38 protein-coding genes are annotated in these 42270 nt (G+C 63.2%); 24 read left to right on the top strand and 14 right to left on the bottom strand.

Annotated elements, in window-relative coordinates; translation table 11 throughout:
- Window positions 1-66 precede the first annotated feature (66 nt).
- Entirely contained in the window at window positions 67-951 is an 885-nt protein-coding gene (locus VGL01_RS07120) for a hypothetical protein (protein WP_331568156.1), read from the top strand.
- A gap of 12 nt (window positions 952-963) precedes the next feature.
- Here VGL01_RS07120 and VGL01_RS07115 read toward each other — a convergent pair whose 3' ends face one another.
- Entirely contained in the window at window positions 964-2064 is a 1101-nt protein-coding gene (locus VGL01_RS07115) for a LacI family DNA-binding transcriptional regulator (protein WP_331568155.1), read from the bottom strand.
- A gap of 287 nt (window positions 2065-2351) precedes the next feature.
- Between VGL01_RS07115 and VGL01_RS07110 the strand changes: the two genes are divergently transcribed.
- On the top strand, window positions 2352-3671 hold the full coding sequence (locus tag VGL01_RS07110; RefSeq protein ID WP_331568154.1) for an MFS transporter: 1320 nt from the start codon (window positions 2352-2354) through the stop codon (window positions 3669-3671).
- Window positions 3672-3710: 39 nt separating this feature from the next.
- Entirely contained in the window at window positions 3711-4661 is a 951-nt protein-coding gene (locus tag VGL01_RS07105; protein ID WP_331568153.1) for a dihydrodipicolinate synthase family protein, read from the top strand.
- 119 nt (window positions 4662-4780) lie between these two features.
- On the opposite strand, the gene VGL01_RS07100 is transcribed toward VGL01_RS07105, so the two are convergent.
- The 3 genes from VGL01_RS07100 to VGL01_RS07090 all read right to left on the bottom strand — a co-directional run bounded on the left by VGL01_RS07100 (window position 4781) and on the right by VGL01_RS07090 (window position 6854).
- Window positions 4781-5107 (bottom strand): hypothetical protein, encoded by a 327-nt coding sequence (locus VGL01_RS07100; RefSeq protein ID WP_331568152.1) that lies wholly within the window; start codon window positions 5105-5107, stop codon window positions 4781-4783.
- Between the two features lie 89 nt (window positions 5108-5196).
- The gene (locus tag VGL01_RS07095) at window positions 5197-5835 is read right to left on the bottom strand and encodes a hypothetical protein (protein WP_331568151.1); all 639 of its coding nucleotides are present in this window, start codon (window positions 5833-5835) and stop codon (window positions 5197-5199) included.
- A 299-nt stretch (window positions 5836-6134) separates the two neighbouring features.
- Window positions 6135-6854, bottom strand: a complete 720-nt coding sequence (locus tag VGL01_RS07090) for an N-acetylmuramoyl-L-alanine amidase (protein WP_331568150.1) — start codon at window positions 6852-6854, stop codon at window positions 6135-6137.
- Window positions 6855-7207: 353 nt separating this feature from the next.
- Between VGL01_RS07090 and VGL01_RS07085 the strand changes: the two genes are divergently transcribed.
- A complete protein-coding gene (locus VGL01_RS07085) occupies window positions 7208-11926 on the top strand; it encodes a hypothetical protein (protein ID WP_331568149.1) in 4719 nt (1572 codons plus the stop codon).
- On the opposite strand, the gene VGL01_RS07080 is transcribed toward VGL01_RS07085, so the two are convergent.
- Window positions 11869-12840: a LysR family transcriptional regulator gene (locus VGL01_RS07080; protein WP_331568148.1), complete on the bottom strand. Its 972-nt coding sequence runs from the start codon at window positions 12838-12840 to the stop codon at window positions 11869-11871. The genes VGL01_RS07085 and VGL01_RS07080 overlap by 58 nt on opposite strands.
- Before the next feature lie 100 nt (window positions 12841-12940).
- Here VGL01_RS07080 and VGL01_RS07075 point away from each other — a divergent pair, with 100 nt between their 5' ends.
- The 6 genes from VGL01_RS07075 (at window position 12941) to VGL01_RS07050 (ending at window position 19337) form a co-directional block, all read left to right on the top strand.
- Entirely contained in the window at window positions 12941-14017 is a 1077-nt protein-coding gene (locus tag VGL01_RS07075; RefSeq protein WP_331568147.1) for an ABC transporter ATP-binding protein, read from the top strand.
- 82 nt (window positions 14018-14099) lie between these two features.
- Window positions 14100-14810, top strand: coding sequence for an HAD-IA family hydrolase (locus VGL01_RS07070; RefSeq protein WP_331568146.1), 711 nt, complete (start codon window positions 14100-14102; stop codon window positions 14808-14810).
- 2 nt (window positions 14811-14812) lie between these two features.
- Window positions 14813-16147: an FAD-dependent oxidoreductase gene (locus VGL01_RS07065; RefSeq protein WP_331568145.1), complete on the top strand. Its 1335-nt coding sequence runs from the start codon at window positions 14813-14815 to the stop codon at window positions 16145-16147.
- Entirely contained in the window at window positions 16144-17055 is a 912-nt protein-coding gene (locus VGL01_RS07060; protein ID WP_331568144.1) for an ABC transporter permease, read from the top strand. Before VGL01_RS07065 ends, VGL01_RS07060 begins: the two co-directional genes overlap by 4 nt.
- Entirely contained in the window at window positions 17052-17855 is an 804-nt protein-coding gene (locus tag VGL01_RS07055) for an ABC transporter permease (RefSeq protein WP_331568143.1), read from the top strand. Before VGL01_RS07060 ends, VGL01_RS07055 begins: the two co-directional genes overlap by 4 nt.
- 36 nt (window positions 17856-17891) lie before the next feature.
- Complete coding sequence (locus tag VGL01_RS07050; protein ID WP_331568142.1) at window positions 17892-19337, top strand: aldehyde dehydrogenase family protein; 1446 nt, start codon at window positions 17892-17894, stop codon at window positions 19335-19337.
- Here VGL01_RS07050 and VGL01_RS07045 read toward each other — a convergent pair.
- From VGL01_RS07045 to VGL01_RS07035, 3 genes are all read right to left on the bottom strand, one after another.
- A complete protein-coding gene (locus tag VGL01_RS07045) occupies window positions 19334-21013 on the bottom strand; it encodes a GMC family oxidoreductase (protein ID WP_331568141.1) in 1680 nt (559 codons plus the stop codon). The two genes, VGL01_RS07050 and VGL01_RS07045, sit on opposite strands and share 4 nt — an antisense overlap.
- 100 nt (window positions 21014-21113) lie before the next feature.
- Window positions 21114-22160: an ABC transporter substrate-binding protein gene (locus VGL01_RS07040; RefSeq protein ID WP_331568140.1), complete on the bottom strand. Its 1047-nt coding sequence runs from the start codon at window positions 22158-22160 to the stop codon at window positions 21114-21116.
- A gap of 236 nt (window positions 22161-22396) precedes the next feature.
- A complete protein-coding gene (locus tag VGL01_RS07035; protein ID WP_331568139.1) occupies window positions 22397-23440 on the bottom strand; it encodes a LacI family DNA-binding transcriptional regulator in 1044 nt (347 codons plus the stop codon).
- Between the two features lie 218 nt (window positions 23441-23658).
- On the opposite strand from VGL01_RS07035, the gene VGL01_RS07030 reads away from it, so the two are divergent.
- The 6 genes from VGL01_RS07030 to VGL01_RS07005 all read left to right on the top strand — a co-directional run bounded on the left by VGL01_RS07030 (window position 23659) and on the right by VGL01_RS07005 (window position 30368).
- Window positions 23659-24816 (top strand): ABC transporter ATP-binding protein, encoded by a 1158-nt coding sequence (locus VGL01_RS07030; protein WP_331568138.1) that lies wholly within the window; start codon window positions 23659-23661, stop codon window positions 24814-24816.
- A 20-nt stretch (window positions 24817-24836) separates the two neighbouring features.
- Window positions 24837-26072: an ABC transporter substrate-binding protein gene (locus VGL01_RS07025; RefSeq protein ID WP_331568137.1), complete on the top strand. Its 1236-nt coding sequence runs from the start codon at window positions 24837-24839 to the stop codon at window positions 26070-26072.
- 16 nt (window positions 26073-26088) lie between these two features.
- Window positions 26089-27036, top strand: coding sequence for a sugar ABC transporter permease (locus tag VGL01_RS07020; protein ID WP_331568136.1), 948 nt, complete (start codon window positions 26089-26091; stop codon window positions 27034-27036).
- Between the two features lie 14 nt (window positions 27037-27050).
- Entirely contained in the window at window positions 27051-27902 is an 852-nt protein-coding gene (locus VGL01_RS07015) for a carbohydrate ABC transporter permease (protein WP_331568135.1), read from the top strand.
- Window positions 27903-27989: 87 nt separating this feature from the next.
- A complete protein-coding gene (locus VGL01_RS07010) occupies window positions 27990-29984 on the top strand; it encodes a beta-galactosidase (RefSeq protein ID WP_331568134.1) in 1995 nt (664 codons plus the stop codon).
- Window positions 29985-30104: 120 nt separating this feature from the next.
- Entirely contained in the window at window positions 30105-30368 is a 264-nt protein-coding gene (locus VGL01_RS07005) for a DUF2249 domain-containing protein (RefSeq protein WP_331568133.1), read from the top strand.
- A gap of 82 nt (window positions 30369-30450) precedes the next feature.
- Here the strand turns inward: VGL01_RS07005 and VGL01_RS07000 are convergent, their stop codons facing one another.
- The 6 genes from VGL01_RS07000 to phnF all read right to left on the bottom strand — a co-directional run bounded on the left by VGL01_RS07000 (window position 30451) and on the right by phnF (window position 35380).
- On the bottom strand, window positions 30451-31107 hold the full coding sequence (locus VGL01_RS07000; RefSeq protein WP_331568132.1) for a DapH/DapD/GlmU-related protein: 657 nt from the start codon (window positions 31105-31107) through the stop codon (window positions 30451-30453).
- 35 nt (window positions 31108-31142) lie between these two features.
- Window positions 31143-31946: a phosphonate ABC transporter, permease protein PhnE gene (phnE, locus tag VGL01_RS06995; RefSeq protein WP_331568131.1), complete on the bottom strand. Its 804-nt coding sequence runs from the start codon at window positions 31944-31946 to the stop codon at window positions 31143-31145.
- Window positions 31943-32785, bottom strand: coding sequence for a phosphonate ABC transporter ATP-binding protein (phnC, locus tag VGL01_RS06990; RefSeq protein WP_331568130.1), 843 nt, complete (start codon window positions 32783-32785; stop codon window positions 31943-31945). The genes phnE and phnC overlap by 4 nt, the downstream gene beginning before the upstream one ends.
- Window positions 32782-33681, bottom strand: a complete 900-nt coding sequence (locus VGL01_RS06985) for a phosphate/phosphite/phosphonate ABC transporter substrate-binding protein (protein WP_331568129.1) — start codon at window positions 33679-33681, stop codon at window positions 32782-32784. Before VGL01_RS06985 ends, phnC begins: the two co-directional genes overlap by 4 nt.
- Window positions 33682-33899: 218 nt before the next feature.
- Entirely contained in the window at window positions 33900-34637 is a 738-nt protein-coding gene (locus VGL01_RS06980; RefSeq protein ID WP_331568128.1) for a DUF1045 domain-containing protein, read from the bottom strand.
- Window positions 34634-35380 (bottom strand): phosphonate metabolism transcriptional regulator PhnF, encoded by a 747-nt coding sequence (gene phnF / locus VGL01_RS06975; RefSeq protein WP_331568158.1) that lies wholly within the window; start codon window positions 35378-35380, stop codon window positions 34634-34636. Before phnF ends, VGL01_RS06980 begins: the two co-directional genes overlap by 4 nt.
- A gap of 154 nt (window positions 35381-35534) precedes the next feature.
- Here phnF and phnG point away from each other — a divergent pair, with 154 nt between their 5' ends.
- The 8 genes from phnG to VGL01_RS06935 all read left to right on the top strand — a co-directional run.
- Window positions 35535-36008, top strand: coding sequence for a phosphonate C-P lyase system protein PhnG (phnG, locus tag VGL01_RS06970; RefSeq protein ID WP_331568127.1), 474 nt, complete (start codon window positions 35535-35537; stop codon window positions 36006-36008).
- Complete coding sequence (phnH, locus tag VGL01_RS06965) at window positions 36005-36619, top strand: phosphonate C-P lyase system protein PhnH (protein ID WP_414720189.1); 615 nt, start codon at window positions 36005-36007, stop codon at window positions 36617-36619. Before phnG ends, phnH begins: the two co-directional genes overlap by 4 nt.
- Window positions 36619-37785, top strand: a complete 1167-nt coding sequence (locus tag VGL01_RS06960; RefSeq protein WP_331568126.1) for a carbon-phosphorus lyase complex subunit PhnI — start codon at window positions 36619-36621, stop codon at window positions 37783-37785. Before phnH ends, VGL01_RS06960 begins: the two co-directional genes overlap by 1 nt.
- Complete coding sequence (locus VGL01_RS06955) at window positions 37782-38714, top strand: alpha-D-ribose 1-methylphosphonate 5-phosphate C-P-lyase PhnJ (RefSeq protein ID WP_331568125.1); 933 nt, start codon at window positions 37782-37784, stop codon at window positions 38712-38714. Before VGL01_RS06960 ends, VGL01_RS06955 begins: the two co-directional genes overlap by 4 nt.
- Window positions 38711-39481 carry a phosphonate C-P lyase system protein PhnK gene (phnK, locus tag VGL01_RS06950; RefSeq protein ID WP_331568124.1) on the top strand — a complete coding sequence of 257 codons (771 nt, stop codon included), beginning with the start codon at window positions 38711-38713 and terminating at the stop codon, window positions 39479-39481. The genes VGL01_RS06955 and phnK overlap by 4 nt, the downstream gene beginning before the upstream one ends.
- 63 nt (window positions 39482-39544) lie before the next feature.
- Window positions 39545-40297 carry a phosphonate C-P lyase system protein PhnL gene (phnL, locus tag VGL01_RS06945; RefSeq protein WP_331568123.1) on the top strand — a complete coding sequence of 251 codons (753 nt, stop codon included), beginning with the start codon at window positions 39545-39547 and terminating at the stop codon, window positions 40295-40297.
- A 74-nt stretch (window positions 40298-40371) separates the two neighbouring features.
- A complete protein-coding gene (locus VGL01_RS06940) occupies window positions 40372-41505 on the top strand; it encodes an alpha-D-ribose 1-methylphosphonate 5-triphosphate diphosphatase (protein WP_331568122.1) in 1134 nt (377 codons plus the stop codon).
- 67 nt (window positions 41506-41572) lie between these two features.
- The coding region (locus tag VGL01_RS06935; protein WP_331568121.1) for a CorA family divalent cation transporter at window positions 41573-42270 on the top strand (698 nt) is incomplete at its 3' end.

The following is a 42270-nucleotide window of genomic DNA, read 5'->3' as shown; positions in this document are numbered from 1 at the left end:
CAACGCTGCGCAGCATCGCCGCCGCTACATTGCGAGGAGGTATTGGAACGTCTTAGGGAGAGTCGAATGCAGATTCGTCGCGGTAATGCAGCAACGGACGCGGGGCGGGCCGAGACGCAGGAGCGCCGCGCGGCTGGCACATCCGGACCTACGGCGATGCCGACCCGCTCGGCCAGGCTCTCGATATTTCCGACTTCGCGCGGCGACGCTGGCTCGCGGGACTCCGAAGCGTCGTCGGCCGGGCGCCCTCGAATCCGAACATTGGCCAAGCTCGGGCTCGTCGCCGCCGGCGCGGGCGTCGGCGTCGCCATGATGGCAGGCTGCAGCAGCAGCGGCGTAGCCGGACAGCCGACGGGTGCGTCCTCGCCGCCCGCAGCGCCGTCCTCGTCGGGGCAATCGACCGACCCGACGCCGACCGATTCGCCTACGGTGTCGAGCACCGTGCAGGATCCGAGCACGAGCGCCGCATCGCCCACGAGCGTGCCGTCACTGCCTCAACCCTCGACCTTGAGCGTTCCCGCAGCACAATTCGCGCTGGATCAGGCTTGTGAGAAAGAGGCATTGCTCGTTGCGGCTCAGGTGCCACCCTCGAACCCTGATCTAGCCCGAGCCCAGCAGACCTTCGTGCAAAAGTACGAGACTCTGATTGGCCAAGGGCGCGCGCTGAAGCCGGCCTTGGACGCATACATGATAGAGGAGGAGAGCGCCACAGGACCGGATGGCAAGGTGGTGCCCGAGCCGCCCGAAATTCGCTCGGCGCGCGATGCGCAAATGAACGCGGACATCGAGTTACTTCGCGCTGAAGTCCAGCAGGACCCAACTAATGGCGAGTTGCAAGACGAGCTGAAGCAAGAACAACTCTCGCTCCAGAGGGCAGACTCGACGATCCCGGCCGCGTCCCCCGATCAATCGGGCAGCGTCCAACTTCCTTCGTGGCTTTCCCCCGGTTGAGCAGCGCGTGAGTCAAACCGTTCGAGGGGACTGAAAAGGCCCCGTGGAACCACGGATCTCGAGTTTGGCCGCGATCTCGGTGCCGGGCCCCGGAGCGCAGCCCTTGAGCATATCGAGCAACGATTGCGCTGCTGCGCGCCCGATCTCGTTCGTGTCGACCCACATCGTCGTCAACGCGGGATCGAGTTCGCGGGCAAGCGCGATATCGTCGAAACCCGTGATCGACAATTGACCAGGCACGGCAATCCCCAGCGCTTGCGCTTCCAGCAACGCACCGATGGCCAGGTTGTCGTTACCGCATAAGATCGCACTGGGGCGCACATCCGGCGTAGTCCATATCTTGCGCAAGCTCGCGCGGCCGAATGCAATCGTCGAGGGCCCTTCGCAAAAATGCACCGGCCGCACCGCAAGCCCATGCGCCGCCAGCGTTTCATGCACACCACGCAGGCGCGCTTGAACGCGGTCATTATCGACTGACGGTTGCATGATGACGGCGATATCCCGATGTCCGAGTTCGAGCAAATGCGCGGTCAGCCTCGCGAAGGCTGCGCGATTGTCGAAGCCGACGCAGCAATGCGGACTTCCCTCGCGATAAGCGTAGGTGACGACATACGGCACACGGCGATCGATGAGGAGTTCGAACAATTCGGCAGGATAGGATTCGCCCACCACCGAAACCGCTTCGACGCCCCGTGCCAGCATCGCGCGCACTTGCGTGAGCGCCTGCGCCGGATCGTAATTCGAGCATCCGAGAAAGAGCGTGATGCCCTGCTCAGCCATCACGGACTGCATCCCGGAAACTTGCGACGCGAAAACGTGATTGTCGAGTGTCGGGATGATTGCGCCGGCGATATGCGAACGTGTCGAGGCAAGGGCGCGTCCGGCGGCGTTCGGAATCCAGTTCAAAGCCCGCGCGGCATCATGCACGCGCTGCTGCACTTCGGCTGATACCTTACCGGGCTCGTTATAGACGCGCGACACCGTTGCCGTCGATACGCCGGCGAGCTTCGCAACGTCACCCAGCACGGAGCGTCCCGTACCGCGCCGCGCGCGCGGGGCAGGGGATGCCGCGGCGGCGGGCACTGCGCGCGAGCGCGAAGGCGTTGTGCTCATGCGCGGTTCACCAAAAAGGCCGGCGTGCGGCAACACTGAAACGAGCCACGTGAGCCGCGAATCGATTCATCGATCATCGTCGTTTACCCTCGAATTGCCAGGATGGGGTTGCATCTCATAGGTCGTCCATGCGAATGTAAGCGCTGACAGCCTATCTGTCCATCGATTATGCCAGCTGCCACGCCTGCCTAGCGCAATTTGTTCCATTCGTTTGCCGGCCAGCGGGTATAAATCGGATGAAAGTGTAAGCGGTTACACGACACCGAAAAGACATGGAGACATCCGCAATGAGCGAAACCTCGGCAGTCCCCGTCGCTCCGCCGCGCATCAAGCGTGCGCAGCAGATCGCACTCACGCTTCTGATGATCAGCGGCGTCGTCAATTATCTCGATCGCGGCACGCTCGCCGTAGCCAACGCCTCGATCCGGGCGGACCTCGGGTTGTCGCTGAGCCAGATGGGCGTGCTTCTTTCGGCGTTTTCGTGGAGTTACGCGCTGTGTCAGTTGCCGATCGGCGCGTTGGCCGACAGAATCGGACCGAGGCGGCTGCTCGGCCTGGGACTCATCGTCTGGTCGCTCGCCCAGGCGGCGGGGGGGCTCGTATCGACGTTCGGCTGGTTCATCCTCGCCCGCATCGCACTGGGCATCGGGGAAGCGCCCCAATTTCCCTCGGCGGCCAGAGTCGTCGGCAACTGGTTCCCGCTGCGAGCACGCGGCACGCCCACCGGAATCTTCAACTCCGCATCGCCGCTGGGCACGGCACTGGCACCGCTCCTGCTGTCGATTCTCGTCGTCTCCTTTCACTGGCGCTGGGCATTCATCGCGACCGGCGCGGTTGGACTCGCTGTCGCCGTGGTCTGGTTCATCCTCTATCGCGACCCGGTGCGTGCGCAACTTTCGGCCGACGAATGCCGCTACCTCGATGCCGACGCTCAGGAAGTCGTCACGCAATCGAACGTGACGTTTGCCGACTGGCGCAGCCTGTTCCAGCATGGCACGACCTGGGGCATGTTGATCGGCTTCTTCGGTTCCGTTTATCTGAACTGGGTCTACCTGACCTGGCTGCCCGGTTATCTGACGGCCGAGCGACACATGACTCTCATGCGTACGGGCGTTGCCGCGTCCGTTCCGTTCTTTTGCGGCTTCCTGGGCGCATTGTCGGCCGGTTGGCTCTCCGATCTCGTCGCGCGCAAAAGCCGCTCGACCGTGATCGCACGCCGCAATGCGGTCGTCATCTGTATGCTCGGCATGGTGGTGTTCACGATTCCGGGTGCGCTCGCACAAAGCAATATCGTCGCGCTCGCCTGCATTTCGGTCGTGATTTTTCTGGCCAACGCCGCCTCGGCCTGTTCCTGGGCGCTCGCCACGGCGGCGGCGCCGCAAAGCCGCATTGCCTCGCTCGGCGCGATCCAGAACTTCGGCGGCTTCATTGGCGGCGCGCTGGCGCCGGTCCTCACGGGCGTCATCGCACAGAAGTGGTCGTTCGTTCCGGCGCTGCTGACCGCCGCGGTCATCGCCTTCGTCGGCGCGATGGCGTACCTGCTGCTCGTCAATAAGCCGATCCCCGAACACGAGCCCGGCGCCGCCAATGTGCCGCTGCCGGCCTGATCGGGCGACAAGCCCGCACTCAACCTCAAGGAGAATCACATGCAGAACGCTCGACGCGCCGACACGACCATAGAAGGGATCGTGCCGGTCATGTTGACTCCGTTCGACGAGTCCGGCGAAATCGACTACGGCGGACTCGAGCGGCTCATCGAGTGGTATTTGCAACATGGCGCCGATGCTTTTTTCGCGGTGGCGCAATCGAGCGAGATGCAGTTTCTGAGCCTCGCCGAGCGCGCGGAGCTGGCGCGCTTCGTGGTCGATCGCGTTGCGGGGCGCGTGCCCGTCGCCGTTTCGGGACACATCAGCCATGCACCGCAGGCGCAGTACGAAGAATTGAAGGCGGCAGCCGAATCGGGCGCGGACGCAGTGGTGCTCGTCACCAACCGGCTCGATCCCCATCGCCACGGCACACAGGCTTTCCGGGAGAACCTCGAGCGGCTACTGTCGCGTCTGCCGTCCGATTTGCCACTGGGGCTTTACGAATGCCCGGCGCCGTACCGCCGGCTACTGACCGACGAGGAACTGTCCGTTTGCATCGATTCGGGGCGGTTCGTGATGTTGAAGGATGTCAGTTGCGATCTGGACGTCTTGAAGCGGCGCATTGCGCTGGCGAGCGGCTCGCCGCTCAAAATATTGAACGCCAATGCGGCCATTGCATGGGACGCAATGAAAGCCGGATCGGCCGGTTTTAACGGCGTTTTTACGAACTTTCATCCGGATCTTTACCGGTGGCTCAGAATGTCGGCGCACACGGCGCCCGAGCTGGCGCAGGAGTTGTCCACGTTCCTCGTCGTCTCCGCCGTATCGGAATCGCTCGGCTATCCTGCGCTCGCGAAGATTTATCACCAGCGCATCGGCACGTTCGCCTCGATTCGCTGCCGCGCGATCGACTACGACGTCCGCGAACGCTTCTGGGCGCTCGATGCCGTGCTCGACAGTATCGTTTCGGGCACGGAGCAGTTTCGAGCGCGCATCGCTGCTCTGAAATAAGCAGCGAGGCCTGCACGCGCAGCGTTCAACGGCTGGGCGTAGCGCTCATACGCTGCGATAGGGCGACAAAAAGCCGGACTGAAGAGTCCGGCTTTTTGCTGTTCCCCCGCAACCGGTGGTCAGCCGGCCTCCGCCATGCACTTTTTGACCGACGACGTCTTGGCGGCGCCATGCAGCGGTTTGCCGTCCTTTCCGACCGCCTTGCTTTCACACTGGGCGCTCATGGACTTCTTGGCATCGCGCTCGCATTTCTTCATGAACGAGGCTTTGGCAGCGCCGCTGAGGGGCTTGCCGTCCTTGCTCACTGCCTTCGACTCGCAATCTCCGCCTTTCATCGTACTTGCGGCGGCAGCAGGGGCGGCCGGCGCCGAAGCAGCGGTTTGAGCCAGTGCGACACCCGTGGCGAACATGCTGACGATAGCTGCCGCGACAAACTTTTTGAACATGACCGTCTCCTCATCGAATAGCGCGAAGCCGATTGCTTCAATCCGTAAACGGCGCCGAAGCCAACCGGTTGACCGGCAAGCGCGACAAGTTAGCGTGGTGGAGTGGCGTCGCCCGCTTTCCTGCGCATCTCGTCGAGCATCTGGTCGGTGACCTCCTCGTCGAGGCCCAATGCGTCCACAGCAAGATAGAAGTCGAAGGGAGAGACGAGCCCGGAATCCTTGGCCAATGAAAATATTGCCAAATCCAGTTTCTCCGCGCGGCCAGGTCCCGGGAAAAGCGTGCATGCGCCCTTCCACAGCAGCGTGCGCCCCATCGGATCGTGATCGTAGGCGACCTCCGCGAGCGGGACTAGAGCACTGTTGAAATAGCGCGAATCCGGCACGGTCTGTCCGGTTGAGTCCAGCTCCAGCTCCGGCAATTGCATGCGTTCGAACGTGATGTCGGCCATCACCTGAGGCAGCGGGCGTGCATCGGCTCGTTGGGTCAACGCCGAAACGACTTGACGCAGGAGATCCGCGTCCTCGCGCGAATGGGCAGATTGTCCGATTGCGTCCAGCAGCCGCTCCCGCAGTGCGTCGATTTGAACGGTGCGCAGCCCCCCGCACATCGACTCTAGGGCTACGAGCTTGTCCCAAATCCCGCTCACTGGAGATTGCGGTTGCCCCGGTTTGGCCGCCACGACCGAATCGACGGTCAGCTCATGCACGATCTCGTCAATTTCGCGCATTTGATCAGCGGAAAATACGGCATCGCTTGCGGCGGATCTGCCCACCGAGGCTCGGCGTGGCGGCGCGCTGGCTCGAGACGTGGACCCGGACGAAGATATCTGTCGAAGGTCGCTCAAGCCGCCCGTCGCGGCCGGGCGCCGTGCCGCGGCAGGCGGCGTCTCGGGCTGCGTTGAGCCGGAATCCGGTTGGTTCGGAGCGCGTTCGGGCCAACCCGAACCGCTTGCATTCGTTCTGTGCAACCCATTCATGTTCACTTCCTTTTGGCTTCGGAGAGACGGGGATGTGGACGCGGAAGTCGTTACTGCGAGACAACGCAGGCCTGAATGCCGCTCGCAATCGCCCCCGATAAGCGATCGATCGTCTCCGGGCGCGCGAGGCGCGCTTCCTCGTCGGGGTTGACGATGACCCCGGCTTCCACGAGAACCGCCGCAATGGGCGCCGTACGCAGCACGACGAGGTCGTCGAACCGATGAATGCCGAGATGGGCGTCGATGAGGGGCCGATTCTCCCCGCGTATTGGCTGCGCATGATAAAGCGAGGGCCTTTCGCCCGCGGCCAGCAATTGGCCGGCGATAGCCCGCGCGCAGTTCAAGCTTTTCGCATAGGCGGGATTGCGCTCGGAGACAAAAATCGCAAAGCCGCGGAATTCCCGTTGCCGTCCCGCGTCGATGAACGGCTGCTGAATCGAATCGTGATGGATCGAGATGAACAGGTCTGCGTCGGGGGCCTGCGTCGAACGTGCGCTGAGCGCGATCTCGCGGCCGTCGGCCGCCGTGCGCATGACGCGGTCGCCATCGGCGTGTAAGCGCTCCGCTACGGCCGCCGACAGATCGAGGTTGTAGCGGTATTCGACGCGCCCGCTCGCGCCGGTTGCGCCGGGGCGGGCAGGCGTGTGGCCGGTATCGATCACCACATAGGGCATCCGCGAAGCGCATAGCGCAACGGAACCGTGGAAGAACGCAAGGCAAACGAAGACCGTCCGCGCGGCTCGTAGGCGCGCACTGTTTTTGAAGTTCATGGGAATCGACACGTCAACGCTAGGCCGAACGAATTGAGTCAAAGTGACGTGGATTATCACATTCATATCGGACACCGTTGGGAACGCGCTTCGCCAAGGTCCCTCTAATTTCGCCCCGCGCTGCGCGTGCACCACTCGCCCGTTGGTTCAATGAACACGACGTTCATGGATTACACGAGGCATCGATGTCGAGATGGAGGCTGTCGCTACCCGTACTGCGCAGAACAAGCGCGCCCGCCGACGAAGCTGCTCCGAACGGGCGCACCTCAGCGCAGCAAAGTTCCCCGCAATCGGCGAACCCCGGGCAGCCGAATGCCGGTCGCAGCCGCGACCGCAATCCCATGCTCGGCAGCATGTCTACGGCTGTGCGCGGTGCGCGGGTAGCGGCCGCACCGGCGCCGCGCAATGCACCGCCGTCTCAGCCGCTCGTCATTCGGGAGCCGTCCTCGGAACCGGTTCCCTTACCGCGCGCCGTCTCGGGCAAGGGCAAAGCACCCATGTTCGATGAACATGGGCCGGAGCTCGCGGGCATCGAGCCAAACGTCGTCGACCGAGAGGGCGTTGTTGCCAGCACATCGGCATCGGTCACCCCGGCCAAGCGCTATCAAGCCCATCCGGGCGGGGGATGGGGCATGCCGATACTGCTTGGCATCGAGCCGTTGGCCTCGCCGCGGATCGGCTCCGACGGTTTGCGGCTCGCGCTGACGCGGTCCTCTCAGGCCGACAGCGCAAAAGCCGATGTATTGTTGACGCAGCTTGCAGGCGTCGCATCCCACCCGGACGTGGGACCGGCGCAAGCGCCAAGCGGCAGCCCCGCCGAACTCGGTATGCGACTGGCACGCGGCGACATGGCCGCGCTCGCGCCACTCCTGACGCTGACCGCGCGCGTGCACAGCAGAGCGAAAGCCGCAACCGAGACATCGGCCGCCGGCGCGATGGCAGCTCTGGCTTCGAGTGGCAATGACGGTCCCCGGACGCTGGGCGCCCGACTGCAAGAGGCGGTCGATCACCTCGATGAACTCGAGCTCGCGCTCGACTTCGCGCCCGACGACGGTGACGGGGTGGCCCGCGCACGCGCGCAACTGGAGGCCGCTCGCGCAGCGCTCGACGCCATTCAGGCGGACTCGGTCCATTGCACATTGCAGCGCGCCATCGACACGCACGAGCTCATGCCCGAAGCGTCGGTGATCGGCGAACTTGCGATGCTGGGCACGCTGCGCCCCGCGATGCTGGACTCGAGCGACAGCGGCCGTGACCGCCTGGCGCAGGAGGCGTCGCGACTCGCCGACGGTCTGCGTGCGATGATGGCCGCATCGGTCGACGGCGAGCATGCGCTGATCCGCGAAGCTGGCGGTGCGGCCCTGAGCGTGTCGTCCGTATTGACGGGCGCCGCTGAGCGCGTGGCCGAACTCCGTGACGCGATGCCGGTCGGCTCCGCCCGTCATGCGCTTGCCGGTTTGTCCGGGGCGCTTGCTTCGACGCAGACATGGCTTGCCGATGGTCCCGCTCGGGAGCCCGTGCCGCGTCGCGCTGCGCAACTCATACCTACGCTTGCTTCGCCGTTTCGGGCGACCGTCGCAACCGATGCTGCGGCAGCGGCCGAGCACAGGAGCGAACTGACACGACAAAGGACCGCGCTCGCTCAGTTGCCGAAGCTGGCCGCACGGCTGTCCGCACAGTTGCCTTCCGGCACTTCGCCTGCCGAGCGCGATCGGGCGCTCAACGATGCAATCGCGAACGAGATACGCCGCTCGCTCGGACCGCATACGCCGCTCGATACGCGCATTGAACTCGCGCGCGTCGCCATGCACTTCGCCGCGGGCGGCACCGTCGAGCAGCAGCGGCTCGCACGCATGCTCACGAGTGCCGCGTTGGACACTGAGCGGCCAAGCGCCGACCAGATCCTGCAAACGGTTGGCACATGGGGCGGCGCCGCACGCGTTCACGCGCTGCACGATCGTCTCGGCGACATCGCGGCCGAGCTCACGCCCGCGGACGCAGCGGCTTTCGTTGGGACGCTCGAGCGCACCTGGATTCTCGATACCGCGCCTCGCCAGATGGTTTCCCTGCGAGATGTGGCGCGCGCCGTCATATCGCGGCAACGGCCCGCGGCATTCCAGCAAGAGCGGGCGATCAATTGGCCCGACGACCCGAAATGGCTGGCCAGCACCCGGCAGCGCTCGCGCATCGTCGATGACTACTTGAACCAATGCAGCGGACCGCGCGGTGCCGATCGCCGTTCGGCGATCGAGGGGATCGTCGACAATCGCACGGCGTTCAAGCAAATCCTGGCCCTGGCGTCGGACATGGAAGCATTGCGGGGCCATCGCCATCATTTCGTCAGCTTTGCCAAGGCCCTCTTAGCGGGGGATGACGACCGCATCGAAAGCGGCAATCGGCCTGCCGTCGAGTCAGCGCAGCGCTACGAGATGCTGCATGCGTTGATTGCCCAGCTGCCGGCGTTCGGGACGGCATCGGGCGATCGCCAAACGGTGGCCGACGTCATGACGCTGGTGCTCCAGCAACTCGAAAAGCGTCATCTCCTCCCACATCACAAAGCGCGCCTCGCGAAAGAACTGATCGAGGTCACCGGACATTTGGCCACGAGCCGCTACAGTGGGAGCGATGCCCATCAATCGCACGCGCTCGATGCGATCAAGGCAGGCCTGGCCCATTTGCGCGGCGGCGCACTCGCGTCGCTGCTGCAGGAGCTGCTCCTGTCCAGGGAAGGTTGGAGTGCCGAGCGCGGCGCACACAGCTTATTGCCGCGATCCCGCGGCCAAAAGCGCAGCATGGGATGGTCGGCCGTCTTGCCGCCGATCACCGTCGCCGCGGGCGTCACCGTTGCCTGGCGAACCGCCGTCGGACGCAGCAGCCCCAAAAGCAAAGCGCTCGACGTCGCACTCGACGCACTCGAACGCGATGTCGCCTGGAACCTCCGAGAGCGTACGACGCAAAGCGCTGCATTCCTGCCGCTCTATCGCGAATTGCTGCGTTCGCTGTCGACTACGGCCGAGCAAGGCGATGCGAAATCGAAGACCCACCTTGCACGTCTGCTGGGCTGCGTCGTGCAAGGCGCGTTGCCCACGGAAATCGACGCGCGGCAGCGCGATCAGCTCTTTTCGCAGGTGATAGGCGACGATCCCGCATGGCGCGCGACGCTCGTGAAAACGCTGACCGTGGCTGTCAAGGAACGAAAAGGTGCGGCCAGTACACCGCTGGCGCGGATCCATGCGGCGCGCTATCTGCAAAATCTCCTGGCCTGCGGCACCGGGGGGCTCGGCGACGCCGAGCGCAAAGCGGCGCAGGCCGCGATCGATCGGGCGGTGGCGAGCAAATCGGCCGACTGGACCAACGCCAGACAACGCTCGGTCCTGTTGGCAATGATCCGCGAAGCACAACGCGACGGTATGCCGGTGCGGCCCGAAGCCGCAAGTGTGGCCGCGGCCAATCTATTGCTTGGATTGCGCCCGCAAACGTTCATCGAAGACGCGCGTGAAGCGGCGTCGACGGTGCCGCCGCTGTTGCAGCTCTACCCGCTGCTCGACGAGCGGTCGCGGGCCGAGTTCAGAACCGCGCTGCACAATATTGCACCCGAGGTGCCGGCGCCGCGGGGGCCGGCTGCACGCAATCAACTGCCGCTGCTGAGTTTCGCCACGAGCCTTGCGCGCTTCAAGGGCGGTGCCGAGGCTGCCGAGGAACTCACCGGGTTGCTCAAAGCGGTGTGGCCGCGCTTGAACGACACCAATCAGCAAGCCGCATTGCACGACATGTTCGAGGCGTACGACGAGGCGACGCCCGAGGCGCGCGACGCTTTGCTGTCGGTCGTCGCCCAGCTCGAGGACGAACGCCACTTCGTCAGCGGAGCAATCGCGCTCCTTGCGAACGCTCTGCCGTCGACCGCCTCCGAGACCGCGTCGCACGAGACACAAGCCCGCCGCGTCATCGATACGGTGTTGAACCGGATTCCCGATTTGTCGGACGAAGCGCTATCGGACCTCGCGAGCCATATCGTGCGCGACAGCGGCCCTGCGCGGCAAGCGCTGATCGATGGTTTCCTCGCTACGGCGGGCCGCCTCGAACCGCGATCGCTTGCCGAAGTGCTAAGCGCGGAACTCGATCGTCTTGGCACGCTGTCGGCTGCGGAAATTGCAGCCGTCGCAAACGGATGGCGCGCGATGGCGGACGCAATGGACGACAGCAAGGCCACTCAGCGCGATACGCTGCGGCTTTTTGCGAACGTTGCGACCGGGGCGCGCAGCGATGCCGACGCGGATCGAGTGGTGGAGGGCGCCGCGATGGCCGTAGCGGTCCCGGCCGCAGCCGCGAGCCAACTGCTGGCCGTGCTGCCCACGCTGCCGAGCCGGATGCAGGCCACTGCACTGCGCTACATCTCGGGCGAAGGCGCACCGGCCGACATCCGCGATTCGGTCGTCGACAATCTGTTCCGCGATTTTGCGACGGCCGATGCCGCACGCCGCACGCTCGCCATCGAACTCGGCGGGCCCACCGCCGTCGGCCGTGCGCTCGAGGCGTTGGCGACGGCATTCGGCGCGCCGCAGTTGCACAATGGCACCGCGGTGACGCGCCCCGATCTCGACCAGCCTTTCCTCGCCTCCGGCGGGCCCGACGGCTCGTTGCAGACGCTCCGCTCGGCGCTGATGGCCCCGCAACGCCGTCCGCAGGAGATCGCCGTTGCGCTCGAGGCGATGGCGGACCGGTTCCAGGCGCTGCCGCTCGCCTATCAGCGGCAATTCCGGGAGCTGTTCGAGGAGCGCGGCCGGCAACTGCCCGATGCGTTACGCGGGCGCGTGATCACCACGCTCGCGCTGGCGAATCCCTCGCTTGCCGAAAAAGACGAATTCTCCGCGATTGGCCGCGAGCTGCTCGACCGTCATCGTGCCGACGGCGTGCCCGGGGTTGCTGCCGTGCGTTTGGTCGGCGGCAGGATACACAATGCCGATGCCGCACTCGCCGCGCTGCGGCGCACCCGCCTATCGTCGTTGAAGCCTGCTCAAGTCCAGTCGCGCAACCCCGATTCCACCGCTGCCGCGAGCCCGAGCGCCGGATAGACCGTGTCGACGGCCGCGAGATCCGCTCGCATTTCGGCGATCAACCACTCGCGAACTTCGGCGACGATCGGCCGCAGCGGCTTGCCAGGGGCCCACGACAAACAGCACATTCGATTCGTCACGAGCAGCTCGTCCTCGGCAGGCACGAGGGCGTGCTGCGCGAGCCAGTGCATGACCACGCTGACCCACCCTAGCGCGATTCCCTGGCCGAGGAGTGCGGCCTGGAGGACGATGGCGTAGTCGTTGAAGCTCAACACGCCGCTCGCATGACGCGTCTCGTTCCTGAACGCCGCGAAACGCGTGTGCCAGCCGCGCTCTTCGTCGTCCATCACGATGACCGTATCGCCATGCGCATGCCATTCGTCGGTGCGTGCCATGTCGCGATAGCGCGGATTGCAAACGGGCAGCAATATCTCCGGCATGACCGGCACGCTGTTTTCGCGCATTTCACCCTGCTGCACGAAGCGCATGCCAAGGTCGACATCGCCGAGCGGCCCGCCGATGCGGCCCGAGATCAGCTGAAAGCGCAGATCGACCGAGGGAAACGCCTGATTGAGCCGGCTCATCCGCGGCATCAGCCAGTGTGTCGTGAAGGCGGTGGAGACCGACAGCGTCACGGGCTCGACGCCGGTGGCGCGCGCTTCGATCTCCCGAATGGCATCCTCGATTCCGTTCAATCCCTCCGAAATCTTCCGATACAGGATCCGGCCGTTTTCGGTCAGCTCGATTCCGCCATGCACGCGCTCGAACAGGCGCACGCCGATGTGGTCCTCCATGCGCGACAGCATACGGCTGACGGCCGGCTGGCTCACATACAGCTCTTGCGCCGCACGCGTGAAATTACCGCAGCGCGCGGCGGCTTCGAAGACGAATAGCGCATTCGCGCTTGGCAGTTTTCTGCGTAAGCTGGGCATGACCTGATGTTATGCCCAATCCAACAATTTGGGAATTGCCGCCAAAAAGACCGACGCCTATATTTCCCACATCGCAGGCTGACATGAGCGGGAGACAACGATGGATGCACGAGCGAAAGCGGGCGTATCGATTCGATCCGCGGCGAAGCATTATGGACCGGTGGTAGCACTCGACGACGTATCGCTCGATGTCTCTCAAGGCGAGTTCGTGTCGCTGTTGGGCCCGTCCGGCTCCGGCAAGACGACGCTGCTCGGCATACTCGGCGGGTTCGTGCAGCCCAGTTCCGGCAGTGTGTGGGTGGGCGAACGCGATATTACATTTGCGCCGCCGCACAAACGCAACATCGGGATGGTCTTCCAAAGCTACGCGCTCTTTCCTCATATGAGCGTCGGCGAAAACGTGGCGTTTCCGCTGCGTGCCCGCCGGGAGGCGAAGTCCGGCTGGGCGGCCAAGGTGGCCGAAGCGCTCGCGATGGTCGAGCTGCGCGGCTACGAGAACCGGCGCATCAGCGAACTTTCGGGCGGCCAGCGGCAGCGCGTCGCGCTCGCCCGCGCGATGGTGTTCGAGCCGCAATTGATTCTCATGGACGAACCGCTCTCGGCGCTCGACAAGCAATTGCGCGAGACCATGCAGCTCGAGCTGCGGCGGCTTCATCGCCGGCTCGGTGCGACGATCGTCTATGTCACGCACGACCAGCGCGAGGCGCTCACGATGAGCGACCGTGTCGCCGTATTGAAGGACGGCAGGCTCGTGCAAGTCGATACGCCGGAACGCCTCTACGACCGGCCTTGCAATGCCTTCGTCGCGAGCTTCATCGGCGAGGCGACGCTGTTGCCCGTCGCACGTGCGGGCGCCGACGCGGTGACGCTCGGCGATACGGTGCTCCGTACCGCCTATCCGTTGCCGAGTGCGGGCGCGCTGCTCCTCGCCGTCCAGACGGAAAAACTCATAATCGACACAGGCGATGCACCGCCCGACGCCAATCGACTCACCGCGCGCGTGACGGAGGTGCTGTACCAGGGCGAAAGCCTGCGCGTATTCGCGGCGCTCGCGGATGGCACGACGGTCAGCCTGCGCCAGCCGGGTAATCACGCCGCGCGGCAGCGTGTGCCGCCGCCGGGCGCATCGGTATCGGTGGTGCTGTCGCCGCGCGACACCATCGTCGTAGCTGCGTAAGCAGCCAGCGCGTACTCGCGTACGCATTTTCATCTTCGATTTTGTCTTTCACCCAACCGCAACGCCATCAAGGGATGAACTCATGAAGCTCACTGATTTCAAGGTGCTGACATTCGATGTGGTCGGCACACTCATCGACTTCGAACGGGGTGTACTCACGTCGGTGCGTCGCCTCGGCGGTCCTGCCGCGAAAGATCTGACCGACGACCAGATCTTCGAGCCGTACATGCGCGGCCGCGCAGCGTTCCCCGGGCGCTCGAGCCATGCGATGGCGAATGTCTATCTGGGTCTCGCCAAGGAGTTGGGCCTGCCCGACGACGCACAATCCGCCGCGGCATTCCAGCGCGACGTGCTCGATTGGCCGGCATTCCCCGATTCCGTCGAGGCGCTCAAGCGGCTGCGCAAGCACTTCCGGCTCGTCGCGATGACGAATGCGGACCGCGTCGCGTTGTCGGCCTATGCGCATACGCTGGGCGATCCGTTCGACGATTCCGTCTGTTGCGACGAAACCGGCGTAGCGAAACCCGATCCGCAATTCTTCGCGTACAACCGGGGCCGCCAGGCGGCATTCGGCTATAAGTTCCGGGACATCCTGCATACCGCGCAAAGCCAGTACCACGATATCGGCATCGCGACGGAACTGGGCTACGCCACCTGCTGGATCGAGCGCCGCCGCGATCAGAAGGGATTCGGCGCGACGCCCGTGCCGCAGAAGGTCACCACACCGACGTTCTGCTTCCCGACGCTCGCCGCGCTGGCGGACGCGGTCGAATCCGAACTCGCCACGGCTTGATCATGCTCGCGCCGCTCGCTTCGACGTCGCCGCAGCCGGATTCGTTGTGGCGCCACCTCGCCGCACGCACCGGCACGCTCGATCTGCCGGTCGGAGCGGGGCAGCTCGCCAGCGACCTGCAGACCGAGGTCGCCATTGTCGGTGCCGGCTATTCCGGTCTCGCGGCCGCGTATGCCTTGAGCCGGCGCGGCGTACCGTGCGTCGTGCTCGACGCAAACCCCGTCGGCTGGGGAGCGAGCGGCCGTAACGGCGGTGTCGTGTCTTCGAAGTTCCGGTTGTCGTTCCCGTTCATTGCTACGCACTACGGGCTCGATGTCGCCAAGCGCATGCACCGGCTCGCACATGAGGGAGTGCGCGTCGTCGAGTCGTTCGTCGACGAGTTCGCCATCGCGGGTGCCGAATTCGAGCATACGGGCAGTCTGCGCTGCGCGCATACCGAGCGCGCGCTCGCGGCCTGCATTGCCGAGGCCGATTGGGTGCGCACGTCGCTCGGGGATCGGACGATGAAGCCGCTCACGCGCGCGCAGACCGAGGAGGAAACGGGTTCGAAGGGCTTCGTCGGCGGCGTATTGAGCGAGGACGCCGGTACGATCCTGCCGCTCGAGTATGTACTCGGCATCGCGCGTGGCCTGGCGGCCCGCGGGGTGGCGATCCACGAATCGACGCCCGTGGTCGCGATGGAGCGCACCCGGGGCGTGCCGGGTGTCGTATTGCGCACGCCGGCAGCGACGGTGCGCGCGAAGCAGGTGATCGTCGCGACGAACGCCTATTCAGGCATCACGCAGGCGACGAGCGCGTATCAGCGCGAACTCGTGCCGTTTCGCAGCGCGATGATCGCCACGGAGCGGCTGCCGGCAGCGCTCGACGCGAAGCTGATGACGGCGCGGCGCAGTTATACCGAGACGCGCAGGATGATGAAGTGGTTTCGACGCGCCGACGGCCGCATGCTGTTCGGAGGCCGCGACGCATTCGGCAAGGAAGGGCAGAACACGGGTTTCGAGGCGTTGCGGCGCGCCATGATCGCGCTCTTCCCGGATCTGGCGGGCGTGCCCATCTCGTTTCGTTGGTCGGGCTACGTCGGCATGACGTTCAATGCGCTGCCGCACGTGGGCCGCAGCGACGACGCGACGGTCTTCTGCCTCGGCTACAACGGCGCCGGCGTCGCGATGGCGAGCCTCGTCGGCCAGCATGCGGCCGCGCTCGCGCTCGGCGAAACACCCGATCTCGCGCTCCTGGCGCAAGACGGCCTGCGGCCGGTCCCGCTCCATTCGCTGCGCGCGCCGGGTGTCAGGCTCGTCGCCGCGTGGTACCAGTTTCTCGATGCGGTGGGGGTATGATGACGACTGTCAGGGGAATCGTTTCGGAGGGCGAATTGATACGGCCGTCCGCCGCCGATACAGCACAGCGCTATCAGCGGCGCGAAGACCGCGCAATGCTGTTCTTGATGGCGCCCGCGCTGGCCATCGTCACGGTATTGCTCGTCGTGCCGCTCGCGTGGCTGTCGTGGCAGTCCATTCGCCAAGACGGCGGGTTCACGCTCGCCAACTACCGGCGCATTTTCAGCGGCACTTATCTCGACACTTTTGCGCTGACGTTCAAGCTGAGCATCATCGTGACGGGCGTGACGCTGCTGCTGGGCTATCCCGTGGCCTATCTGGCCGCATCGGTTCGACCGAGGCTGGCGGCGCTCATTCTAGGGATGGTGATCCTGCCGTTCTGGACGAGCGTGCTCGTGCGCACCTACGCATGGCTCGTGCTATTGCAACGCACCGGTCTCGTCAATAAGGCGTTGCTCGCATCGGGCCTCATCGACCATCCGGCCCGGCTCGCCTACAACCAGTTCGGCACGATCATCGCGATGGTCCATATTCTGTTGCCGTTCATGGTGCTGCCGCTTTACTCGGCGATGCAGAAGATCCCGACGAGCCTGTCTCAAGCGGCGGCGAGCCTCGGCGCTTCGCCCGCCCATGCGTTCTTCCGCGTATTCCTGCCGCTATCGATGGGAGGCGTCGTTGCCGGTGTCACGCTCGTATTCGTGCTCTGTCTCGGCTTTTACATCACGCCGGAGCTGATGGGCGGCGGCAAGTCGATCATGGTGTCGATGGTCGTGAGCCGTAATGTCGAGATCTACAACAGTTGGGGGGCCGCGAGCTCGGTGAGCGTCGTGCTGCTGCTTTGCGTGTTCGCGATCTTCTATGCGGCGAGCCGTGTCATTCCGCTCGACAAGACCCTGGGGGCAAAATGAAACCCAATCCGCTCGCGCGTGGGATGCTGATCGCATCGGTTGTGCTGATCCTCGCGTTTCTGATGATTCCGGTGCTGATCGTCGTGCCGCTGTCTTTCTCCGATACACGGTTCATGACGTTTCCGCCGCCCGCGTTGTCCCTGCGGTGGTACGAGGCGTTTTTCGGCAATCCCGACTGGCTTGCGGCCGCACGCACCACGCTCGCGGCGTCGTTCTTCGCGACGGCCATCGCGACGCCGGTCGGCGTGGCGGCGGCATACGCGATCGAGCATGGCACGCATGCCTGGATCCGGCGGCTGAGGACCGTGTTGATGTTGCCGCTGATGGTGCCGATCATCATCGTTGCCGTCGGCGTGTTCTTCGTTTATTCGAAGCTCGATTACGTCAATACGCTGGGCGGGTTGATCGTCGCCGACGCGATGCTCGGCTTGCCGTACGTGGTGATTTCGGTGGGTGCGGATCTGCGCTCCTTCGACCATGCACAGGAAATGGCCGCGCGAAGTCTCGGCATGAATCGGCTGCGCAGTTTCCTGACCGTCACGCTTCCGCAGATTCGCTCCAGCGTTGTCTCCGGTGCGGTTTTCGTCTTCATTCAGGCACTCGATGAAACGGTCGTCGCGTTGTTCGTCTCGGGCGGCCCGAACCAGACGCTCACGCGCCGGATGTTCGTGACGCTGCGCGACGAGATCGATCCGACGATTGCCGCGATCAGCACGATGCTGACCGCGCTTACGCTGACGCTCGTGCTGATTGTCGTCATCAGCCGCCGCGGCGGCGTCGCGCAAGCTGCCCGCGCCTGAGCATTTCCGACATAGCGAGATTCGACCGGAACCCTTATGAACAATGCATTGAAGTTCTATATCGACGGCGAGTGGGTAGCGCCGGCGGGCAACGCACGACTCCCCGTCATCGATCCGTGCACCGAGACACCGTTTTCCGAGATCGCGGTTGGCGACGCGCGCGACGTCGATCGCGCTGTTGCCGCGGCCCGCCGGGCATTCACGACGTTCTCATTGACCGACCCGGGCGAACGCATCGCGCTCGTGCGCCGGATTCTCGATGCCTACCTCGCACGCTACGACGAGATCGCCGACACCATTTCCCGTGAGATCGGTGCGCCGCGGCCGTTCGCGCACGAATGGCAGGCAGGGCTCGGCCGTCGTCATCTCGAGGAGTTGCTGCGCACCTGCGAGACGTTCGCATGGCAGCGCAGCAAGGGAACGACGCTCGTGCGCTACGAGCCCGTCGGGGTCGCGGCGCTGATCACGCCATGGAACTGGCCGATGAATCAGATCGTCAGCAAGGTGGCACCCGCGCTCGTTGCCGGCTGCACGATGGTGCTCAAGCCAAGCGAGGTTTCTCCGCTGAATGCCGTGCTCTTTGCCGAGGTGCTCGATGCGGCCGGCGTGCCGCCCGGGGTGTTCAACCTCGTACAAGGCGACGGCCCGACGGTCGGTGCGGCGTTGTGTTCGCACCCAGGGATCGACATGGTCTCGTTTACCGGTTCGACGCGAGCCGGCGTGCAGATCGCGACGCTCGCGGCGCCGAGCGTCAAGCGCGTGCACCAGGAGCTTGGCGGCAAGTCGGCGAACCTCCTGCTCGACGACGTCGATTTCGAGACTGCCGTGACGAAGGGTGTGAACAGCTGCTTCAGCAACAGTGGGCAATCGTGCAACGCGCCGACGCGGATGCTCGTCCCCGCAGCGCGTCACGAAGAGGTGCTCGAGATCGCCTCGCGCGCGGCCGCCGCGCATTGGGTCGGACCGGCCGACGCCGCGGGTACGACGATGGGCCCCGTCGTCAGCAATGTGCAGTTCGAACGCATCCAGCGCTTGATTGCGGCCGGCATCGAAGAAGGTGCAAAGCTGGTGACGGGTGGGCTGGGCCGCCCCACCGGCCTCGAGCGCGGCTATTACGTGCGGCCGACCCTGTTCGCCGATGTGCGGCCCGATATGACGATTGCCCGCGAAGAGATCTTCGGCCCCGTGCTGGCGATACTGCCGTACCGCGACGAAGAAGAGGCGATCTCGATCGCGAACGATACCCCGTACGGTCTTGCCGCCTACGTGCAGTCGTGCGACATCGAGCGTGCGCGTCGCGTCGCGTTCCGCATGCGTGCCGGCAGCGTCTATCTGAACTACCCCGCATGGGACCCAGGATCGCCGTTCGGCGGCTACAAGCAATCCGGCAATGGGCGCGAGTATGGGGAATGGGGGATTGAATCGTTCCTCGAGGTCAAGGGTATCGTCGGGTACGGCAGCCGAGACGCGGTGCTCGGCTAACGCACTGCCCGCAGCATATCCGCGATGCGCTCGGCAATCATGATCGTCGGCACGTTCGTGTTCGCGCATGGAATCGACGGCATCAACGACGCGTCGCAGACATAGAGCGCCTCGACGCCGTGCACTGCGCCGTCCGGGCCTGTCACCGCGAGCGGATCGTCGGCTGCGCCCATCCGGCAAGTGCCCACCGGATGCCATGTGCCGCCGACCGACTGTTTGACGAAGGCGGTCAGCGCCGCATCGTCGGCAAGCAGCGCATCGAGCGCGATCCCTTGCGTAATGACTTGCTCGATCAACGTTGCCCGCAGCGGCCCCGCGATGTCGAGCAGCGCGCTCAGTGCGCCGCGCTGCACGGCATTCCATCCGCTGGGTCGCGCGAGCGCTGCGACGCGCGGCGAATAGCTCGTGGCAAAGCGCGGGCCGAGCCGTGCGGCGAGCAGGGCGTCTGCAAGCGTTGCCGCTCCGAACCGCATAGCGCCTTTGAGCCGCTCCAGATCGCGGGGATCCGACAGCATTGAAAAATCGACCGTTGGCTCGTCATCAGCCCGCGCGGACGCGAGCGTCACGCGGCCGCGCGAATACGACTTGTTGACCCAGAAGAACATCGTGCCCAGCCGATAGCCGACCGAGTGCCAGCCCGAGCGCGACAGGATCGCGCCGTGCATATCGCCCGCAGGCGTGCCGGGCAGTCCCGACGAGTAGCGGACGATGGCCTGCTCGTGATGCTCGTCCGGAAAGGGCGTGCGCATCGTGCGCGGCAGGAAGGCCGATACGGCGATCGACGGATGTTCCATCAGATTGCCGCCCACGCCGGCGCGCGCCGCAATGACCTCGATGCCGAGCCGCGCCAGATCGTCGGCCGGACCGATCCCGCTGCGCATCAGCAGCGCCGGGCTGTGGATCGCGCCCGCGCAGACGATGACATGCCGTGCGCGTTGGGCCATGAGCGTGCCGTCGGCAAGGCGTATCTCGGCGCCGGTTGCGCGGCGCCCGTCGAATCGCACGCGCTCGACGAGCGCGTCGGTGTGTACTGTGAGGTTCGGCCGCGCGCGGGCGGCTGCATCGAGATAGCAAATCGATGTGGGGATCCGCTCGCCCGTCTCGCTGACGGCGATCACGCCGGCAAATACGCCGTCCTCCCATGGCCCGTTCTGATCGTCACGCAGGGGATAACCGCGGCGCGCGAGTGCGGCGACGACACCGTGCACGAACGGCGATAGCCGATCCGCGGTTGCGCGTCGGACTCGCAGCGGCCCGTTCGTACCGTGGAGCGGACCGGTGAAATCGCAGTCGGTTTCCAGCGCCCGAAAATACGGCAGGCAGTGTGCCCAATCCCAGCCCGATGCCCCCAATTCCGCCCATTCGTCGTAGTCGGCGGGCGCGCCGCGGTTGGCCATAAGCGCATTGATCGCAGAGCCTCCGCCCAGCAGCCGCGCCTGTTCGTAGCGGCGCCGGGCGGCCGGCGCGCTCATGCGAGCCTGCAACCGCCGCCAGATGTTGCGCGTGTCCAGATACGCCCGGCCCGGATACCGGCTGCGAATGTCCGCGGGCATCGACGCGTACGTGAGATCGCGGCCCGCCTCGACCAGGCATACCGTATGGTTCGCGTTCTCGCTGAGCCGCGCGGCAAGCACGCAGCCGGCGGAGCCGCCTCCGAGTATCAGGTAGTCGAACACAATCGAAGAGCAGAAAAAAAGCGCCGCAAGCGGCGCAGTTGGAAAGGGAAAGCGCTCGGCATCGGCGGTGCGCAGCCCGCACTGACGAGCGTTTCGGGTATTACTGCTGCATGAACTTGAGCCAGCGTGCCTTCGCCTGGACGCCGGCATCGGACGCCCACCATTCCTCCGACATCAGCGCCTGTTTGCTTGCATTCTCGGGCGAACTGGGCAACTCGCTCGCGCGTTTCGCCGAAATCTTGCCCGTCTTGTATGCGGCGGGATTGCCTGGGCCGTAGTCGATATAGGTGGGCAGATTGGCCTGCAGCTCGGGAGACTCCGCGGCGTCGATAAAGCGTATCGCATTGGCCAGATTCGGCGCATTTTTGAGCACGCAGAGCTGTGTATTTTGGAGAATCCCGTCGTTGTAGGTGAAGGCGATATCCGGATTGTCCTTCGCGACGGTGCTCGCCCGGCCATTCCAGATCATTTCCATGTCGACCTCGCCGTCATGCAACAACTGTGCGGACTGGCCGCCCGAAGTCCACCAGACGGCGATGTCGGGCTTGATTTGCGCGAGTTTCTTGAATGCGCGATCGACATCGAGCGGATAGAGCTTGTCCCGGGGCACACCGTCCGCCATGAGCGCCGCTTCGAGCACCGTCTGCGGATCGTTGCGCAGCGCGCGCGTACCGGGGAAACCCTTGACGTTCCAGAAGTCGGCCCAGCTTTGCGGGACCTTCTTCACGGTCTTCTTGTTATAGCCGATCACGGTGGAATAGAACTCGTATGCGACCGAGTAGGGCGTCCGGTATTTCTCGGGAACCGCCGCCGCGTTCGGCATTTTCGAAAAGTCGAGCTTTTCGAGCAGCCCCTCGCGACCGCCGCGCAGGCAGTTGGATGTAGGCGTGTCCACGACATCCCAGATCGGCTTGCCCGTTGCGCCTTGCGCCTTGATTTGCGGCCATGCGTCGGGAATGCTGTCCTGCTTGATCGTGATGCCGAGCTCCTTCGCGGCCGGATCGAGGATCGCCTTGGTCTGGGCTTCCTGATAAGCGCCGCCTTGCGAGACGAAGGTTATCTGTCCCGCGGCGAACGCAGGTGCGGTGCCCGCGCACCCGATCGAGAGTGTTATGGCAACCGGGCACAAGGTCTTCAATTTGATCACGGCTCTTCCTCGACGCAGTAAGGGAAAACACTGTCCGTGGCGGGTTCGTCAACGTTTCCGCACGGCGGCCCGGAGCAGGTCCAGCATCCGGTTGCTTCGAATATAGTGAGCCAATTTCGCGGCCACAACGCCGAAATTGTTTGAGTCGGTATGACTTGATGTAATGCCCGCTTGCGGGTCATGCAAATCGACGCGGGGGCAGGCGACTCGACGAATACGGCAGATGCGTCGGGACATCACTGTTGCCGAGGTTCCGCCGTAGACCCACGAATGACGAGCTGGGGTGCCGATGTATGAACGACAGTCGAGTCCGTCGCGCGTCCGCTCATCAGATCGATGAGCAGACCGATTCCCTTTTCCGCAAGTTCGGCCGTGGGAATAGCTACGGTAGTCAGCCCGGGCCGCGATTGTCTGGCCGGAACGATGTCCGTAATACTGACGACCGAAAGATCGTCGGGTACCGAGTATCCCAAGTCCGCGGCCGCGTTCAGCACACCCAACGCAGGAAGATCATTCGATACGAACAACGCCGTCAGGTCGGGGCGAGAAGACAGCAGTTCCGTGGCAACGCGATATCCGTCCTCGAAGGAGTCCTCCGTGAAACGTTCATCAGCCGCCACGCAACGAATCTTCGCTTCACGCATGACCTCTCGATAACCCGCATAACGCGCCCGGTGAATGCCATTTTTCCGGCTGCCGATGATGGCGCCAATGCGCCGGTGTCCCAGTTCGACGAGGTGGCTCGCCGCAAGCTTCGCGGCAGCTTTGGCGTCGAATGTCACGCACGGAATGCCGGGCGGCTCGTCAGGCAGTTCCCACACCGATATGGCAACGGGGATGCCGCGCTGCTGGAGCTTGCGCAGCTCCTCTATCGGCAGGTCCCCGAAGTTCGCTACGAGCACCCCGTCGGATAGAGAACCCGCGACCTGCTGCAAAAAGCTCATCCCGCGATCCGGCTCGTGATCGGTGTTGCACACGAGTAGATGGCGCTCATGCTTGAGCGCGGACAAATTCGCGGCAAGCGTGAATTCCGGATAGAACGGGTTCGTAATGCAACTCAGCATCAATGCGAGCGTCGGAGCCTTGCGCTCTACGAGCGCGCGCGCCGTCAAGTTGGGGCGGTAGCCTTGTCGTTCCACGGCATCGAGTACGCGCTGTCGTGTCTCTTTTCCGACGCGCCCGCGCCCACGCAGCACATTCGATACCGTCATGACCGAGACGCCGGCGTCCTCCGCTACCTCTCTGATCGTGACGGCCGGGGTGAAATGTCTGCTGCTCATGGCGGGTGGTTTCGTAGCGGGCGCCGAAAATTGCGCGACGCCACATTCAATAGGCGCGGAGAAAGGTTGTCAACTCGCGATGGGTAGAAAACCTATTGCGTCGAAAAAAAATCCGGCGTAGAGTCCGGTCGGACAACAGGTAAGGTTACATCCGGACAGGCCTCGCGGCCTTTTTTAAACGCCCAATGATGTAACGTTAAATCATATTGGACGGAGACATGGCTGCCATCTCACTGAAAGGCGTGGCGAAGGCATACGGCGACCACGCGCCCGTACTGCGCGGAATCGATCTCGATATCGGCGAGAACGAGTTCTGCGTTTTCCTCGGCCCATCCGGCTGCGGCAAGTCGACACTGCTTCGCATCATTGCCGGCCTCGAAGATGCCACATCGGGCGACGTGCAAATTGGCGGGCGCCTCATCAACGCGATACCGCCGGCCAAGCGAGGCGTGGCAATGGTCTTCCAGAGCTACGCCCTGTTTCCTCATATGACGGTCGAAGAGAACATGGGGTTTGGCTTGAAGCTGTCCGGACTACCCGCCGGCGAGATTGCAAGCAAGGTTCAAACGGCGGCCAAAACCCTGCAACTCGACGCGTTGCTGAAACGAAAGCCGGCCGCGCTCTCCGGCGGGCAGCGTCAGCGTGTCGCAATCGGTCGCGCCATTGTTAGGGAGCCCGGTGTGTTCCTGTTCGACGAACCGCTTTCGAACCTCGACGCCATGCTCCGCAGCCAGACGCGCGTCGAAATCGCCAAACTTCATCGTCAGTTCGCACAAGCGAGCACAGTCTATGTGACACACGACCAGGTCGAGGCGATGACCCTCGGAGACAAGATCGTTCTATTGCGTGCCGGAAAAGATGCCGAGCGATTCGGGAGCATTGCCCAGGTCGGCTCCCCCCTCGACCTTTATCACCGTCCGAACAGTCGTTTCGTTGCGGAATTCATCGGCAGCCCCAAGATGAACTTCCTTGGCGCAACCGTCCATTCGTTGAGCAGCGACGGGATTGTCGCAAGGCTGGACAAGTCCGACGACGATGTGCTGGCCAAAGTGGACGCCTCTTTCCTGCGCGTCGGGCAACCGGTGCAACTCGGCATCCGCCCCGAGCACTTCGACCATGTGATCGACAGCGGCGACGAGAGTGAGGAAGGCTCGAACGGCACGATGCAAACGCTTCGGCGCAAAGTCACACTGGTCGAGCGCCTGGGTGAACACAGCTATCTACATCTCGAGGACCCGGCCGCCGGGACCACGGTTGTCGTGAAGCAACCCGGCGACGCGAGCTATCAGCCTGGCACGCGTGTCGCGGTTCGCTTCGACTCGAGCGCTTGCCACGTATTTTCCGCCGACGGCAGTGCGGTACCGAAGCTTCAATAAAACAACCTCCGGAGACATCCATGAACCGAATCATTGCACTTTCAGTGCTGAGTGCCGCGCTGTCCATCGCTACCTCCGCCAGCGCCGGCACGCTCCAATTGAACATCGCTTTCAAGGGAGCGGAGACGCGTGCGGTCTGGGAAAACCTGATCAAGCAGTTCGAGCAGGCCAACCCGGGGGTGACGACCAAAGTCGCCTTCGTCGAAGAGGAGACCTACAAGGTTCAACTCCCGGCATGGCTGACGTCGGTGTCTCCGGACGTGATCAATTGGCATGAGGGCGAGCGCATGGCCTACTACGCGAAACGCGGCCTGCTCGACGATCTGTCGGCCGACTGGCAAAAGAACGATTGGAATACACAGTTCGCGTCACTGAAGACTCCATCCTCGTACAACGGCAAGCAGTATGCGATGCCCACCCAGTACTTCGCGTGGGGCGTCTACTATCGAAAAGACCTGTTCGAGAAGGCCGGAATCAAAGGCGAACCCACGACCTGGCAAGCCTTTCTCGACGATTGCAAGAAGCTCAAAGCGGCCGGTATTGCGCCGATCGCGGTGGGCGGCCGCGATTCGTGGACGCTTGCTGCGTGGTTCGATTATCTCGACCTGCGCATGAACGGCTACGACTTCCACATGAAGTTGATGAACGGCGAGATTCCCTATACCGATGCGCGCGTAAAGAATGTGTATCTGGCATGGAAGACCCTGATCGACAACAAGTACTTCATCGACAATCCGCTTTCCTATAGCCTCGACTCCGTCCAGCCGCTCTACAGCCAGGGCCAGGCGGCCATGATGCTCATGGGAACGTTCCTGTCCCCGGGGCTTCCTCCGGCTACGAAAGCCCAAACCGGCTTCTTCAGGTTCCCAACCGTAGATCCGAAAGTCACACCGGCGGAGGATGGGTCGGCCGAATGCCTGAACATTCCGATGCGGGCAGCCAACAAGGCCGATGCACGCAAGTTCCTTGCGTTCATGGGTCAACCGGGTAACGACGCGGCACTCGCCAAAGGAGTCGGTACATTGCCCGCCAATAACAAGGCGGCGATGCCCGACGATCCCATCGCCAAGATCGGTTTTCAAATCCTGTCAGGAACGACAGGCGGTGTGGCTCAGTTTTACGACCGGGACATGACCAAGGAGATGGCCGACGAAGGAATGAAGGGGATGCAGCGATTCGTCAGCGATCCCTCGAAGCTCGACGAGATTCTCAGCCACCTCGAACAGACGCGCAAGCGCGTCTACAGCAAGTCCTGATCACGCGAGGGTTCAGATGGCCACAGCCGAAACGAGGAAGTCGGTGAATCGAAGTTCATCTGCGCAGCAACCCGGGCGCTTGCGCCGCACGCCAGGGGATCGAGTGCACGCACCACTCGCAACCCGACGCAAGCGAGCTGCATTGTTGTTTCTGCTGCCCGCTTGCGCGATGTTCTGCCTCTATGTGATCTACCCGATCATCAGCAGCATCGTACTCAGTCTCTACAACTGGGACGGGATGAGTGACAAGGTCTTTGTCGGGCTTGCGAACTACCGTGAGTTGCTTCACACCGACACGTTCTATGTTGCATTGAAGAACAACGTCCTTTGGCTCGTGCTGTTTCTACTGGCTCCTCCCATCGGACTCGTTTTTGCGCTCTATCTCAATCAGAGCGTAAAGGGTATGCGACTGATCAAGTCGCTGTTCTTTTCGCCGTTCGTGCTATCGGGGGTCGTGGTCGGACTGATCTTCAGCTGGTTCTACGATCCCGCGTTTGGATTGTTGAAGCTCATCGTGGGACATGGCATTCCGGTGCTGGGAGACGAGCGTTACGCCACGTTCGGTGTGATCGCGGCAGCGCTGTGGCCGCAAATCCCGTTCTGCATGCTGCTGTATCTCACCAACCTCACGAGCATTAATCCGGAAATCGTCGAGGCTGGCCGTATGGAGGGCGCAACGGGCTGGTCGCTTCTCTGGCATGTCGTCCTGCCTCAACTGCGTCCCGCGACGTTCCTGTCCGTCGTGCTCACCATTATCGGCGCACTTCGAAGCTTCGACTTGATTGCGGTGATGACGGGAGGAGGGCCGTTCGACAGCTCGACTGTGCTGGCCTATTTCATGTACGACCAAGCCATCAAGTACTTCAGATTTGGCTATTCGGCGGCGATTGCGGTTGTGTTGTTCTTGATCATGCTGGTGTTCATCGTGTACCAGCTGCGCCGGCTTCTTCACACCGACCGATAACAGAGGAAAAGGTTATGTATCCCACTCCGGTGAGCCGTTGGAGTCCGATGGGCCGCAGGGTTTATAAAACCTCGCTGCCCATCGCTCTCGTCATCTGGTTGCTTCCGCTGATTGCAGTCTTCATCACGTCGGTGCGCTCGACGGACGATCTGGTTCAAGGCAACTATTGGGGATGGCCCGAGCGGTTCGCGCTCGTAGAGAACTACCGGGCGGTACTGTTCAATTCGCCCATGCTGCATTACTTCATGAACAGTTGCCTGATCACCGTGCCTTCAGTTGTCGGATCCATTGCGCTTGCCGCAATGGCAGGTTTTGCACTGGCGACGTATCCCTTCAAGGGTAACAGCAGCATCTTGGGAATCTTCGTGGCCGGCAACTTCGTTCCGATCCAGATTCTGATGATCCCCGTTCGTCAACTGACGCTTCACCTCGGATTATTCAACACGCTCGAAGGACTCGTGTTGTTTCACATTTCGTTCCAGACGGGGTTTTGCACGTTGTTTCTACGAAACTTCATCAAGGAGCTTCCGTATGAGCTCGTCGAAGCTGCGCGCGTCGAAGGTGCCAACGAGTGGCAATTGTTTTACCGCATCATCCTGCCTTTGATCGCGCCGGCTCTGGCGGCGCTTGCCATTCTCGTGTTCACGTTCGTATGGAACGACTACTTCTGGGCACTGTCCTTGACGCAAGGAGACGACGCAGCGCCGATCACGGTCGGGGTGGCCGCCCTCAAGGGGCAGTGGACCACCGCCTGGAATCTCGTGTCGGCGGGTTCGCTCCTCGCAGCTTTTCCGTCCATCGTTATTTTCTTCGCAATGCAGAAGCATTTCGTCGCCGGTCTGACATTCGGCGCCACGAAGGGCTGAGCGATCACACATCGACCATCGATGTGGGCATCGGGCCCGCAGGGCGCTGTGCGTCCCTAACGTTTACTTAATCAAAGGAATCTCTCCATGAAGGTGGGTGTCGATTATTACCCGGAGCATTGGGACGTTTCGCTGTGGGAGCAAGACGCGCGGCAGATGCAGGAAGCCGGCATCACGATCGTTCGCCTGGCTGAGTTCGCGTGGTCACGTCTCGAGCCCACGGAGGGCAAGTTCGATTTCGAATGGCTCGACCAGGCCATTGCCTTGCTGGCACGGCATGAAATAGACGTGGTGATTGGGACACCGACTGCGACGCCGCCGGTCTGGTTGACGCACAATTATCCCGACGTCCTTCCCGTGGATAACAAAGGAAATGCGGTTTTCGCAGGCGTACGCCTGCACCGCTGCTACAACAGCCCATCGCTGCGCAAGTTTGGCGAGCGGATCATCGAGCAAATCACGCGGCGCTACGCATCGCATCCGGCCGTCATCGGTTGGCAAACCGACAACGAACTCGCGGCGAACGATTGCCATTGCGCGAACTGCACACGCTCGTTCCGTGGCTGGCTACAGCGAAAATACGGCTCGTTGGAGACCCTGAATCGCGAGTGGGGAACCGTCGTCTGGAGCGGGGAATATAGCGACTGGAATCAGGTAACGACGCCGCTGGGTGGTTCGCCGCATCTCAACCCCTCGTTCCTGCTCGACTTTCGGCGGTTTTCTTCCGATGCGGTTGCCGAGTTCAACCGCTTTCAGGCAGCGCTGATCAGGAAGAACAGTCCTGGAAAGTTCGTGACGCACAATTTGTGGGGCTACCCGGTCACCGCCGACTACTACGATATGTTCGACAGCATGGACTTTGCGTCCGTCGACTACTATCCGGCGACAGACCTCCAGGACGACTCGAAGTCGAAGATGTATCACGGCGCATTGACGCTCGATCTGACGCGCGGCGTGAAACGCCAGAACTTCTGGGTCATGGAGCAGCTCAGCGGGACACCGGGATGCTGGTACCCGATGTCGCGTACGCCGTTTCCCGGCATGATCCGCGCTTACGCGTGGCAGAGCGTTTCCCGCGGTGCGGACACCATCGTCCAGTTTCGTTGGCGCTCGGCGCGTATTGGAGCAGAGCAATTCTGGCACGGGCTTCTGGATCACCACGGGCAGCCCGGACGTCGCTTCGAAGAGTTCGTTCAATTCAGCACCGAGGCTGCAAAACTCGCCCCGCTGCTCGAGGGAACCACGCTCAAGCACGATGTAGCCATGCTCTTTTCGCACGAGCAACTGAATGCCTTCCAGATACAACCGCAGGCCGATGGGTTCGACTACCTGGGAAATATCAAACGGCTTCATTCCGCATTGCTTCGAATGGGCGTTGGAACGGACGTCATCAACTGGCGAGAAGACTTCCAGGGTTACAAGTTCGTGATCGCGCCGATGCTGTATTTGATCGACGAGGAAATGGCCGGCAAGCTCAAGCGCTATGTCGAGAATGGAGGCATGCTCTTGCTGACCACGAGATCCGGGGTCAAGAACATGAACAACGTCTGCTTGCCGGACCGGCTGCCGAATCTGCTGACAGAACTCGCCGGCGCGTATGTCGACGAATACGATCCGGTGGGGAAGGACGCGCAGACGCTGAGCCTGGAGAGCGGCGAACGTCTCTCGTGCGGTCAATGGTGCGACATCCTGACACCTGTCACAGCGGAAACGACGGCAACGTACTCGGGTGAATACTTCGCGGGGAAGGCGGCCGTGACGCGAAACGCGCACGGTAAGGGCGTGGTTTATTACATCGGTACGGTGCTTGACGAAAAAGCAAGCCAGGTCTTGATGCGTCGCATCGCGCGTGACGCAGGCATCGACTGCAGCCTCGAACTCCCGGATGGTGTGGAAGTCGCGATAAGACAGTCCGACGAGCGACGGTTGATCTTTGTACTGAATCTCTCGAAGGAGCCGAAGGAAGTGTCGATTGCGCTCCGCAATTGCGTAAGTGCGCTGTCGGGCGGCAGCTTTTCGGGCGGCAACATGAAGCTCGCTCCGGGCGGCGTGGAAATACTCGTTCAAGTCTCCTCTTTGTGAGGGCCGTCGCCTTCATCCGTGATGCGACCAATTGACCCAGTTCGGTTCGGATATCGACCTCTGTGCTAAAACATACATATTGGATGAATGTTATCTTCCGTTCCATTCTGGAGTATGAACATGTCTGCCTTCACAGCCCCTGCTGCTGTAATCGTCCTCGACGTGGGCACCGTTGATCCGAGCGAGCGCCATTCGATGGTGTTCGACACGTTTGCAAGACTGTCGCCCGGTCAGGCGCTCGAACTCGTATCGGACCACAATCCCGAGCCGTTGCTCGAGGAGTTTGCTGCCGAATTGCCGGACGGGTTCTGGTGGCAATGCGGAAAGGGAAGCCCAGACCTGTGGCGCGTGCTGATTGGCAAGCCGGCGACGGGGCTCGATTGATCGTGCCTATTCGCACGCCTTGATGAACTCGATTAAAGCGCGCGGCGGACCTGGTCTCGATGCTCTTTGACGGGCGCTCACATCAGCCGTCGTACTTCTCGGCGAACGCAGCGGCATCGAGCGTGCGGAAGTCGGCCAATGCGGCATCGAGGCGCTCCCGCGGCCAGTCCCACCAGGCGATCCGCTGAAGGCGCTCCGCCGTGCGTTCGTCGACGCGCAGGCGCATCACGCGCGCCGGTACACCGACGACGATCGCAAAGGGTGGCACGTCCTTTGTCACGACGGCACCGGAGCCGACGGCCGCTCCGTTGCCGATGCTCACTCCCGGCATGACGATCGCGCCGTGACCGAGCCATACATCATGGCCGATCTCGACGCGGTGCTGCGCGCGCCATTCGAAGATTTCGTCGTCGTCATCGAGCGAGAGTCCATACGATCGCGACCGATAGGTGAAATGATGAAGCGTGGCCCGCCACGTCGGGTGATTGGGCGGATTGATGCGCGCGCACGTGGCGATATTCACGAATTTGCCGATACGTGCATGCGCGATCTGGTTGTCTCCCATCGCGTAGCTGTACTCGCCGAAGACCGCATCCGCCATTTGCGTGCGTGGGCCGAGATACGTATAGCAGCCGAGCTCGCTCTTTCGAACGACTGCGGTCGGATCGATCCTGGGTTCATCGGACAATACCCCGCCGAGCGTCCAGGGATCGACACCGCCCATTTTTTCGATGTACATGGCCTTGCCTCAGCAATGTTTCGAAGCGCGCCCTCTCAAGCGACCAGCGTTCGGAGATAGGCGGAAATCCGCTCGGCGCACGCGACGAGCACGAAAGTCACGATCAGCAGTAACGCGACCGTTTGATATTGAAACAGATTCATCGCCGTCAGCAACAGGAAGCCGATACCACCGGCGCCGACAAAGCCCAACACGAGCGAGGATCGCAGGTTTTCATCGAAGCGGTACAGCGCGATGCCCAACAGCGAAGGAAGCACGCCCGGCACGACGGCGTGCGTGAACACCTGTATACGGCTCGCTCCAGTCAACGTCAGTGCTTCGACGGGACCCATATCCATATCCTCGATTACTTCCGCGAAGAGCCGTCCGAGCATGCCGACGGAATGGACCGCAAGCGCCAGCGCGCCCGGAAATGGCCCGAGGCCGACAGCGGTCACGAACAGCAACGCCCATACGAGGTCGGGCACGGCCCGCGCCACCCCAATGACCGCGCGCGCCGCGTAATAGAGCGGCTTGGCGGGCGTCAGGTTCCGTGCGGCGAGAATAGCGAGCGGGAAGGCGAGCACGACGCCGAATACGGTGCCGAAAATCGCCAGATCGATCGTTTCCAGCACCGGCAGTAACGTCGGCTTGAACTGATCGAAGGCCGGGGGAAGGGCGCGCGAGATGATATCGGCCATCCCATGAGCACCCGTCACGAGATCCTGGGGCCGCGCTTGCACGACGATCCACGCCTGAACGAAAAGCGCGGCGATCAGCACGACCGCGGCGATCGCACCGATCTGACGCGCCGGCGAGGGGCCGCCCGGCATCGGACCTTTGTATGTGGTGCTCATCATGCGTCCGCCTGGTAGAGCTCGGCAATCTCGCGCTGCGAGACCTCCGCCGCGGGCCGGTCGAACACCGTACGGCCACGACGCAGCCCGACGAGCCGGTCCGCGTAGCGCATCGCAAGTTCGGGCTGATGCAGCACGCAGACCACGGCGAGGCCATCGTGGCTGGCAAGGCGACGCAGCAGCCGCATGACCTCGTCGGCGGCTTCAGGATCGAGACTCGCAACAGGCTCGTCCGCGAGCAGCACCTGCGGCGCCTGCGCAAGCGCCCGAGCAACGGCGACACGCTGAGCCTGACCGCCCGATAGCGTTCCAGCGCGCTGACCGGCAAGCTCGGCCAACCCCACCTCGGCGAGGTGACCCAGCGCCGGACCGACTTCTTCGCGGGGCACGCATCCGAGCGTCGTCGCAAGCGTGCGATGCCGGCCGAGCGTCCCGCAACAGACGTTGGCGAGCACGCTGCGGCGCCGCACCAGATTCGCATGCTGCGAGATCAAGGCAAGCGGCAGCCGCGCCTCGCGCAACGCCTTTCCCGAGAGCGACGTGAGATCGCGGCCCGCCACTTCGACGCTGCCGGCGCTAGGTCGGTTCATGCCGACCACGCACTTCATCAACGTCGACTTCCCGCTGCCGTTGCTGCCGAGCACGACGACCATCTCTCCCGCCTCGACCGACAGAGTCACGTCTCGAAGGGCGACGTGCCCGTTCGGATACCGCATCGTCAGGTTGCGCACGGCCAGCGTCGCACCGCGGGCGCGAGCGCCGCCTCGCGGCGCCGTGCGATCGTGTGGCCGGCTGTGCGGCCCGAATGCCTCAGCGCCGGGCGCTCCGAGAATGGAGTTCACAGTTTTGCCAGGTCGACGTGCAGCGTCTTGACCAGATCGCGGATCTGATCGTAGGCGGCATCGTTTTGTACCGTGGTCCTGAGCGCCGGATTCTCGTTCGCCGCAAGGAACTTCTGATCGGCTTCCGGCAGTTCATGAAAATCGAGCGAACTCAGAATCTTCGCGAGACGCTGCTTGAACTCGGCGGGCAGGTTGCCGCGCACGGCGATGGGATCGAGCGGAATCGGCTCCGATTGCCAAAGCGTCACGTAGGCATTCTGGTCGAACTCGTTATGCAGCTTCGCGCTTGCGATTTCTTCGCTGTTGAGCTCGCCTGCCTGCACTTTGTGGTTGCGCAGCGCCTCGAACGACGCCGTATGGCTGCCCGCGTAAATCGCCTTGACGCCATGGTCCGGATCGATGCCGTTCTTGCTCAGGCCGTAGGCAGGGAAGAGGTGGCCCGACGTCGAGCTGGGATCCGAGTAGGCAAACGAGCGGCTCTTGATGTCAGCGAGGGACTTGATGCCCGACCCCGGCCAGGTCACGATCGACGCCGTATAGGTAGCCGGCTTGTTGTCCTCGCCCGCGAACGTTGCGACGGCTTCCGCGTGGGCGACCTGATGCGCGAGTACATAGCCCAGGGGACCGAATTGACCGATTTCGAGCTTGTCGTTGCGCATTGCCTCGATTTCGGCGTTGTAGCTGGTCGCGACGAAAAGCTCTACTTTGCAGCCCAGTTTGTCGCCGATCAGCTTGGCAACGTCCTGATACACAGGCAGCAGGCGCTGCGAGGATTCGTACGGTTCGACGCCGAAACGCACGACGCCGTTGTTGGGGCACGTTCCTTCGGCATGCGCATTGGCGGCAGCGAAGCTCGCGACGAGCGCGGCGGCAGCGGCAACTTTCAACAGCTTCATATCGTCCCTTTCCCCGAGTGGTGGTGTGTCGGTTGCGAATCGGCTAAACGCGGGCGGCACATCCATGCGTCGCGTCTGGCGCATTGTGGGATGGATAGATGATGAATTTGTGAAAAAGCTGTGCGCTGCTATTTACCTGTCATCTTACGAATGGATATCCAGACGTCTAGATGTGTTTCAGGCGACCGTGCCGCGCCGCATACGAGCCGCAGGCCCTCTTATCGCGCGCCCGCGAAAGGAAAACGAGCGACGAGCACAAACGGCTGGGTAGGGCCGCACTCGGCGAAAACTGCCGCACCATCGATGCGCAGGGGGCCTAGTTGCGGGATCTGTGCGTTCCACCAGTCAACCAGCACCTGCCGCTCGTTGGCATCTATCGGATCGCTGAGCGTCATATGAAAGCGAAATTCGTCGAGCACGAACGGATAGCCCCAGCGGTCCAATAATTCGCGCTGCCGCTCCGTCAATTGACCGTCGAGCCGGCGGCGCCGCTCATTTTCGTTCGGCATCGCGCGTAAAGGCGCGAACTCGTGCAAGGCGTCAGCCGCAAGCGCCCGCATGGCGGCGCCGCCGTCAGCCATTGCCGGACGGATGGCGACGAATCGTTCGAGCGCCGCCGCCTCCACGTGCAAATCAAACGGTTCTTGGCGCCGTGCCCACTTGTGCGCCGCCCGAAAGACGTCCTCGAGCGCCGCACCGGCCACACACCGGGCGGGCGCCACCCACGTCCCATGCCAACCGTAGCGCTGCGGCGCCCGCGCGAGGCCGGGCACATCGCGCGAACGCGCGGCGAGCGCCGGCAGCACCGGTGGAACGAGCCTTTGTCCTGATTCGGGATCGCGTCCGAGCCAGCTGCAACCGATATCCCACCATGCCGAGCCGCGCGCTGGGGCGTAGTAAATCGCGAATCGGCTTTGGTCGGTCCACTCGCAAACCGTCTTCGAGCCATCGCTCATATGTTTTGCTCCACCAGTAGCTGTACCCGGTCCGCGGCGAAATAGGTAAAGCCGTATTTGATCGGCGTACCGTCTGCGTCGACATCGACGTTCTCGACCCAAAGCACGGGCTGCTGCCTGTTGATATTGAGGCGGCGCGCCACATCCGCGTCGGGCAGCGTACTGCCGATCCTGCTCCAGCGCCGAGCGTAGTCGATGACGTCGTATTCGGCGAGCGCGGCCGAGAAGCCGCCATTCGTTCGCTCCAGCGCCTGCGGCAATCCCGCGAAGCGCGCGGCCGGATACCAGGCAAGCGCGTACGTCAGCGGTACGCCATCCGCCGCATGCAGCGATTCGATCCGATACACGAGCGTTCCCGTGCGCAAACCCAGCGCCTTGGCAATCTTCGGCTCGGCTTTGACGGACGCGGAGGAAAGCACCGTACCGCATGCCGAATGGCCCTGCTCGCGCAGATTCTCAGTGAACCGCGTGCGGCGCCCGATCGTGTAGTCGATTGCGCCCGGTTGAACGAACGTACCGCGGCCCTGTTCGACGCTGACCAGGCCTTGCGCCGCCAACCCGAGCATTGCGCGCCGCACAGTATGGCGATTGACGCCGAAGCGCTTCGCGAGCTCGCCCTCGCTCGGCAAGCGACCGTCTTCACCGAATCCGCTCGCGGCGATTTCCGAGGCCAGCGTCTGTTCGATCTGCCGCCATACCGCCACGCCGGCGCCGCGCTCCACCGTGCTCGCTGCAAACGGCATCCCGCCGGGCTCGGTGACGCGTCCGTTGTTGCTGCGTTTCATCGTTGTGTCATTCCGATCGGTTCGAATGCTTTCATGGCGATATGCTAGCATGCAGTTTATTGATCTGGTCGTCTAGACGACTAGATGTCATGAAGGCACGGGAATCGAGGATATGAAGGCATTATCTGCGGAAATCGCGCCGGAGCGTCGGTGCTGGCTGGCCGAGCTTGCCCGGGCACCGCGCGCCACGCTCGAATCGGCGCTCGTTGGGGTCTGCGGCGGGACTGGGCTACCCGCCTTCGATTGGCTGCGTGCTCCGCAAACGGGGCTTGCGATGGTGCGTGGGCGCATCGGCGGAACAGGCGATCCGTTCAACGTCGGCGAGACCACCGTCACGCGCGCCGTGCTGCGGCTGAAATCGCCCGACGGCGCCATCGGCATTGCTTATCAATTAGGACGCGACAAACGTCGGGCGGAGCTCGCCGCGCTCGCCGATGCCATGCTGCAAACGCCGCACTGGCACGACGCGCTGCATTTGCGGCTGATCGAGCCGCTCGCGCGATCGCGTGACGACGCACGGCGTGAACGTGCCGCGAGCACGGCGTCCACCCGGGTCGACTTCTATACGATGGTGCGAGGGGAATGATGGCCGATAATCTTGCGTCGCTCGATACGCTCGTGCGTGGTTTTTCCGATCCCGTCCACGATGCGCAGGTTTCGTTTCGCGTACTGCTCGACGTCCTTGCGCGACCGGGCACGACGCGCTCGATCGACGTGGTGCTCGACGACGCCGTGGATCGCCGGTGGCCGGCCGCGGCCTTCGCAGCCGTGCTGACGCTGGCGGACTTCTCGACACCCGTCTGGCTGCAACAGCCCGATGAAGCGCTCGCACAGGCCATTCGTTTTCACACGGGGGCGCCGCTCGTCGACGAATCGCGCGAAGCCGCATTCGCTTACATCTCCGACCCCGCAAAGATGCCGCCGATCGACGGGTTTTCGCATGGCACACCGGAGGCACCGCAGCATTCCGCGACGCTGCTGATTCGCGTCGCTGCGCTGGAAGGCGGGCGGCCACTGAGGCTCACCGGGCCGGGAATACGATCGGATATTCGCATTGCGCCCGTCGGCGTAGCCGACTCGTTCTGGCACGAACGCACGGCGCTGAGCGCACAAGCACCGTGCGGCATCGATTGCTATTTCTTTTGCGGACGGTCCGTCATCGGCGTACCCCGCACCACCCGAGTGGAGCTCAACTGATGTACGTTGCAGTCAAAGGTGGCGAGCGCGCGATCGAGGCTTCGTGGCGTTTGCTCGACAAAGCACGGAGGGGCGATCCCGCCGAGCCGGAGCTGACGATCGCGCAAATTCGTCAGCAGATGCGGCTGGCCGTTGCGCGCGTCATGACGGAAGGCTCCGTCTACGACGAGGAACTCGCGGCGCTCGCGATCAAGCAAGCCGCTGGCGACCTCGTCGAAGCGATCTTTCTGTTACGTGCCTATCGCACCACATTGCCGCGTTTCGGCTACACGGTGCCGATCGAAACCGGGCGCATGGAGGTACAGCGCCGGATTTCGGCCACGTTCAAGGACGTTCCCGGCGGACAACTGTTGGGGCCGACCTACGACTACACGCAGCGATTGCTCGACTTTTCGTTGTTGGCCGATGAGCCGGCACTTGAATCCGGCGATGAGTGCGCATCGCCTCGGGCATCGCTGCAAGCGGCGGCGAACGCATCGGACGAGCAGCCAACCATGTACGAGGCATCGGCGGCTGCGATGCCGCGCGTCGTGGCGTTGCTCGATGCAGAGGGGCTCATCGAGCAGGAACAGCCTTCGGAGAACGCGGAGGCTCCTGTCGACCTGGCAGTCGAACCGCTGCTGATGCCGGCCGAACGTGCCGTGCGACTGCAGAACCTCGCCCGTGCCGACGAAGGCTTCCTGCTATCGATGGGGTACTCGACGCAGCGCGGATACGCACGCAACCACCCGTTCGCGGGAGAAATCCGCAACGGCCTCGTGGCCGTCGAGATGGAGATTCCAGAGCTCGGCATCGCCGTCGAACTCGGGGACATCGAAGTGACCGAATGCCAGATGATCAACCAGTTCTCGGGTACGCAAAAGGCCCCGCCGAGCTTTACCCAGGGGTATGGCATGGCTTTCGGCCACTCGGAGCGCAAAGCAATGGCAATGTCGCTCGTCGACCGCGCACTGCGCGCCGAGGAGTTGGGCGAGGCGGTGACGGCACCCGCGCAAGACCCCGAGTTCGTGCTTTATCACAGCGATAACGTGGAGGCCTCGGGCTTCGTGCAACATTTGAAGTTGCCTCACTATGTCGATTTCCAAGCCGAACTCGAATTGGTGCGGCGCCTGCGGGCTGCGCACGCAGCGGCACAGCAGGCCAGGGAAGGGGAGGACACCGCATGAACGCTCCGCATGAAGCATACTCGGCTAACGTGACGGATCGGGCGAACGAAGCGGCCGAAGGCTACAACTTCGCTTACCTCGACGAGCAGACGAAGCGGATGATACGCCGGGCGCTGCTGAAGGCGATCGCGATTCCGGGCCATCAGATACCGTTCGGCTCCCGGGAAATGCCGCTTCCGTACGGGTGGGGTACAGGTGGAATTCAGGTGACGGCGGCGATCATCGGCCGCGACGACACGCTCAAAGTCATCGATCAGGGTTCGGACGATACGACCAACGCCGTCAATATCCGACGGTTTTTCGCCCGTACGGCCGGGATCCGGACTACGACGCGCACCGTCGAAGCCACGATCGTTCAAACCCGTCACCGCATTCCGGAAACACCGCTGAGCGATCGGCAGATTCTCGTATATCAAGTGCCGATGCCCGAGCCACTTTACCGGCTCGAGCCGCGGCTCGCGGAGTGCAGCAAGCTGCATGCACTCTCCGAGTATGGGCTCATGAACGTCAAGCTCTATGAGGATATCGTGCGCCATGGCAGTATTGCCACGACGTATGACTACCCTGTTATCGTCAACGATCGCTATTTGGCGGCGCCATCGCCCATTCCCAAGTTCGACAATCCGAAGATGCACATGAACCCCGCGCTGCAGCTATTCGGTGCAGGCCGGGAGCGCAGGATCTACGCCATTCCCCCCTATACCCGCGTGCGCAGCCTCGACTTCGAAGACTATCCGTTCGAGGTGCAACGATGGGAGCATGCCTGTGAAATATGCGGCTCGCGCGAAAGCTTTCTCGACGAGATGATCGTCGATGACAAAGGCAAGCGAATGTTCATCTGTTCCGATAGCGACTACTGCCAGCAGCAGGTCGCCAAACGCGAAACGGACAGCGCACCCATGGCCGAGCCCGAGGGAGCGCGCTCATGACACCGCTATTGAGCGCGCGAGGTCTGACGACGTACTACGGCGAACGGCCGGGCTGCGAAGACGTGAGCTTCGATCTCTATCCCGGCGAAGTACTGTGTGTGGTGGGCGAGTCGGGCTCAGGCAAGACAACCTTGCTGAATACGATCGCGTTGCGCCTGCGCGCGGCGTCGGGCCGCGTGACCTACACGTCGGCCCAGGGCGAGTCGCTGGAACTGTTCACGCTCAGCGAGGCGCGCCAACGCCATCTGATGCGTACCGAATGGGGGTTCGTCGAGCAGAATCCGCGCGACGGCTTGCGCATGACCGTATCGGCCGGAGCGAACATCGGCGAACCGATGATGGCCGTCGGTGCGCGTCATTTCGGGAAAATCCGTGAGACATCGTCGAACTGGATGCGGCGCGTGGAACTCGATGCCGGACGCATCGACGATCTGCCGACCTCGTTTTCGGGTGGCATGCAGCAGCGTCTGCAGATCGCGCGCAATCTGGTGACCGGTCCGCGGCTGGTGTTGATGGACGAGCCCACCGCGGGCCTCGATGTCTCGGTGCAGGCGCGCCTGCTCGATCTGCTGCGCACGCTGACGGCACAGCTGCATCTGGCCTGTGTGATCGTGACACATGACATCGGCGTCGCGCGCTTGCTCGCGCATCGGCTGATGGTGATGCAAGCAGGCCGCGTCGTTGAGACGGGGCTGACCGATCAAGTGCTCGACGACCCGCAGCACCCTTATACGCAATTGCTCGTGTCGTCGGTGCTGCCTGCCTAGGGCCAGTTCACGCGACGAATCGCGCGCCGCATGGCGCGCCTTGAAAGAAGAGGGGACGTTCGAATGAGCGATGAACGAATCGATAGGCGCTTTGTCGACGATGAAGCATTGATGCTGCGTGCACGCGGTTTGGCCAAGACGTTCGTGCTGCACACACAAGGCGGCCAGGCCATTGCGGCGCTGCGCGGCGTCGATCTCGATCTGCGGCGCGGCGAGTGCGTCGCACTCGTCGGTCCCTCGGGCGCCGGAAAAAGCACGCTGCTGCGTTGCCTTTATGGAAACTATTTGGCAAGCGCCGGATCCATTGAGTTGCGCGACGAAACCCGCGAGCACCGGTACATCGTCCTGACTGGTGCGAGCCCTCACGAACTGCTGCGGGTTCGCCGCGACGTGATCGGCTACGTGAGCCAGTTTCTTCGCGCGATTCCTCGCGTGCCGGCGCTCGAACTCGTCGCCGAGCCGCTGATCGCGCGCGGCGTCGACGGTGATGAGGCCAGGCAGCGTGCGAAACTATGGCTCGCCCACCTGGGCATCCCGGCGCGGCTCTGGAACTTGGCGCCGGCGACATTCTCAGGAGGCGAACAGCAGCGTGTGAACATTGCGCGCGGCCTGATTGCCGAGCACCCTGTGTTGCTGCTCGATGAGCCCACCGCATCGCTCGACGCGTCGAACCGCGCAGTCGTTGCCGAGGTCGTCGCCGAAGCACGCCGGCGCGGCGCCGCGATTGTCGGTATCTTCCACGACGAGGCCACGCGCGCACAGGTGTGCACGCGGCAGCTCGAGTTGGAGCCTCGGTCGGTGCTCGCGGCCGCCTGACGCACATCGGGGGGGCGCCGACAGTCGATCAGCGGTGCGAATGAACGCCGCGTATAGCGGATACGGAGCAACCTATGTTGATCAGGAATGCGCGGATCGTTACGCGCGACGAGGAATTCATCGGCGTGGTGCGGGTCGAGAATGGCCTCGTGGTGGATGTTGCAGCCGGTACGACGAGCATGCCGGAGGCGGACGATTGGCGGGGGGACTATCTGCTGCCTGGCTTCGTCGAACTGCACACCGACAATCTCGAGAAGCATCTTGCGCCGCGTCCGGGCGTCACGTGGAACGTCGATGCGGCGTTCGTCATCCACGACGCACAGATCGCTGCGGCCGGCATCACGACGGTGTTCGATTCGCTCGCGATCGGTTCGCGCACCGATGCGGGGCTACGCGGCAGCCAGGTCCATCGCGATGCGGTATCCGCGCTCGATCGCCTTGCGGCGCACGATTTCCTGCGTGCGCAGCACTACCTGCATTTGCGCTGCGAGGTCGGCACCGAAGACGTCGTCGATCTTTTCGAGGAATTCGGCAGTCATCGGCTCGTCGAACTCGCTTCGGTGATGGACCACACACCGGGTCAGCGGCAGTGGAGCGATCCGGCGAAGTGGCGTCAGTACCAGGAGCGCAACGGGAAGTGGAGCGATGAAAAGGCTCAAGCCGCGTTGATCGAACTGTCCGATCTGCAGGCGCGCTACGCGCAAACGCATCGGCGCAGCATCGTCGATCGCTGCAAGGCGCTCGGCATTTCGATGGCAAGCCATGACGATACGCTCGTCGAGCACGTGGAAGAGGCCGTGCGCGACGGCATTGCGATCGCGGAATTTCCGACGACGATGGCGGCCGCCCGGACGGCGCGACGGCACGGTCAGGTCACGGTGATGGGAGCGCCCAACATCGTGCGCGGCGGATCGCACTCGGGCAACGTGTCGGCGCTCGAGCTTGCGAAGGAGGGCCTGCTCGATATCCTGTCGTCCGATTACGTTCCGTCGAGCCTCATGATGGCGGCGTTTCAACTGGAGCGGGAGGCGGGGTGGTCGCTACCGCGTGCGATCGCTACCGTATCGAGCGCACCCGCCCAGGCCGTTGGGCTCGACGATAGGGGAGCGATTGAAATCGGACTGCGGGCCGATATGGTGCGCGTGGGCTTGAGCGATGCCTTTCCCGTACCGCGGGCGACCTATGTGCGTGGGGTGCGAGTTGCGTAGGATGGACACAGCGGGCCACCGATGAGGTACGCTTGCGAAAGTTCGAATCAGCCCGCCGGTGCTTCCCATGTTGATCAATTGCGTCGTCTATCAAGACGGCAAAAAGCTCGCCGACATTCACGTCGATGACATCAGCGTCTATCTCGCCAAACCTGAGTGCTTCGTTTGGGTGGCGCTGAAGGATCCGGACGCCATCGAACTCGAAATCATGAAACACGAGTTCGGTTTGCACGAGCTTGCGCTCGAGGACGTGCGCCATGGGCATCAGCGTCCGAAGATCGAAGAGTATGGAGACTCGCTGTTCGCCGTGCTGCATACGATCGAAACCGGTGACGACGACGAACTGCTGGTCGGCGAGATCGATGTATTCGTCGGGCCCAACTATGTGCTCTCCGTGCGCAACCGGACGCGTCACGGCTTCCAGGATGTCCGTACGCGTTGCGAGCACGAGCCGCATTTGCTGAAGGAGGGCTCGGCCTTCGTGCTGTATGCGCTCATCGACAATATCGTCGATCGTTATTTTCCGGTGCTCGAGGCATTGGGTGCGAAGCTCGAGGAGATCGAAGACCGGATCTTCGAAAAGCACAGTCTCGCGGCATCGCGCGCGATCATCGAAGACCTGTATTTGCTCAAGCGCAAGCTCGTCACCTTACAGCATCACATCGCTCCATTGCTGGAGGGCGTCAGCAAGCTGTCGGGCGGCCGCATTCCGCGCATCTGCCTCGGAATGAGCACGTATTTTCGCGATGTCTCCGATCACCTGGA

This window comes from Trinickia sp. (assembly GCF_036503415.1).
In the GTDB taxonomy this organism is placed as follows: domain Bacteria; phylum Pseudomonadota; class Gammaproteobacteria; order Burkholderiales; family Burkholderiaceae; genus Trinickia.
This window is presented reverse-complemented; position numbering and strand designations above follow the sequence as displayed.

What these genes read in the sequence shown, in the direction of transcription:
- VGL01_RS07120 (WP_331568156.1), top strand. Translation starts at nt 67, where the DNA reads ATGCAGATTCGTCGCGGTAATGCAGCAACGGACGCGGGGCGGGCCGAG.
- VGL01_RS07115 (WP_331568155.1), bottom strand. Translation starts at nt 2,064, where the DNA reads ATGAGCACAACGCCTTCGCGCTCGCGCGCAGTGCCCGCCGCCGCGGCA.
- VGL01_RS07110 (WP_331568154.1), top strand. Translation starts at nt 2,352, where the DNA reads ATGAGCGAAACCTCGGCAGTCCCCGTCGCTCCGCCGCGCATCAAGCGT.
- VGL01_RS07105 (WP_331568153.1), top strand. Translation starts at nt 3,711, where the DNA reads ATGCAGAACGCTCGACGCGCCGACACGACCATAGAAGGGATCGTGCCG.
- VGL01_RS07100 (WP_331568152.1), bottom strand. Translation starts at nt 5,107, where the DNA reads ATGTTCAAAAAGTTTGTCGCGGCAGCTATCGTCAGCATGTTCGCCACG.
- VGL01_RS07095 (WP_331568151.1), bottom strand. Translation starts at nt 5,835, where the DNA reads ATGCGCGAAATTGACGAGATCGTGCATGAGCTGACCGTCGATTCGGTC.
- VGL01_RS07090 (WP_331568150.1), bottom strand. Translation starts at nt 6,854, where the DNA reads ATGAACTTCAAAAACAGTGCGCGCCTACGAGCCGCGCGGACGGTCTTC.
- VGL01_RS07085 (WP_331568149.1), top strand. Translation starts at nt 7,208, where the DNA reads ATGTCTACGGCTGTGCGCGGTGCGCGGGTAGCGGCCGCACCGGCGCCG.
- VGL01_RS07080 (WP_331568148.1), bottom strand. Translation starts at nt 12,840, where the DNA reads ATGCCCAGCTTACGCAGAAAACTGCCAAGCGCGAATGCGCTATTCGTC.
- VGL01_RS07075 (WP_331568147.1), top strand. Translation starts at nt 12,941, where the DNA reads ATGGATGCACGAGCGAAAGCGGGCGTATCGATTCGATCCGCGGCGAAG.
- VGL01_RS07070 (WP_331568146.1), top strand. Translation starts at nt 14,100, where the DNA reads ATGAAGCTCACTGATTTCAAGGTGCTGACATTCGATGTGGTCGGCACA.
- VGL01_RS07065 (WP_331568145.1), top strand. Translation starts at nt 14,813, where the DNA reads ATGCTCGCGCCGCTCGCTTCGACGTCGCCGCAGCCGGATTCGTTGTGG.
- VGL01_RS07060 (WP_331568144.1), top strand. Translation starts at nt 16,144, where the DNA reads ATGATGACGACTGTCAGGGGAATCGTTTCGGAGGGCGAATTGATACGG.
- VGL01_RS07055 (WP_331568143.1), top strand. Translation starts at nt 17,052, where the DNA reads ATGAAACCCAATCCGCTCGCGCGTGGGATGCTGATCGCATCGGTTGTG.
- VGL01_RS07050 (WP_331568142.1), top strand. Translation starts at nt 17,892, where the DNA reads ATGAACAATGCATTGAAGTTCTATATCGACGGCGAGTGGGTAGCGCCG.
- VGL01_RS07035 (WP_331568139.1), bottom strand. Translation starts at nt 23,440, where the DNA reads ATGAGCAGCAGACATTTCACCCCGGCCGTCACGATCAGAGAGGTAGCG.
- VGL01_RS07030 (WP_331568138.1), top strand. Translation starts at nt 23,659, where the DNA reads ATGGCTGCCATCTCACTGAAAGGCGTGGCGAAGGCATACGGCGACCAC.
- VGL01_RS07025 (WP_331568137.1), top strand. Translation starts at nt 24,837, where the DNA reads ATGAACCGAATCATTGCACTTTCAGTGCTGAGTGCCGCGCTGTCCATC.
- VGL01_RS07020 (WP_331568136.1), top strand. Translation starts at nt 26,089, where the DNA reads ATGGCCACAGCCGAAACGAGGAAGTCGGTGAATCGAAGTTCATCTGCG.
- VGL01_RS07015 (WP_331568135.1), top strand. Translation starts at nt 27,051, where the DNA reads ATGTATCCCACTCCGGTGAGCCGTTGGAGTCCGATGGGCCGCAGGGTT.
- VGL01_RS07010 (WP_331568134.1), top strand. Translation starts at nt 27,990, where the DNA reads ATGAAGGTGGGTGTCGATTATTACCCGGAGCATTGGGACGTTTCGCTG.
- VGL01_RS07005 (WP_331568133.1), top strand. Translation starts at nt 30,105, where the DNA reads ATGTCTGCCTTCACAGCCCCTGCTGCTGTAATCGTCCTCGACGTGGGC.
- VGL01_RS07000 (WP_331568132.1), bottom strand. Translation starts at nt 31,107, where the DNA reads ATGTACATCGAAAAAATGGGCGGTGTCGATCCCTGGACGCTCGGCGGG.
- phnE (WP_331568131.1), bottom strand. Translation starts at nt 31,946, where the DNA reads ATGATGAGCACCACATACAAAGGTCCGATGCCGGGCGGCCCCTCGCCG.
- VGL01_RS06985 (WP_331568129.1), bottom strand. Translation starts at nt 33,681, where the DNA reads ATGAAGCTGTTGAAAGTTGCCGCTGCCGCCGCGCTCGTCGCGAGCTTC.
- VGL01_RS06980 (WP_331568128.1), bottom strand. Translation starts at nt 34,637, where the DNA reads ATGAGCGATGGCTCGAAGACGGTTTGCGAGTGGACCGACCAAAGCCGA.
- phnF (WP_331568158.1), bottom strand. Translation starts at nt 35,380, where the DNA reads ATGCCGTTTGCAGCGAGCACGGTGGAGCGCGGCGCCGGCGTGGCGGTA.
- phnG (WP_331568127.1), top strand. Translation starts at nt 35,535, where the DNA reads ATGAAGGCATTATCTGCGGAAATCGCGCCGGAGCGTCGGTGCTGGCTG.
- phnH (WP_414720189.1), top strand. Translation starts at nt 36,005, where the DNA reads ATGATGGCCGATAATCTTGCGTCGCTCGATACGCTCGTGCGTGGTTTT.
- VGL01_RS06960 (WP_331568126.1), top strand. Translation starts at nt 36,619, where the DNA reads ATGTACGTTGCAGTCAAAGGTGGCGAGCGCGCGATCGAGGCTTCGTGG.
- VGL01_RS06955 (WP_331568125.1), top strand. Translation starts at nt 37,782, where the DNA reads ATGAACGCTCCGCATGAAGCATACTCGGCTAACGTGACGGATCGGGCG.
- phnK (WP_331568124.1), top strand. Translation starts at nt 38,711, where the DNA reads ATGACACCGCTATTGAGCGCGCGAGGTCTGACGACGTACTACGGCGAA.
- phnL (WP_331568123.1), top strand. Translation starts at nt 39,545, where the DNA reads ATGAGCGATGAACGAATCGATAGGCGCTTTGTCGACGATGAAGCATTG.
- VGL01_RS06940 (WP_331568122.1), top strand. Translation starts at nt 40,372, where the DNA reads ATGTTGATCAGGAATGCGCGGATCGTTACGCGCGACGAGGAATTCATC.